Here is a 56,041-nt window from a genome sequence, read left to right as displayed (position 1 = left end):
GGCAGGCCGGTGCGTCACAGGACGGTCAGCGATTCGCGGGCCGCGGCGACCGGGGACTCGACGCGGCCGTACTCGGTGGTCCGCTGGCGGGCGGTACGGCCGATGCCGGCGGCGATCTCGTGAAGTTCCCCGACGGTCTTCTCCGAGCCGTGCTGCGAACCGGCCATCCGGGAGATGGTCTCCTCCATCAGGGTGCCACCCAGGTCGTTGGCACCGCCGCGCAGCATGGCCCGGGTGCCCTCGGTGCCGAGCTTGACCCAGCTGGTCTGAATGTTGTCGATCCGGCCGTGCAGCATGAGTCGCGCCAGCGCGTGCACGGCCCGGTTGTCGCGGTTGGTCGGGCCGGGCCGGGAGGCGCCGGCCAGGTACAGCGGCGACGACTGGTGCACGAACGGCAGCGGCACGAACTCGGTGAAGCCGCCGGTGCGGTCCTGAATGTCTTTGAGGACGTTGAGGTGGCCGACCCAGTGGCGCGGCGCGTCCACGTGGCCGTACATCATCGTCGACGACGACCGCAGCCCCACCTCATGCGCGGCGGTGATGACCTCGATCCACGACGCGGTCGGCAGCTTGCCCTTGGTGAGCACCCACCGGACTTCGTCGTCCAGGATTTCGGCGGCGGTGCCGGGAATGGTGTCCAGGCCGGCGTCGCGGAGCCCGGTCAGCCAGTCGCGGATGGACTCGCCGCCCCGCGAGGCCCCGTTGACGATCTCCATCGGGCTGAACGCGTGCACGTGCATGGACGGCACCCGCTCCTTGACCGCACGCACGATGTCGGCGTAGCCGGTCACCGGCAGTTCGGGGTCGATGCCGCCCTGCATGCACACCTCGGTGGCGCCGGCGACGTGCGCCTGCCAGGCGCGGTCGGCGACCTCGTCGGTGGACAGCGTGAACGCATCCTCGTCGCCCTTGCGCTGAGCGAAGGCACAGAACCGGCAGCCGGTGTAGCAGATGTTGGTGAAGTTGATGTTCCGGTTCACCACGTAGGTGACGTCGTCGCCGACCACGTCGGCGCGGATCGCATCGGCCAGCGCGGACAAGGCGTCGAGGCCTTCGCCGTCGGCGGTCGCCAGGGTCAGGTATTCGTCGTCGGACAGACCGGCCGGATCGTTCTCGGCGCGGGCCAGCGCGGCGCGGACGTCGGAGTCCAGGCGCCGCGGACGCCCGTCGCCGGTGTTCGCGGACTCGTTCAGTGCCAGGACCTGTTCGCGGATGGTGTCCCAGTCACCGAAGGCGCTGCCGAGATCGCTGCGGGCCTCGGTGATGCGGCCTTCCGAGTCGATCTGGGTGTTCAGCTCGATGCGGCCCGACGACGACCACTCCTCGTCGGGTTCCTGCCACGGCAGGCCGACGGGCTTCACATCGCGGGCCAGACCCGTCTGCGGATCGGCGAGGGCGGCGACGTGCGCGCTGATCCGCGGATCGATCCAGGGCTGACCGCCGAGCACGTAGCGCGGCTGCGCCGCGATCCGCTCGGTGAGGGTGTACCCGGTGGACGCGGTGATCTCGGCGAGGGTGTCCAGGTTGGGCCACGGCCGTTCCGGGTTGACGTGATCGGGGGTGAGCGGGGAGACGCCGCCCCAGTCGTCGATGCCGGCGGCGATCAGGGCGCGGCACTCCTCGGCCGAGACCAGGTTCGGCGGCGCCTGGATGCGCATGCCCGGGCCGAGGAGCAGGCGGGACACGGCCACCGACGCCAGGAACTCGCTCATCTCGGCGTCCGGGGCCTTCCCCATCGCGGTGTCCGGCTTGGCGCGGAAGTTCTGGACGATCACTTCCTGGATGTGCCCGAACGCCTTGTGGGTCTTGCGGATCTCGAGGATCGATTCGGCGCGCTCGAGCCGGTTCTCCCCGATACCGACCAGGATTCCGGTGGTGAACGGCACCGAGAGACGCCCGGCGTCCACCAGCACACGTGTACGGACCTCGGGGTCCTTGTCGGGGCTGCCGTAGTGGCACTCCCCCTTGTCGGTGAACAGACGGCGGGCGGTGGTCTCGAGCATCATGCCCATCGACGGGGCGACGGGCTTGAGCCGGTTGATCTCCTCCCAGCTCATCACGCCGGGGTTCAGGTGCGGCAGCAGCCCGGTCTCCTCGAGCACGCGGATCGCGGCGGCGCGCACGTAGTCGAGGGTGGAGTCGTAGCCGCGTTCGTCCAGCCACTGCTCGGCCTGCGGCCACCGGTCCTCGGGGCGGTCGCCGAGGGTGAACAGCGCCTCCTTGCAGCCCAGTTCGGCCCCGCGGCGCGCGATCTCGAGGATCTCGTCCATCTCCAGGTACGCCCCCTGGCCGTCGCGGGCGAGTTTGCCGGGCACGGTGACGAAGGTGCAGTAGTGGCAGCGGTCCCGGCACAGCCGGGTGAGCGGGATGAACACCTTGCGCGAATAGGTGATCCGACGGGGACGACCGTCGGCGTCCAGGCCGGCGTCGCGGACCCGCGCCGCCGCCGCGCACAGTCGATCCAGATCCTCGCCGCGGGCGGCCATCAGGACGGCGGCTTCGTCGGCGTTGAGGGCGACGCCGTCGTCGGCCCGCCGGAGCGCACGCCGCAAGGCCGCGGGTGTCGGCTGGGGCTCGGCGGTCACGACGTCCACTGTAGCCCCGAGCCCGGCGGCGGGTCGGGACGGCGAGGCGAGGTCAGCCGAGGCGTGCGGCGAGCGCCCGATAGGCGTCCGACGCCGGCAGCGCCAGACCGAGCAGGAGCAGCAGCAACAGTTGCCAGCTGTAGATCAGCGGCTCCGATCCGGTCACCGGCAGCATCTCGAACACCACCGGGATCACCCAGGCAGCCAGAGGCGCGAACCGCCATCCCGAGGACGTGTACGACGACGCCAGACGGAGGAGCAGCACGTTCACCAGGCCGGCGATCACCGCGGTGATCGGGAACGGCACGTGACCGAGGTACAGCATGACGAACGACGCGGTGAGGATCCCGGTGAGCAGACCGGCGACGGTCAGCAGCACCACCATGCCGTGACGTTCGGCGGCGGAGTTCGCGACGGCGTCGTCGGTGTCGGTCGTGGTGCTCATGGCAGTCCCTCGAACAAGTCGTTCTCGACGACGCCCGGCTCGGCCCCGTCGTCGACGCGGATGAAGTGTTCACGGCCGAAGATCGGCTGCAGGATGTCGTTGCTCAGGGCGAACTCCCGGCCGGACGGGGCGACGGTCACCTGGGTGGCGTGAGCGGCCAGCGCCGCCACCTTGGCCGGGTACACGCGGGAGACGTCGACCTCGGCGGTGACCTGACCGTCCGGATAGCTGGGCAGTTCGTCGGGGCCGGGCAGGTGCCAGCCGGGCGGCACGACGGTGACGCCGGCCAGGCCGGTCTCCAGTTCGGAGCGCTGGGTGACCGCCTCGTACAGCTTGAACGTCGATCCGAGTCGCTTCTGTGCGAGCGGAACGGCGGCGTGCGTGACGTCGTGCACCCGGATGTGGTCGGGGTGCCCGTAGGTGCCGTGCGCGTCGTAGGTGACGACCACCTGCGGCGCGAACTCGACCATCTCGTCGGCGAGCGTGCGGGCCAGGTCGTCCAGGCTCTCCTGCTGCAGGGCGCGCGGGTTCTCGGCCGAGGGTGTGCCGGCCATTCCGGAGTCGCGGAAGCGGCCCGCGCCGCCGAGGAAACGGGGGGCGAGGGGGTCGCGGCCGGGGGGTGTCAGGGCGGCCAGGGCCGCGGTCAGTTCGCCGATCCGGTAGCCGCCGAGCTGGTCGGCTTCACCGGCGACCAGGTGCGCCCAGCGGTCGCCGATCACCTCGCCCTCCTCGCCGAGGGTGAAAGTCAGGACCCGCACGTCCACTCCCTCAGCGAGGTAGTGGGCGATGGTGCCGCCGGTCTGGATGCTCTCGTCGTCCGGGTGCGCGTGCAGCAGCAGGAGCCGGCGACCGGTCACGGCAGGCTCCAGCGCGCCGCGTCCCCGAAGATGCCGACCTGCACCGGTCCGTCCAGGGGCACCCCCTCCACGCCGTCGGTGACCGCCAGGAACACGCTGTCCTGATAGATCGGCAGGTAGACGGCCTGCGCGGCGAGGGGTTCCTCCGCGGAGGCGAGGATGCCGTTCGGGTCGTCTGATCCCATCGCCTGCTCGGCGAGCGAGATCAGCTGCGGATCGCACAGACCCGACACGTTGCCGATGTAGCTGTCGTCCGGGGACGTCGCCGGCTCGTCGGTGGTGGACGCGGACGGCGCGGGCGTCTTACCGGCGCTCGCGGTGGGCGTGGGAAGCACGCTCTGGTCGACGTTCGGATCCTTCTCCGGCTCCACCGTGTGTGCTCCGGCCTCGGTGCCGGCGGGCGGCGCCTGACAGCCGACCTGTGAGGCCAGCGCGGTCGCCGGGTCGACCGCCGCCGACGTCCAGCCGACCACCAGGTCGATCTCGGCGGCCGTCAACGCGTGACCGTACAGCTCGGTGTTGGTCATGCCGCGCACCACGGCGCGCACGCCCTGGCCGCGCAGTTGGTCGGCGATGCTCTCGGCCGCCGACATGGCGCGCTGGTCGGAGTTGGTCGCGCCGATCCGTACGATCAGCGGCTTGCCGTCCTTGAGGACCGGGGCGACGCCGTACGGCAGGTCCGGGACGTCGGACACGTCGCCCGGGGAGACCGGCGCAGCACTGCTCGACGGTGCCGTCGACGACGCCGTCGGGGCGGTGGTCGACGCCGACGCGCCGGCCGGACCGGGTGACTGGGCCACCGGCCGGACCCGCGGTTCGCCGCGCGTGTAGCCGGCCTCGGTCAGCCACGACTCCACCTGATCGGCGTCCGGGCGGGGACGGCCGACGTCGTAGTACGACGGGTCGGAGGGGCGGAAGACCGTGTTGGCGTACGGGGTGACGATGTCGTCGCCGGCAGCGGCGGCGGTGATCACGTAGCCGTTCAGCATGCCGAGCACCGCCTTGCGGGTCGGCAGCGAACTCATGGCCGTCGTCCGGCTGTTCAGGTTGACCGCCAGCGACCGCACACCCGGTGCCCGGTTGGTGTGGACGCCCGGGATGGCGCTGACCTCGGCCGCCGACGACGGTCCGGCGGTCAGCGCGGCCACCTCGGTGTCGCCGTTGCGGACCGTCTGCGCCATCTGCGGCGGGGTGCCGGCGCGACGCAGCACCACCTGATCGAGTTTGGGCGGTTCCCGCCAGTAGCGGTCGTTGCGGATCAGCCGCACCTCGTCGCGGGAGCGGTCGATCGAGTAGATGGAGAACGGGCCGGCGGTCACCGGCTTGCCGCGGTCCATGCCCGTCTGGAAACCGGTCGGATCGGACCGCAGCTTGTGGCTCGGCAGCAGATCGGTGAACAGTTCCCGCCACGCCGGGTACTCGCTGTCGAAGGTGACGGTCACCTCTTTGCCGCCGCCGGTGGTCTGCACGTTCTTGATGACGCGATAGCCGGCCGCACCGATGGTGTTGGGCTGACGGGCCATCTGCTGCCACATGTAGGAGAAGTCGTCACCGGTCACCGGCAGCCCGTCGGACCACTGCGCCTCGTTGACGAGCTTGTAGGTGACGGTGAACGGCGCCGCCGAAGTCACCTCGGCCGACTTCAGCAGGGCGTCGTTCTGCTGCCACTGCAGGCCGTCCGGCGTCTGCACCGGGTTGAAGGCGCTGGGCAGCGTCATCGCCGCGATCGCCGAGGTGACGGTGCTCTGGTCGGCGCCCAGGTGCGGGTTGAAGCCCGCGCCGATCGAGTCGGTCGCGATGTAGACGGTCCGCTCGTCGGGGTACTCGTTGGGCGTGGTGGTCGGCAGGGTCTCCCGCACCGGCGGCGGCGGATCCGCCATGCACGCGGTGGCCGACAGTGCGACGAGGAGGGCGGTGGCGGCCGCAGCCGCGGTCCGGGTCCGCGCCGTCCTCATCAACACTCCTGTCGTCAGATCCTCGCCTCGATGTCGTGCGCCGCTCAGGCGTTGGCGTCGCGCGCCTTGGCCCGCGAACGCTCCCGCGCGCGGGTGGAGGCATCGAGATTCACCTTACGCACGCGGCACACCTCGGGAGTCACCTCGACGCACTCGTCGGCGGCACAGAACTCCATCGCGCCTTCCAGATCGAGCTCCATCGGCTTGGCGAGCGTCTCCATGACGTCGGCCGACGACTGACGCATGTTGGTGAGCTTCTTCTCACGGGTGACGTTGATGTCGAGGTCCTCGGCGCGCGGGTTGATACCCACCACGTGACCCTCGTAGGTGTCGTCGCCCGGATTGACGAAGAACGTGCCGCGGTCGGCCAGCTGGATCATCGCGAACGGGGTCACGGTGCCCTGGCGGTCGGAGACCAGCGAACCGGTGTGGCGGGCGCGGATCTCGCCGGCCCACGGCGCGTATTCGGCGAACACGGCGTTGGCGATGCCGGTGCCGCGGGTCTCGGTCATGAAGTCGGTGCGGAAACCGATCAGGCCACGCGAGGGGACGGTGAACTCCATGCGCACCCAGCCGGTGCCGTGGTTGTTCATCTGGTCCATCTTTCCCTTGCGGGCGGCCAGCAGCTGGGTGACGGCGCCCAGGTACTCCTCCGGCACGTCGATGGTCAGGTGCTCGAACGGCTCGTGCACTTTGCCGTCGACCTTGCGGGTGACGACCTGCGGCTTGCCGACGGTCAGCTCGAAGCCTTCGCGGCGCATCTGCTCGACCAGGATGGCCAGCGCCAGCTCGCCTCGACCCTGGACCTCCCAGGCGTCCGGGCGGCCGATGTCCTGCACGCGCAGCGACACGTTGCCGATCAGCTCGGACTCGAGACGGTCCTTGACCATGCGGGCGGTCAGCTTGTGGCCCTTGACCTTGCCGGCGAGCGGCGCAGTGTTGGTGCCGATGGTGACGGCGATGGCCGGCTCGTCGACGGTGATGCGCGACAGCGGCACCGGGTTCTCGGCGTCGGCGAGGGTGTCGCCGATCATGATCTCCGGCATGCCGGCCACGGCGACGATGTCGCCGGCGTAGGCGGCCTCGTCGGACGGCTGACGCTCGACGCCGACGGTGGTCAGCAGCTCGGTGATCTTCGACTTCTCGATGACGGGTTCGCCGTCGACCTCACGGCACCACGACACGGTCTGCCCCTTCTTCAGGGTGCCGTTGTGGATGCGGACCAGGCCGAGACGGCCGAGGAACGGCGAGGCGTCGAGGTTGGTGACGTGCGCCTGCAGCGGGGCGTCGGCGTCGCCCTTGGGGGCGGGGATGTTGTTGATCAGGACGTCGAACAGCGGGTCCAGGTTGTCGCCCGGGGGCACCTCGCCGTCGGCCGGCTGTTCGGTGCTGGCGATGCCGGCGCGGCCGGAGGCGAACAGGACCGGCAGTTCCAGGGCCAGCTCGGCGGCTTCGGCGGCCTCGTCGTCGAGGTCGGACGCCAGGTCGAGGAGCAGGTCCTGCGACTCGGTGACGATCTCTTCGATGCGGGCGTCGGGGCGGTCGGTCTTGTTGACGACCAGGATCACCGGCAGGGATGCGGCCAGCGCCTTGCGCAGCACGAAGCGGGTCTGCGGCAGCGGGCCCTCGGAGGCGTCGACGAGGAGCACCACGCCGTCGACCATGGACAGGCCGCGCTCGACCTCACCGCCGAAGTCGGCGTGACCGGGGGTGTCGATGACGTTGATGATGTATTCGGTGCCGTCGGGCTGACGACGGTGAACGGCGGTGTTCTTGGCGAGAATGGTGATGCCCTTCTCGCGTTCAAGGTCGCCGGAGTCCATGACGCGGTCGACCAGTTCGGCGCGCTCTTCGAAGACGCCGGACTGGCGCAGCATCGCGTCGACCAGGGTGGTCTTGCCGTGGTCGACGTGCGCCACGATCGCGACGTTGCGGAAATTGTTGACAGCGCTCACTAAAGGTCTCTCTCGATCAGCTTCTCGACGGCCCCAGACGGCGGGGCCGGATTGAACCCTGTAAATGTACCGGGAAGGGCCCGCTCGACGCGATTCTGCGCCCGCGGGGCCCGGGTAAGGCCCTGCTAACCTGGACTCATGGGTAAGAAGGTCAAGCCGGAGAAGGTGGCGCACCTCAAGCCCAAGAAGAAGTGCTGCCGCAAGGACACGCGCTGCGTCCGCTGTCCGGTGGTGATCAAGCGGATGAGCAAGCTCGACCTGGAGAGCATGAACAAGAAGCAGGCGAAGAAGGCCCTGAAGCGGGCCCGCGCCGCCTGACTCGTCCTCCATCGCCAGGAGAGCCGCCGCCGAGGGCACTATGCCCTCGGACTCGCGTCAGGTGACAGCGACGGACGCGGTCAGGCGCCAGCCCTCTGACTCACGCGTATACGTCGATGTACGCCTGACCGGCCAGTACGACGATCGCTTCCATCAGCGCGTCGGTCTCCTCTCGGACGGTCGCGTTCGGCTGCCTGACGAGCGGTCGACCGATCACGACGTCCACGCGTCCCGGTCGGAAACGTCGGGTGCCCGGGGGATTCAGGGCTGCGGTACCCCGAATCCCGACCGGAACGATGGGCGCACCCGTCTCCCTAGCCACCCGCACGGCACCGGTGCGGGCGCGGCGCGCGATTCCGTCTCGTGAGCGAGTGCCTTCAGGGTGGATCGCCCACGCGCCTCCGTCCGACAGGACTCGGGCGGCGGTGTTCAGTGCGCCCTGCGCGGCATCGGCACCGGTCCGGTCGATCGGTATCTGGCCGGCAACCCGGAAGAACCACCGCTGAACGGCGCCCATAAGTCCGGCGCGCTCGAAGTACTCGCGCTTGGCGACGAAGGTCAGGCGTCGAGGAATGACGAGGCACAGGATGAGCGAATCGACCACCGCGAGGTGATTGGCCGCGATCACGCAGGGGCCGACGTCGGGAATGTGTTCGAGACCGACCACCCGGGGCCGCGTTGCTAGCCGGAGAGCCGGACCGATCAGCACATATTTGAACAGTCGATACCACATTCGAATACTCACTTCCGAAGACGAGTAGACAGTGTCTACTCGCACGATGGTAGACACTGTCACCGTGAGCGAGTTCCATGACCCCGAGCCCGACACCCGAGAGCGCCTGATCCAGGCAGGCGTCGACCTCGTTGACGAGGACGGAGTCGACGCCCTGGCACTGCGATCGATTGCGCGGCGGGCCGGCGTCTCGCACGGAGCCCCCCGGCGTTACTTCCCCACGCACCGCGCACTCCTTGCGGCAGTCGCCTCGACCGGACTAGCTGAACTGGCTGCGCTCATCGACGCAGCCCTGTCGGACGAGGTCCGGTCGCCGCATGACCGCCTGGTGCGAGCCAGCAGCGCCTACGTCGAGTTCGCCGCCCAGCGACGGGGGATGTTCGAGCTGATGTTCCGCCACGACCTTCTCGAGGGCGCAGGAGCGAATCTCCGTGCAACGTCGCTGCCGCTGTTCGCCGAACTCACGCACGCCGTCGCCGCGACGGGTGCCAGTCACACGCCGGACGCCGGACGCGACCGGTCGTTGAGGTTGCTGGCCGGAGTACACGGACTGGCGGTGCTGCACGCGAACCGTTCGCTCGAAGTCCTCGGCGCCGGTGCACCGGCGGTCGGTGACCTCGTCGCCGACATCGTCGCCGGTGCGTTGAGCTAAGCCACCGACTCAGTCGTTCAGGACGGCGATCAGCTCCGGAACCCAGGCCTCGTCGGCCGGGACCAGTTCGCCGCGATCACGCATGGCCGCCAGTCCGTCGGCGCCCACCCAGCACAGTCCGGAGTGTTCCGTCGCCCGGGGTGAACCGTCGACGATGTGGGCGCGCAGCGCGATCATGGTGAGGTCGGGCCCCAGCCGCACCTGTTCGGTCAGGCGCTCCCCGACGTCGACCGTCACGCCGAGCTCCTCGGACAGTTCGCGGATCAGGGCGTCGTGCAGGGTCTCGCCGTCCTCGGCCTTGCCGCCGGGAAGCTCCCAGCGTCCGGCCACCTCCGGCGGATAGGACCGCTGGGCCAGCAGCAGGCGACCGTCGTCGACGACAGCGCCGGCCACCACGAAGCGCATCAGCCGATCACCGCGACGTGGTCGGGATCCAGGCGCAGTCCGACCCGGTCGCCGGGGCGGACGCCGGCCATCACGGTGAGGTCGTCGCCCACCGCGTCCACCTCGCCGGCGGCGGTGTCCACCTTGAGCCGGACGGCGCCGGGCAGGGTCACGAGGTGGGTGACGGTACCGGTGACCCCGGTCTGCTGAGGATCGACGACCAGCGATTCGGCGCGGAGCCCGATCCGGTGCGGGCCGTCCGCGGGCACGGGATCACCCAGGTCGGCGGTCGGCACGTCGCCGAGCGGAGTGGTCAGCGTCCCGCCGCCGACGGTGCCGTCGAGGATGGTCGTGGAGCCCAGGAAGTCGGCGATCTGCTCGTCGGCGGGCCGGCGCCACAGCCGGCCGGCGGGCGCGGTCTGCACGATGTCCCCCGCGGACATCACCGAGATCTCGTCGGCCAGCAGGGCGGCCTCGGCGTGGTCGTGGGTGACGACGACGGTGGGCGTCGCGGTGGCGCGCACGATGTCGCCGATCGCGAAGGCCAGTTCCTCCCGGAGCCGGGCGTCGAGGGCGGCGAGCGGCTCGTCGAGCAGCAGCAGGCGCGGTTCGGGAGCCAGGGCGCGCGCCAGGGCCACGCGCTGGGCCTGGCCGCCGGACAGCTGGGTGACCGGGCGGTCGCCGATGGCCGGCAGTTGCACCAGCTCGAGCATCTCGTCGACGCGGGCCGCGATGTCGGCGGCCGACCAGCCGCGCAGCTTCAAGCCGTAGCCGATGTTGCCGGCCACGGTGCGCCCCGCGAACAGCTGGCCGTCCTGGAAGACCAGGCCGAAGTCGCGGCGGTGGGCGGGCACGCCGGCGAGGTCCTGTCCGGCCCACGAGACGACACCGGACCCGATCGGTTCCAGGCCGGCGATGGCACGCAGCAGCGTCGACTTACCGCAGCCCGACGGACCGAGCAGCGCGGTCACCAGATTGGTTCCGCCGCCGACCGTCCAGTCCAGGCCGTCGATGACCGTTCGGTCGCCGTAGGCCACGTGCACGTCGTGCACGTCGAGCACCGCCATCACCGCCTCCCTTCGTTGATCAGTCCACCAGGTGGCGACGCCACTTCGATCAGCGCCACCACGACGGCGCTCACCGCCACCAGGATGACGGACGCGGCCATCGCCGCGGCGAAGTTGTCGGCACCGGGCCGGCTCATCAGTGAGCCGATCATCACCGGCAGCGTGGTGGTGTTGGGTCGCGCGAGGAACGTGGTGGCACCGAACTCGCCGATCGCCATGATGAACGCGAATCCTGCGGCCGCACCGACCGATCGCCGGATCATCGGCAGGTCGACGGTCGCGAACACGCGGAGAGGCCCGGCGCCGAGTACGGCGGCGGCCTCCCGGCGCGCGGCGGGGACCTGGGCGAGGGCCGGCGCCACCATGCCGATCACCACCGGGATCGCGATGAGCGCCTGGACCGCGGGGATCAGCAGCGACGACTGCCCGAACCACCGCGGCAGGTAGGTGCTCAGCACCACGTAACCGAAGCCGAGGGTCACTGCACTGATGCCGAGCGGCAGGACGGCGAGCGCACCGGAGAGCCGGGCGATCACGTCCCGGCGGCGGGTCATCATGACTGCGGCCAGGGTGCCGATCAGTACGGCGATCACCATGGCGGCCAGGGCGCTGGTCACCGAGTACCAGAGGGAGGCGAGCACGGAGTCGCCGAGACCGTCGCCGTCGAGCACCCGGAAGCCGTTCAACGACCAGCGCCCACCGGGCCGGAAGGACCGGATCACGAGTGTCACGATCGGCACCAGCAGCAACAGCGCCGCCCAGAGCAGGACCACGACCACCGGTAGCCAGCCCGGGCCGCGCGGGCGGCGGCGTCGGCCGCCGCGGTCGCTGACGGCCGGCACTCCCCGGGCGAACCGTCGCGACACGATCAGCGCCACCACCACCAGCGCGATCTGCAGAAACGAGAGCGCGACGGCCTCGGGGATCCGGAAGTAGCCGACGGCCTGCTGATAGATCTCCGTCTCCAGGGTGCGGACCTTGCCGTCGCCGAGGATGACGATGACGCCGAAGCTGGTGGAACAGAACAGGAAGACGAGTGCGGCCGCGGCGGCGACGGCCGGCACCAGTCGGGGCAGCACCACGTCGCGGAACGCCCGCCACGGTGAGGCGCCGAGCGAGCGGGCAGCCTCCACGGCGCGCGGGTCGATCTGCTGCCACACCGACGACACGACGCGGACGACGACGGCGACGTTGAGGAAGACGTGGGCGGCCAGGATTCCGCCGAGTCCGGAGAATCCCGGCCCGAGGGCCCGGAAGATGACGCCGACCACCACGGTCGGCAGAACGAACGGGAGGGTCACCATCACGCGGAACAGCAGGGCGCCCGGGAAGTCGACGGTGGCGACCAGCCAGGCGATCGGGGCGGCGACGAGGACGGCGAGAAGCGCGGAGAGCGCGGCCTGTCCGACGGTGACGCCCAGCAGGTGGAGGGCGTCGGTGCGACGCCACGCCTCCCAGGGGGAGACGGCGTCGGCGTCGTCGAGGGCCCGGACGACGAGCGCCACGAGCGGTGCGACGAACAGCGCCGCGGTGAAGCCGAGCGGGATCAGGGTGCCGGCGAGGCCGGCGACGCGGCCCCACCCGCGGCCGGGCCGGCGGCGCATCAGCGGCCGACGGTGGCGCGCCACTCCTTGAGCCACTGTTCCCGGTTGGCGTTGATGTAGTCGGGCGACATGGTCACCGTGTACTCGGGGGCCGGCGCGCGGCGCGACCAGTCGGTCGGCAGCGGGGTGTCGTTCTGGACCGGGTAGACGTACATGGCGGTCGGGAGTGCGGCCTGCACGTCGGGGCTGAGCATCCAGTCGATCACTTTGCGGGCGCCGGCCAGGTTGGCGGCGCCGCGCAGGGCGCCGATGTACTCGATCTGCGAGAAGCAGCCGCCCAGCAGCGCACTGGTGCCGGGGGTGGCGGCCGGTGAGCTCGCATACGACACGACGATCGGCTTGGTGCCGTGGCCTTCGCCGGCACTGAAAAGCTGGTTGTAGGCGATCTCCCAGCCGGAGACGACTTGGGCGCCGTTGTCGATGAGGGCCCGCCAGTAGTCGGGCGCCTTGTCTTTGTAGGTGCCGATGGTGGCGAGCAGGAAGCTCATTCCGGGCGACGACGTCGACGGGTCGAGCAGCACCGCCTGGCCCTTGTACTGCGGGTCTTTGAGGTCGTCGAGGCCGGTGGGCGCCGCGATGCCCTCGCGGTCGTACCAGGAGTCGTCGATGTTGATGCACACGTCGCCGCGGTCGACGGCGGTCAGTTCGCCCTTCGAGCCGCCGATGGCGAACTTGTCGGCACCGTCGGCGGCGAGCGGCGAGGTGTACGGCTCGAGCGCGTTCGCGTCGATCGGGCGGGCGGCGAAGGTGTTGTCGATGCCGAAGACGGCGTCGCCGTGCGGGCTGCCGGCCGACAGCGACACCACCGAGGAGAGTTCGCCGGCGTCGCCCGACTTGACGATGTTGAGTTTGAGGCCGTTCTTCTTCTGGAAGTCGTTGATCAGGTTGTCGGGGAGACTGAACGACTGGTGGGTCAGGAGGGTCACCTCGGAGGTGCCCTTGTCACTGGTGCACGCGGCCAGGACGGTGGTCATGGCGCAGGCGAGGGCGAGCGCGAGGGCGCGACGTCCGGAATGCTTCAGCACGGGTTCTCCCTGAGAGTTTCGGCGACGAGGAGAAATCTACCCAGTGCCTGCGCTGACCGCGTAATACGCGCGGGTGACGGCGGTGCGGGCGACCGCAACCTTAATCTCAACATCATCAATAGATCACAATTGCACCATCAGTCTCACCAGTAACACCGAAGACCCGCTAGACTCCCCTCCTGAGACGAACCGTCCACGACGTTAGGAAGTACCCGTGCGCACTGCACGAACCCGCCGCACCTTGGTGGCCGCCGTGTCGATGGCCGCCGCGGTCGCCGTCGCGACCCCCGTCGCGCACGCTGCACCCGCCTCCCCCGATGCCGGCGCCGCCGCGTCCGACCAGGATCTGCCGATCCCGGCGGAGACCCCGCAGGTGAACCAGCACGAGCTGGATTCGCTGGGCGCCTTCGCCCCGGCCCTGATCGGCTCGGTCGCCACCCGCGACGCGAACGGCAACGTCAACGAGAAGCTCCTGTCGGATGCCCGCTCGATGGCCGACAACCCGGCCCTCCCGGTCGAGGTCCAGCAGACCTGGCGCTCGCTGATCGACTTCCTCGGTGAGCCCGGCAAGGCCGAGGCCGCCAAGGTGATGGCCGCCGACGACCAGTACGTCGGCGAGACCGACGCGGCCAAGAAGAAGGGTGGCCCGGCCATCCCGAAGGGCAAGCGTGCGCCGCGTATCCAGCAGTTCCTCTACCCGACGGTCGGCTTCGGCTGCATGCCGGGCGGCGGCAACTCGGTGGGCATGGCCCTGGCCACCGCCGGACCGCAGAAGGCTCCGGCCCCGGGCCCCAAGCGCGGCCAGGCCGGCTTCGTCTACACCAGCCTGGGCACCGGTCCGGCCAAGAAATCGCCGCGCGCACTCTGGGTGTCGTGGCTGAACCTGGAGAACGGCCGCACCGGTCAGCAGCGCCTGATGCCGAATCCGAAGATCAACGCCACCAACGGCCCCGGCACGTTCACCGCGATCGCCACGACCGGCCGTGGCCGGATCGTCGCCACCATCTACGGCGATGTGACGACTAAGACGAAGGGCCGCACCGTCTCGTGCGGTATCGCACCGACGATCGGCACCGCGATCATCTGATCTCACACCACGCTGACTCCCCGTCGTCCGGTCCGGACGGCGGGGAGTTTTCGTCTCACGGCAGTCGCAGGAACATCACAGCTTCGACTCGGCGACTTGTGGAGAGACCCCGACACCTGGTCTTATGTAACACAAGCCCCATTAGTCACATCTGCAACAGCAGTAACTTCAGGAGTTCGCCGTGGCCGCCTTCCTCCGCACCGCCGCCGTCCGTACCGGCCTGGCCGCCGTCGCCGTGTCGGTGACCGCCGCTCTGGCCGCTCCCGCGTACGCCGCACCCGCGACGCCGTCCGTACCAGGCGCCGACTCCCTGAGTTCGATCTCGCTGTCCAACCTGCCCGGCGACCACGAGCTCGCCGAAGCCCTGCGCAAGGTCAAAGAGCTCGGCGGCACCGACATCGCCGTGCAGGCCCTCCAGACCATCCTGCAGTCCGACGGCCAGACCGACCTAAGCAGCATCTTCGGCAGCCTCGGCGGCTCCGGCACCACGCCGACCACCCCCACCACCCCGGCGAACCCGACCGCCCCGGCCCCGGCTCCGGCCGCCACCGCCCAGGTCGCCGCGCCGGTCCAGGTCGCCGACCCGACCACCACCAGCCCGACCGACGGTCTGGCCGCCCTGGAGTCGCTGACCGGCGTCAAGACGCTGAGCCCCGCGCTCGCCCCGTTCTGCACCGACCCGACCGCCGACAACCCGCTGGGCATCGTGAGCGCCCCCGCCGTCGCGATCCCCGGACCGCTCGGCCTGACCGACAGCCAGAAGTCGCTGCTCGATCCGCTCAAGACCATCCCCGTCCTCGGCGATCTGATCGACAGCAACACCAAGGACCTGACCGTCCTCAACGACGACGACACCGCGTTCGCGCTGGTTCCGCCGACCGACGACGCGAACCCGAAGTTCCAGGTCGCGTGGTTCAACACGAAGTCGATGCAGGGCGGCATCGAGCAGCTCGCACCCCTCGCCGACTCCGCGAACTCCGATCTGCTGAAGAAGTTCCTGTCCAACGTCAAGACGCCGCTGCGCCTGGCCAAGGTCAAGACGGGCCAGGGCCAGATCCTGACCGCGGTGTTCGGCACGGCCACCAACGCCGGCCGCACCTGCTACTTCCTGCCCGCCCTGGGCATCGTCAACACCCCCAAGGTCAACACCCCCACGAAGTGACCCTCCGGTCGGAGGAGAGGACGGAACGATGAGTGAGCACCGATCGCATCTGCGCACGGCGATCGTGGCCGGCACCGCGGCGGCCGCCGTCGCGGCCGGCGCCGTGACCGCCACGCACGCCTTCGCCGACCCGGAAGGCACCGCAACGACGGCCACCCCGACCGGCGCGCAGGCGCCGGGCACCGTGTACGCGAACCGTGAGCTGCCGCGTCGCGCACTGCCGTCCGCCGCCGACTCGGGCAGCGAGTTCACGTTCTGGACCGTCGACGACGCCGGGACACCGCGCGGCGCGGTGGCGACACTGTTCACCCCGAAGGGCGTCACGCCGGCCGCCGGCTGGCCGACCGTCGTGAATCTGCCGGCCGCCTACGGTCTGGCGGCGCGCTGCATGGCCACGTCCAATCCGGCCGCCGCGGACACCTCCATGAGTTCGGCACTGCTGCGCCGCGGCTACGCGGTGATCATCCCCGACTACGGCACCGTCGGAAACGTGGCGGCGCCGCAGTACGACGATGCCCAGGACGTCGCGCGGGTCGCCTCGGACGCGGTGATCGCCGGCCGTACCGTCGACGACGGTCTGTCGGCCCGCTGGGCTGCGACCGGTGACGTGCAGGGCGCGAGCGCCGCCGTCGAGCTGACGCGTCAGGCCACCGGCTGGCAGAAGTCGCCGCTGGACTTCCGCGGAGCGAGTGCCGCGAGCGTGCCGGCCGGACTCGGCGATCTGGTCGCCGGTCTGGGCCCCGACTCCCCCACCGCGAGTGCGTCGGTGGTGACCGACGTGGTCTACACGCTGGCCGCGTCGAAGGATCCGGCGCTCACCGACGTTCTGTCGGCGACCGGACGCAAGCTCGTCGACCGCGCCGCGAGTGTGTGTGCCGGTGAACTGCGCCGGTCGGCCCGCGGCACGACGCTGGCGTCTCTGGTGAGCTCGCCGATGTCGTCTCAGCCGAAGCTGGCCGCGTCGTTGCGCAAGCAGCTGACCGTGCCGGCCCGCGGTTTCGCCCGTCCCCTGCTGCTGAGCCAGCCGCTCGTGGACGACTCGGTCGATCTGTCGTCGTCGGCCCGCTACCTGGCCGACGCCCAGCTGGCGAGCAACAAGGTGCAGATCGCCAGCTATCCGACGGGCGATCCGCTGGATGCGGACCGGCAGGAACGCACGCGCGTCCTCGACTACCTGGACGGCCTGTTCAAGTAGCGGCCGGCGGCGACGTCAGGCCCAGGCCGAGCTCTTGCAGGTGCGGGTCTGGGTGTTGAAGTTCTCGACCATCACCACACCCGACACCTTCTCCTTGATGGTGAAGTTCACGTGGCCGCTCCCCGGATGCAGGACGGCCTGCCAGGACGCGCGCTGACCGCTGATCGGCACCCGCACCACGCCGTGCCGGCCGTTGGAGGTGTTGCGCCAGGTGACCGTGGTCCAGCCCTTGTAGCGCTTGAACGCGGTGAACGCGTCCTGCGCCTGCGGGTTGGAGGCGATCAGCTCGATCGCCGGACCGGGCAGTCCGTCGGACGGGAAACGCACCTTGTTCCACACGTCGACGAACACGCGCAGTCGCGGACCGCCGTACGGATTGCCGACGTTGCAGTTGATGCTCTTGAGGTATTCGCCGCCCGGATCGGCCGCGGCGTGCCCGGCGCCGAGTGCGCCGCCGAACACCGCGCCTGCCGAGATCGCGAGGGTGGAGATGATCGTCGCTGGTCGCCGGAATCCGTTCATGGCAGTCGAGTGTGCCAGCCGAAGGCCTCGATCGGGAGCATTTCGCGCCGCTACGATGACGTCATGGCTCAGCTGCAGATCGCTCAGGACCCCACCGCCGACGCCCTTCTGTCGGCCGATCCGTTCGCGCTGACCGTCGGAATGCTGCTGGATCAGCAGTTCCCGATGGAGCGGGCTTTCGCAGGTCCGGCGAAGATCGCCGACCGTTTCGGGTCGATGGATCCGGCGGCGATCGCGGCCGCCGATCCGGAGGCGTTCGCCGATCTGTGCGCCACCCCGCCGGCCGTGCACCGCTACGGCCGCTCGATGGCCGGACGCATTCAGGATCTGGCGCAGGTGGTGGTCGATCAGTACGGCGGTGACACCACCGCGATCTGGACCACCGCGACCAGCGGCAAGGAACTGTTCGATCGGGTTCGCGCATTGCCGGGATTCGGCGAGCAGAAGACGAAGATCTTCGTCGCACTGCTGGCCAAGCAGTTGGGCGTGACCCCGGACGGCTGGGCGGCGGTCACCGGCGACTACGGCCTGGACGGCTACCGATCGGTCGCCGACGTCGTCGATCCGGAGTCGCTGCAGAAGGTCCGCGACTTCAAGAAGGCGGCGAAAGCGGCGGCGAAGAAGTAGCCAACCGCCGATTTCGACATCCGGCGACGGTAAGGTTCCGGGCTATGAGTTCGTCACCTCTCGATCCGCGGGAACTTCTCAAGCTTCCGATGCGCATCGGTTTCGGCATCGCCGGCGTCGCCATCTCCACCGTCGAGTCGGCGGTCGGTGTCGCCAAGATGACCGCCGGCGGCATCGAGCACGAGGTCAACGCGCTGCTCGGTGAGAACACCAGCCAGATCGCGTCGGTGAGCGCCCCGTTGCAGGCCATCGGCCAGATCAGCGAACTGCTGGCCCCCAATCGTCCGGTCGGGCGTCTGCTCTCCAGCGGAGGCCCGCTGGACCGGCTCACCCAGCCCGGTGGCGTGATCGACCGTCTGACCTCCAAGAACGGCCTGCTGGATCGGCTGACCGAGAAGGGCGGCCTGCTCGACCTGATGGCCGACGAGGACAGTTCCCTGATGCGGCTGGCCGCCAAGGACGGACCGCTCGACCGCCTGACCCGCCCCGGCGGCGTGGTGGACCAGTTCACCGACACCGACGGCGTCCTGGACCGGTTGACCGCCCCCGGCGGCGTGCTCGATCAGCTGACCGACGAGAACGGCATCCTGATGCGGCTGGCCGCCAAGGAGGGACCGCTGGACCGCCTGACCCGCCCCGGCGGCGTGGTGGACCAGTTCACCGAGGCCGAAGGCATCCTGGAGCGACTCACCTCGCAGGGCGGCATCGTCGACAAGCTGACCGCCCCCGACGGTGTGCTGGAGAAGTTGGCTCAGCCCGACGGCGTCCTCGACCGCCTGGCCACCGACGACGGTCTGCTGGATCAGTTGCTCGGCGAGGACGGCGCCGTGGAGCAGCTGATCGCCCCGGACGGTCCGTTGGACAAGTTCTCGGAGATCTCCGACACCCTCACGAATCTGCCGAACGACCTGGCCGGTCTGCAGCAGATGGTGGACAGCCTCAACGAGGTGGTCCTGCTGCTGAACGCGTCGGTCGCACCGCTCGGCAATCTCGCCGACCGTCTGCCGAAGCGCTTGACCGGCGGCGGCCGCAACGGCCACGGCGCGGGTCCGCAGATCGAGGGCCCCGGCCGCTCGCTCGAGTAGTCGCCGCACCAGGTCGGCGCAGCGGCCGCCGTCGTCGATCGACGACCCCGTGGTCACCGAGACGGTGACCGTCGACCCGAATGCCGTGGACCCCGATCGTCAGGGCGTGGGCGGCGGAGAGCGCCGGGAAGCCCGCGGTGAACAGCACCGGTCCGCCGGCGACCGTCAGGTCGGCCGGACCGCGGTTCACCGATGACACCACCGTCACCCCGGTGACCGTGGCCCGTGGCCGCGGAGGGGCGGTGCCGATGGTCCGGGCGCGGGCCAGTGGGGGCGCGGTGGCCGCCGCACGACGTTGCGCCTCGCGCGCCGCGGTGGCGTCGCGGGCGCGGGCGGCACGGATCTGGTCGTCGATGGCACGGGCACGTGCCGCCCGGTCGGGTTCGTCGGACCGCAGATCGATGCCCACGGTCACGAAGTCGTTGCGCGCCCCGTCGTCGCGGCTCCGGGCTAGCGTCAATTCGACGACGATCGGTCCATCGCTCGGCAGATAGTCGGTCAGTACTTCGGCGAGGACGGTGAGCACTCCTACCGCGACCGTCGCTCCCCCGGCACGGACCGCCGCCGCGTCGACGGTCACGGTGTCGATGCGCCGACGGGGTCCGGGCGGAACGTTCAGTCGTGACGCCGGCACCGGATCGAGTCCGTGCCCGGGCGGGTGGGCGGCCTCTCGGCGCCACGCGGCGAGGCCGAGACCGACGCCGGCCAGCACGCGCGGTCCGATCGCCGCCGCACCGGCAGCGGCGTCGACCAGCAGGGGCCGCCGGCCGGGGTGCACGGCGGCCGGCGGGACCGTGCCGCCGAGCAGTCCGCGCGCGAGGCCGGACACCCGGCGGCCGTCGCCGAGGGCATGGGAGATCTGCAGAACGATCACCCAGGCGTCGCCGGTGGCCTCCGGAACCCCGGTCACCGGCCCGTAGAGGTGGACGATCCAGGGCGCCGACGCCGCGTCGACGCCGGTGGTCAGCAGTCCCGCGACGGCATCCCGGCAGGCCGCCCAGTCGGTCGGTGACGGGTGGTGGATGAACCGTTCGGGTCCGATCGAGGTGGACACCCAGCGCGGGAAGGCGAGGTCCAGCGGTGCGGGCGCGACCCGGACGGCGAGGTCGGGCACCCGGTCGGCGTTGCGCCGCAGTTCCGCGAGAACCTGCGACGGTTCGGTGCCCGGTCGCGCCTCGAACGCGTAGAGGAGGAACTGGTCGTTGACGGTCCGCCGCGAACACCAGAACATGTCCGCGTCGGCCGGTGCCAGAACACCCATCAGACCTCCCTCCGCACCTACCTGACTCCAGAGTAGGGTTCGCAGTCATGAGTGACGAGACCACCGCCGGACTGGATCCGAACACGCCGGTCGTCGTCGGCGTCGGGCAGGCTTCCGAACGGATCACCGATCCCGACTATGCCGCGCTCGGCGAAGCCGATCTGGCCGCACGCGCCGTGCAGGCCGCGTTCGCCGACACCGGCGCCGCCGACCGGGTGGCCCCGGTCGTCGACGTCGTGGCGGCGGTCCGGTCGTTCGAGAAGACCAGCCCGGCCTCGCAGTCGCCGTTCGGGCGCCCCGACAACATGCCGCGCGCGGTCGCCTCACGCACCGGAACGGATCCACGGCGCGCCGTCGAAGAGGTGTCGGGCGGTCAGAGCCCGCAGCATCTGGTCACCGAGTTCGGGCAGGAGATCGCCGACGGCCGGGCCCACGCCGTGGTGCTGTTCGGCGCCGAGGTCATGTCCACGGTGCGCAACGCCCAGCGCACCGGCGAGCAGCTCGACTTCGCCGAGAAGGTCGGCGGCCCGCTGGAGGACCGCGGATTCGGCCTCGTCGGCCTCACCTCGATCGAAGAGGTCAAACACGGCCTGGTGGTGCCGACTCCGCAGTACGCGTTGCTGGAGAACGCGCGGCGCCACCGGCTGGGTTGCTCACGCGAGGAGTACGCACGGCAGATGGGCGAGTTGTTCGCGCCGATGACGAAGGTCGCCGCCGCCAATCCCCATGCCGCGGACCCGCGGGAACACACCGCCGACGAGCTGATCGAGACCTCGGATGCCAACCGGATGGTGGCCTACCCCTACCCGCGGAGGCTGATCGCCCGCGACCAGGTGAACCAGGCGGCCGCCGTCGTCCTCATGTCGGTGCGCGCCGCCACCGAGGCCGGCATCGATCCGTCCAGGTGGGTGTTCCTGCACGGCCACGCCGACGCCGTCGAACAGTCGTTGATGGACCGCCCCGATCTGTCGCGCGGCCCGGCGTCGACCGCCGCCGTGCACGAGGCACTCGACATGGCCGGGATCGGGATCGACGACGTCGACGCCTTCGACCTGTACAGCTGCTTCCCGATCGCGGTCTCGAACATCACCGAGGAATTCGGGCTGGCGCCCGACGATCCGCGCGGACTGACCGCGACCGGCGGCCTGCCCTACTTCGGCGGGCCCGGCAACGACTATTCGATGCACGGGATCGCCGAGATCGTCGACCGTGTGCGCCGCACGCCCGGATCGACGGGGCTGGTGACGGCCAACGGCGGCATGATGAGCAAGTTCTCGGTCGGCGTCTATTCGGCCGTGCCGGCACCGTGGCGGCCGTCGACGTCCGCCCGGCTGCAACAGGAGCTGGACGCCGGCGACACCGTCCCGCTGTGCCGGTTCGCCGACGGTCCCGCGACCATCGAGACCTTCACCGTGCTCGATCCCGGCCGCGACTCGCGGACCGGACTGGTGATCGGGCGGCTGGCCGACGGATCCCGATTCCTCTCGACGGTGCACCGCGACGACGACGCCCTCTTCGATCGCCTGCTGACCGGCGAGGACCCCATCGGCACCGCGGTCTGGGCGCGGTCGTCGGCCAAGGGCAACATGGTCGCCTCCGACGAGGCGACGATGGACCGGCTGCGTCCGCGGCGCCCGGTCGGTTTCCGCGACGACTATTCGGATGTGCGCGTGCAGCGCGACGGTCAGATCCTGGAGATCACCATCGACCGCCCCGAGGCCCGCAACGCGTTCCGCCCGAAGACCAACGACGAACTCGACGAGATCTTCGACGCCTACTTCGCCGATCCCGACCTGCGGGTGGCCATCCTCACCGGCGCCGGCGACAAGGCCTTCTCGGCCGGCAACGATCTGGCCGGCGGCCTGGGCGGACTCACCGTGCCGGAGAACGGATTCGGGGGTCTGACCTCGCGCCGGGATCTGCCCAAGCCCGTCATCGCCGCAGTGAACGGTGTCGCGCTCGGCGGCGGGCTGGAGGTGGCGCTGTCCTGCCATGTGATCGTCGCCGACGAGAAGGCCACCTTCGGCCTGCCGGAGGTGAAGGTCGGTCTGGTCGCCGCCGCCGGCGGCCTGGTGCGACTGCCGCGGGTCCTTCCGCCGGCTCTCGCCCGCGACATGATCCTGACCGGCCGCAAGCTCGACGCGGACGAGGCGTTGCGGCACGGACTGGTGTCCCGGGTGGCGCCCGCCGGCGGTGTGCTGGACCTGGCACGCGAGGTGGCCCGGCAGATCCTGGCGGCCTCGCCGACGTCGATCCGCGAGTCGATCGCGGTGATGGCCGACAGCGACGCCCAGCCCGACACGGTGGAAGCGGTGCGCGATTCGATCTCCGTCCTGGACCGGGTGCTGGTGTCGCAGGACACCACCGAAGGCATCCTGGCGTTCCTGCAGAAGCGGGAACCGCGCTGGACAGGACGCTGATCGCGTCCGCTGAAGGCGAACGCCACACCCCGTGACAGCGCCGATTTCGTCGGTACTCTCGGAATTGTCGGTCCCCGCCCGGGCGACCGGTTCAGTGGCAGCGCGCCAGAGGAGGCGATATGTCCGGTCAGTTCAATTTCGGTCCCGGTGACGAAGAGTTCGAGCGGTTCGCTCGCGAGATGGGCGACGGCCTCCGCGACATGTTCGGGAAGTTCCTGAACGGTGGCGGGCAGGGCGGCCAGATCAACTGGTCCAAGTTCGCCGAAGGTGCGTTCGGTCAGCCGACCCGCACCAAGACGCGCCCGGAACCCGAGCCGACCGCCGACACCGGTTCCGGTGTGTGGGCGATCGTGATCAACGACGACGACGGCGTCCGCGTCGAGCAGGTGTTCGCCACCGAGATCGATGCGCTGCGTGCGAATCAGAACACCAGCGGCGACAGCCGCCGGGTGCGGTTCCTGCCGTACGGCATTCCGGTCAGCGCCTTCGATCGTTCCCACAAGGACGAGACCGCCGACGCCCCGGCCGAGGCTCCCGCCGACGAAGCCCCGAAGACCAAGCCGAAGAGCACGGCCAAGAAGCCGAAGCCCAAGAAGGACGACTGAGGCCACGAGCCTGACGCTCATTGAGCCACCAACGCTCATTGAGCTTGTCGAAATGAGCTCCTTTCGACAAGCTCAAGGAGCGTTATGGGCTCAGGAGGTGCTGGTACCCAGGGCCTTCAACGCGCGGTCGGCGTGCACGTTCATGTCCACTTCTGACGCGATGACGTCGGCGACGGTTCCGTCCTGCCGGATGGCGAAGGTGGTCCGCTTGGTCGGCATGCCGACGGTGCGCAGCAGCGAGCCACGACGGACGCCGTAGGCGGTCGCCACCGCGCCGTCGGTGTCGGCGAGCAGTGGGTAGTCCAGGCCGTGTTTGGCGGTCCAGTCACTCTGCTTGGCGACGTCGTCGGCACTGATGCCGACGCGCTGCACGCCGGCGGCGGCGAACTCGGAGGCGAGATCCCGGAAGTGGCACGCCTCCTTGGTGCAGCCGGGCGTGAAGGCGGCCGGATAGAAGAACAGTGCCACCGGGCCGTCGGCGAGCAGATCCGTCAGGCTCCGGGAGTCGCCGTTCTGATCGGTGAGGGTGAAGTCGGGTGCGCGGTCGCCGGGTTTCATGACTCCAGTGTGCCAGTTCACAGCGCGCGCTTGAGGCCCACTTGGTTGGTGGTGTAGCCGAGACGCGCGTAGAAGTCGCGGGCGCGTTCGCGGGTCTCGTCGGTGGTGACCTGGGCCAGGGTGGCGCCGTGGAGACGGCCGTGGGCGTGTGCCCAGTCGAGCATGGCCGTACCCAGACCCTGTGACCGGTAGGGGGCGGCGACACGCAGGCCTTCGATCTGCAGGCGGGTGGCGCCGCCGCGGCACAGGCCCGGGATCACGGTCAGCTGCATGGTGCCGGCCATGCGTCCCGCGGCGTCGCGCACCACGGCCAGATAGTGGGCTTCGTCGTGGGCGACGCGGTCGTAGGCGGCCTCGTAGGGAGCGCATTCGGCGACCTCACGGCTGCGGCCGATCTCGTCGTCGGACAGCAGCGCCACGATGTCGGGGACGTCGCCGCGGTGTGCGCGTTCGATCCGGTACTCGGCGTCGCCGACCCGCAGCCGGCTGGTGACCGAGGCGTGGGCGACCCCGCGCATGCGGTCGATCAGCTGGTCCAGCCAGCCGCCGACGTTCTCACGCGCCTCGGGGGTGTCCGGGTAGCGGCAGCGCAGGTGCAGCCCGTCGACGTCGAAGATGAACCAGAGCATGACGCCGTCGGTGCGGATCGCCGCCCCCACGTACTGGGCTTCGAGGGCGGCGGCGTCGACGCGCACCGGGAGGCGGCGCAGGTCGAGCCACGAGATCGCGAACATGCCGGGCCCCTCCGGCATGCCGCCCCACGGCGCGAGAATGTCTTCGAGCGGCCAGGAACCGAGATGGACGGCCTCGCGGACGGCGGCGGCCGCCGCCTCGGGTGCCGGATCCGACGATTCGATCACCGAGTTGGTGATGAACCAGCCGACCGAGTCGTTCCAGGTCGGTTCGTAGCGGCTGTGCACCGGGAACACCGCGCGCAACGGCTGCCCCGCCATCTCCCGGGTCACCGCGGTCATCGCGGCCACCGTCAGCGAGAGGGTGGAGACGCCGTCGACGCGGGCCTGCGCGGAGAACGCGGCGGCGTCGTCGACGCCGAAGACGTCACGCACCTCGACGCGTTCGGGATGGACGTCCACGTCACCGAGGGACAGCGGGAACCGCGGCATCACGTCACCGGACGCCGCCAGGATCTGCGCCCAGCGTTCGCGGACCTCGCCGGGGGCGACGGGTCGTTCACGCAGTGCGCGGGTGTGTTCGTCGAAGGCGGGCACCGGGCGCAGCGTCGGTGGCCGGCCGTCGTGAATGCGGTTCAGGGCGCGGCGGAAGTCGCGCAGGATCACCAGCATCGACCACATGTCGACGTGCGAATGGTCGCAGGCGACCACCACCGTGGGGCCGGTGGCCGTCTCCAGTACGCACAACCGGTGGGACGGCCGGCTGTACGGCGTGCAGGTGGCGTCGAGGACTTCACGCAGCGCGTCGTTGACGGCCTGTCCGGGCGCGATCGGATGCTCGGTCCAGGTTCCGGGACCGACCTCGATCTCGTGGAGCTCCGGAACACCGCCGGGCCCCTCGGTGAAGGCGGTCCGCAGGGTTCCGTGACGTTCGATGACCGCCAGCCAGGCGGCCGCCAGATCGTCGCGCGGCACCGGCTCGGGCAGCTTGAAGCTCAACGCCATCCACGAGCCGGCGCGGTCGCCGGCCCCGACGTGGCGTCGCTGGTCGAACGAGATCGGCTGGGTGACGCCGGTGTCGTTCACCGTCACGTCATAGCCCATCAACCGGCCGAAAGGCAGGCGTAGGTGGGTGACGTTCGTGAGCCGCATGGGCGTAACGTAGCGGCCCTGAGTTTCCGGGTTGTTACCGGAGAGTGCGCAGAAGGTGCGGATTCGAGGAGCGGGAGATGGCGAGATTCGCGGTGCCGGGCGCCGAGCTGGACTGGTCGCTCAGCGATGAGGGCGGCCGCCCCGTCGTGCAGTTGCACGGACTGACGTCGAGCCGTGCCCGCGACCATGTGCTGGACCTGAATCTGGGGATCGGACTGTCCGGCACCCGACTGCTGCGGTACGACGCGCGCGGGCACGGGAAGTCGACGGGCCGGCCGGTGCCGGACGAGTACCGCTGGCCGTCGCTGGCCCAAGACCTGCTCGCGCTGCTGGACGACCGTTTCCCCGGCGAGCAGGTGTACGGCGTGGGGACCTCGATGGGCTGCGGCACTCTGCTGCATGCGGCGGCGGCCGAACCCGACCGGTTCAGCGGCCTGACGATCCTGCTGCCCCCGACCGCGTGGGCGAGCCGGGTGCCGCAGTCCGAGAACTATCTGCGGCGCGCCGACCTGGTGGAGACCGAAGGCCTCGAAGCGTTCATCGACCTCGACCGCGACGCGGCCCAGCCGCCGGCGACGGTCGGGCGGCCGGAGACGCGGCCGGAGGTGAGTGCGGAACTGCTGCCGTCGATCCTGCGTGGTGCGGCCGCCAGCGACCTGCCGTCCCTCGAGGCGATCGCGACGATCGGGGCACCGGTGCGGATCCTCGCCTGGATCGACGATCCCGGACATCCGTTGACCACCGCCGATACCTTGGAGGGTGTGCTGCCGCAGGCCACACTCGACGTCGCGAGCACGCCCGAAGAGGTTCGCGGCTGGCCGGCACTGCTGCACCAGGACGTCCTCGCCCTCGGCTGAGTCCGGGCGAGAAGACCGCAAGGAGACCCGTGGCGAAGATCCATGTCCCCGGCGCCGTGCTCGACGCGACGCTCACCGGCACGTCCGGTCCGGCCGTCGTGCAGTTGCACGGGCTCGCGTCGTCACGCACGCGGGACCACGTCGTCGGTCTGGACACCGCACGCGACCTGACCGGTGTCCGGCTGTTGCGCTACGACGCCCGCGGGCACGGGAGATCCGGCGGCCGCACCGTGCCCGAGGACTACGCCTGGGATCATCTGGCGACCGACCTGCTGACCGCGCTGGACCAGTTCTTCCCCGGCGAGCAGGTGTACGGGGCGGGTACGTCGATGGGATTGGGGACGGTGCTGCACGCCGCGGTCCGCGAACCCGACCGGTTCTGCGGACTGACCCTGCAGATGCCGCCGACCGCCTGGGAGACCCGGGTCCCGCAGCGCGGCTTCTATCTGGGCGCCGCCACAGCCATCGAGGACCACGGGTTCGAGGCGTTCGTGGCCCCCGGACGCAACGCTCCCCCGCCGCCCGCCCAGGTCGGCTGGCCGCACGCCGACCCCGACATGGATCCGGACCTGGCGCCGTCGGTGTACCGCGGTGCGGCGCTCAGCGATCTGCCGGACAAGGAACTGATCGCCGGAATCACGGTGCCGGTAACGATCCTGTCGTGGACCGACGATCCGACGCATCCGCAGTCGTCGGCGCGACTCCTGGACGAGTTGATCCCTCAGGCGAAGCTGAACGTCGCCCGCACCCCGGACGATTTCGCCCGGTGGCCGGACCTGTTCGCCGCCGGCGTGGAGCCCTTCAAGACGACGGCGGCACCGAAGAAGGCGGCGTCGACGAAGGCCGCGCCGACGAAGGCGCCGAGGGATCGCGCATGAGCGGGCCTGCGGTCACCATCACCTACTGCACGCAGTGCCACTGGCTGCTGCGGGCGTCGTGGATGGCGTCGGAACTGCTCAGCACCTTCGGCACCGAGCTGGGCGCCGTGACGCTCGTTCCCGGCACCGGCGGGGTGTTCCGGGTGGACGTCGACGGCGAGCCGGCATGGAACCGCAAGCGTGACGGCGGTTTCCCGGACGCGGCCACGCTGAAGAAGCGGGTCCGCGATCTCGCCTTCCCGGGCCGAGACCTGGGGCACGCGGACCGGGACGGCGAAGCCTCGGATCAGACCTGATCCTGCTGCTGACGCATCGAGACCTCCGGCGGGTGGACGGCTGCCGCCAGCGCCAGGATCGTCAGCGCCAGCCACAGCCACTTCCACCAGGTCTCGCTCTGGAAGATGCTGCAGGCGAGGCTGCCGGCCATGAACAGCCAGAACAACGAACTCAGCACCTTGTACTGGCTGAACGTGATGGACGGGCGGGTACGGATCGCGATGGTCAGCATGGCGGCGAGGATGCAGATCCAGCTGATGATGTCGAGGGTCATGAAAGCGCCTTTCCGGGCGAATGTCGTTGACGTGAAGCCTAACGGGCGCGGGCGCTCAGATCGGTGAGATCGAGCGGCGCTTGCCGGGAACGCGCGGTGCGCGGCGCGGCGAGACCCGTCCGAGGGCTTCGATCAGCAGGCCGCGAGTGGCCGACGGGAGCACGACGTCGTCGATGCCGAAACTGTCGGCGGCCAGCAGCGGGTCGACGTTCGCCTGGAACAGGGTGATGAGGTCGGCACGGTGCCCGGCAGGGTCGTCGGCGGCCTCATACTGGGAGCGGAAGGCCAGGTCGACGGCCGATTCGATGGGGATCGCGCAGATCTCGGCGGTCGGCCACGCCAGTGACAGATCGGCTTCGATGCTGCGTCCACCGCCCATCACGATGTAGGCGGCGCCGTAGGCCTTGCGGGTGACGATCACGAACCGCGGGACGGTGGCGTTGCCCAGTTCGTAGCCCAGTCGCGCGCTGCGCCGGACCAGGCCGCTCTCCTCGGCGCCTGCACCGACCAGGAAGCCGGGGAGATCGATCAGCACCAGCAGGGGGAGGCCGAAGGCGTCGCAGACGGCCACGAAGTGGGCGGCCTTCTCGCAGGCCGCCGCGTCCAGGGCTCCACCCCAGTGGGTGGGCTGGTTGGCGACCACCCCCATCGGGCGGCCGCCGACGCGGATGACGGTGGTGACGACGTTGGGGGCGTGCGCGGACTTGATCTCGAAGACCGTGTCGACGTCGGCGAGGCCTTCGATCACGGCGCGGACGTCGTAGGCGGTCTTGCCCTCCGGAGGCACCAGCTCGTCGAGCCGTCCGGCAGTGTCGCCGGGCTCGAACGGGGCCGTCGCGAAGATCGGCCGGTCGTCGGCGTTGGACGGCAGATACGACAGGTAGGCGCGGATCGAATCGAGCACCTCCGTCTCGTCGTCGCCGACGAAGTCGACCACGCCGCGCTGCGCCTGCAGGTCTGCGCCGCCGATCTCGTCGTTGGTCAGATCTTCCCCGGTCGCGGCCTTGACCAGCGGTGACGACGACATCCCGATGGTGCCGGTGCCGCGGATGATGGTGACGAAGTCGCAGCAGGCGGCGAGGTTGGCGGGCGCACCGAATCCGGGGCCCATCATCGCGGCGACCAGCGGCACCTGCCCGGACAGGTCCGTGAGCCGCAGCATGAGACGGGATCCGGGGGCGGCCAGGCGCGAGTCGAGGGCCTCCTGCATGCGGTGGCCGCCGCCGTCCATCAGCATGACGAGCGGAATGCCGTCGTTGAGGGCGCGTTCGGCGCAGCGATCCAGTTTGGCCATGCCGGTGGCACCGTTGCTGCCGCCGAGGACGGTGAAGTCGAACGCCGCGATCACGACGGGACGGCCGTCGACGTACCCGACACCGGTGACGACGCCGTCTCCCGGTGCGACGAGCGGTGCCGCGCCCTGTTGCGCGGGTCCGGGGCCGGCGAGGGCGCCGAACTCGTAGAAGCCGCCGTACGCCAGTTCGGCGATGCGTTCCCGAGCGGTCTTCTTGCCTCGCGCATGCTGCTTGGCGACCTTCTCGGCGCGTGCCCCGTCGGTGACCGCGTCGTAGGCGGCGGTGACGCGCGCGTTGAGGTCGGCCGAAGTCGTGTCGGTCATGGTCTGCGAGGCTATCGGATCGAACGGCCGCCAGGTGCGACGATGGTGACGTGAACGTCGAACCATTGACCGAGGCCGATCTGCGGTCCCCCGAGTTCCGGGAGCTGCTGCGCGCCGCCACCGACTACGACGACGCACGGCTGACGGCGCTGGTCGACGGGGAGATCGGCGAGCTCACGGTGATCGGCACCCGGGACGGCGACACGGTCACCGGGTTCGCCGCCTACCTGCCCGGCGAGGACACCACCGTCATCGAGTACATCGCCTCCGATGAGGCGGTGCGCGGCACCGGGATCGGCACCGCACTGGTGGCCGCCGTCGCGCAACGCAACCCGGAGTCGGCGGTGCTGGCGCAGACCGACGACGACGCCATCGGCTTCTACCGCGCGCTCGGTTTCCTCACCCGCGACGCCGAAACCGATCCCCGCTGGCCGGACCGCCGCCGCTACGACTGCCTGCGGCTTCCCGGGTAGCGGCCCGGCCGCCGAATCGGCAGAGCAACGGCCCGCCGGTGGAGGGGCCGGCGGGCCGCTGTTCTTCGGCGATCAGCCGGTCAGCTGGTCAGCTGGTCAGCTTGTAGACGGTCGAGTTGCCGACGGTCGTCGCGGTGAAGTTGGCCTTCACCCAGCTGTCGATCGACTCTTCGCCGTTCTGAGAGCCGCCGCGCATTCCGCCGCCGCCACCGAAGCCGCCGGAGACGTAGTACGCGATCTTGCCTTCCTTCACCCACTGCTTGAACTGGTCGAGGGTAGGCGCCGGGTCGCCGCCGAATCCGCCGATGGCGATCACCGGGCGTCCCGATTCGAGCTGGAGGCCGGCCTGCGACTGTGCACCGTTGGTGGCTGCCGCCCAGGTGGTGTCGGTGCTCTTGAGCAGGTCGATCACCTTGGTGTCGGTGCGGCCGCCGCCACCGGGGCCGCCCATGCCGCCGCCGAAGCCGCCGCGACGGCTGCTCGACGAACCGCCGGTCCCGGACTGGCCGGTGCCCTGCGCGTCTTGGCCCGACTGAGCCTGACCCGACTGGCCCTGACTCGACTGGCCCTGGCCGGTGCCGGTCTCGCCGGACTGGCCCTGACCGGACGGTGCCTGACCGCTGGGCAGCTGGCCACTCGAACCGGTGCCGCCCTGCGTCGAGCCGGATGACTGGCCGCCGCCGGAGCCCTCGCCGTTCGAGGAGCCGCCTCCCATGCCGCCGGGCATTCCGCCACCCATGCCGCCGGGGCCGCCCATGCCGCCGCCGTTGGCTGTCTGCACGACGCTCGGGATGGATCCGGAGTGCGGGGTGTTGGCGGTCGCGATACCGAAGGTGCCGAGGGTGATGCCTCCGGCGACGGTGAGTGTCGCGGCGAGCAGTGCTGCGCGCCGGCCGTCGGCCTTGCGCAGAACCGCCAGTGCGGCGAGTCCGAGGACGGTGGCCACGGCCAGGACCCAGCCGAGGACCGGCCAGGCGAAGCCGGTGGCGTGCGCCTTGATGGCGCCCCAGCCGGTGGCCGAGACCAGCATGGCCGCCAGGAGTGCGGTGCCGGCCCAGGTGGCGCGGTGACGCCAGCCGACCACGGCGCCGATGGCGACCACCGCGGCGATCGCGGGGGCGAGCGCGACCGTGTAGTACGGGTGCACGGTGCCGCTCATGTAGCCGAACACGATGGCGGTCACCACGAGCCAGCTGCCGAAGACGGTCAGGCCCAGTGCGATGTCACGGGTGATCGGATTGCGGACCTGCAGACCCTTGACCCGTGCGATCGCGTAGACGAACCACGAGAGGACGGCGGCCACGAGCACCAGGCAGGCGGTCAGCAGCAGCCAGGAGATCTCGTTGCCGAACTCGTTGCTGAAGAGTCGGGCGAGCGTCGGGGTGCCACCGAACGACGTGCCGGTGGCGCCGTTGCCGCCGGGGCCGCCGCCCATGCCTCCCCCGCCGCCACCGTGGCCGCCGCCGAAGATGCGGGCGAAGCCGTTGTAGCCGAGGACCAGGTCCATGAACGAGTTGTCGGTGGAGCCGCCGATGTAGGGGCGTGAGCTCTTGGGCCACAGGTCGACGAGGGCGACGTACCAGCCTGCCGACACGATCAGAGCGACCGTCGCGACAGCGAGATCACGGATCCGCTTGAGCCACGTGGTGCGCGCGAACAGCAGGTAGGCCAGGCCGAATCCGGGCAGCACCAGCAGACCCTGCAGCATCTTGGTGAGGAAGGCGAAGCCGAGGGCGACGCCGACCAGGGCGAGCCATTTCAGTGACGCCTTCTGGCAGGCGCGGACGGTGCAGTAGGCCGCGACGGTCATCAGCAGCACCAGCAGGGCGTCGGGGTTGTTGAAGCGGAAGATCAGGACCGCGGCGGGCGTCAGCGCGAGGATGGCGCCGGCGAGCAGGCCGCCGGCCGTCGCCGTGCGCGACGACCCGCTGCTCAGCAGCAGGCGCCGCACGGTCGCATACAGAACCCACACCGACAGCACACCCATGACGGCCTGCGGCACCAGGATCGACCACGAACTCAGACCGAAGAGCCGCACCGACAGGCCGGTCGCCCAGAGTGCGGCGGGCGGCTTGTCGACGGTGATGACGTTGTTGGGGTCGAGAGAGCCGAACAGCCACGCCTTCCAGCTCTCGCCGCCGGCCTGCGCGGCGGCGGCGTAGAAGTCGTTGCCCCAGCCGTTCGCGGACAGGTTGATGAGATAGAGCAGCGCCGTACCGACGAGCAGTGCGGCCACCGCCCAGTAGCGGGACTCCCAATGCCATCGTGTGCCGGCGAGGGGTGGGCGACGCCGTTTCGGTGCGGCGTCGTCGCTGGTGGCCGGCACGATGTCCGGCACGGCGGGTGCGAGGTCTGTTGCGGTCATGGTGCCTATCCTGACCGACTGCTCTGCACACAACCTGGGGGAAACCTGGGAACTTCCCGGCAGTCACACCGACCCCCGTCGTCGTACCTCGGCGCTGCTGACGCCATCGCGCGCCGGGAAACCTACGATCGGGGGCATGGACGACGTTCTGGTGGTGTCGGCGACCGAGGCCGAGGCCGCCCATGTGCCGGAGGGCACCGATCTGCTGGTCTCCGGGATCGGGAAGGTGCGCGCGGCGACCGCGCTGTCCCGGTGTCTCGCCGCGGCGCCCGGACGGTATCGCCGGGTGATCAATATCGGCACCGCCGGCGCATTGCACCCGCATCACGCCGGACTGTTCGTACCGTCGCGCGTTATGGAGCACGACATCTCGGCGGCCGAGCTGACGGCGCTCGGCTATCCGATCCGGGACTCCTGGGACGTACCCGGCGGTGACGGTTCGGTGCTGGCGACCGGGGACACGTTCGTCAACGACACCGTGACGCGGGAACGTCTCGCCCGGCGCGCCGATCTGGTGGACATGGAGGGTGCCGCACTGGCGCACGTGTCCAGCGAGTTCGGGGTGCCGTTCCGGCTCGTGAAGGTGGTCAGCGACCACGCGGACGATTCGGCGATGGACTGGCCGGCGGCGATCGATGCGGCGGCTCGCCGCCTGGGTGCCTGGCTCACCGAGACGGGGTTCGGCGAGGCCGTCAGTCCGTGATGGCGGCGACGAGGGCGCGGGCGTGGATGGGCACCGGGTCGAGGCACGGGAGCGGCGACACGTCGTCGTCGAGGATGAGCGGCAGTTCGGTACAGCCGAGGATCACCTGCTGCGCGCCTTCGCCGCGGAGCCGCTCGATGATCGCGACGAAGCCGTCCCGGGTGTCGTCGCGCACGACGCCGTATTCGAGTTCGGTGGCGATCTTGTCCTGAATCCAGGTGACGTCGTGAGCGTCGGGGACCACGACGTCCAGTCCGGCGGCCCGCAGCGGACCGGTGAAGAAGTCTTCGGTCATCGTGTACTCGGTGCCGAGGAGGGCGAGCCTGGTGGCGCCGCTGTTCACGATCGCGTCGCTGGTCGCTTCGACGGCGCTGACCAGCGGGATCGGGGAGGCGTCGCGGAGCCGGTCGAACACGATGTGCGGGGTGAGTGCGGTCAGGGAGGCGACGTCGGCGCCGGCGCCCGCGAGCCGTGTGATGGCGTCGGACAGATAGGCGGCGAGCCCGTCGAAGTCGCGGCGCGAGCAGTGGTCGAGGACGCGGAACACGCTCAACGATTCGATGGTCAGTTCGGGCAGAGTGTGCGGACCGGCGACGCGCTGAACGCCGTCGATGACCGCTTTGTAGTAGAAGACGGTCGATTCGGGCCCGGTGCCGCCGATGAGTCCGAGTTTCTTCACTGGCGGTCTCCTCGATACTTGGTGAGCAGTGGCCGGGGGATGTGGCAGGAGTCGTCGGGGAATCGCGCGAGCCTGTCTTGGTGCTCGTCGGCGCTGCGCACGTATCTGGACAGCGGCAGCACTTCGACGGCGATGCGGTCGGCGTCGTCGCGGGCGTCGATGAAGGCGCGCGCCTGCTGCAGGTGCGCCGGATTCTCCGAGTAGAGGCCGGTGCGGTATTTTTCGCCGACGTCCGGCCCCTGACGGTTCACGCTGTACGGGTCGATGATCTCGAACAGATAGCCCATCAGCTGTTCGACGGTGACGGTCGTCGGGTCGAATCGGGTGCGCACGCATTCGGCGTAGCCGTCGTAGTCGCCGTCGAGCGAGTCGCCGGCGCCGTTCGCCCGCCCGGCCTCGGTGGAGACGACGCCGGGCAGTGTTGCGACGAAGGCCTGCACGCCCCACAGGCAGCCGCCTGCCAGGTAGATCTCTTCGACGCCGGTCACGAGTTCACGGTATCCCCACACCCCGGTCGCCCGGTCACGCGCGTCAGCTTCGGCGCAGAGTCCTCGCCGCTGCCACCATATGGGTGAGGGGCGGTTTCACTTCCTCCCACGCGCGAGTCTTGAGGCCGCAGTCGGGATTGACCCACAGGTTCCGTCGCGGCAGCACCGCCTCGGCTTTACGCATCAGGTTGACCATCTCGTGCTCGGGCGGGACTCGGGGTGAGTCGATGTCGTACACGCCGGGCCCGATCTCGTTCGGATATTCGAAGTCGACGAATGCGTCAAGCAGTTCCATGTTGGACCGGCTCGTTTCGATGGTGATGACGTCGGCGTCCATGTCGGCGATGGATTCGATGATGTCGTTGAACTCCGAATAGCACATGTGGGTGTGGATCTGGGTGTCGTCCTTGACGCCGCTGGCCGTGAGGCGGAACGATTCCACCGCCCAATCCAGGTACGGGCCCCACTCCTTCTCGCGGAGCGGTAGACCCTCCCGGAATGCGGGCTCGTCGATCTGGATGGCGGCGATTCCGGCGGCCTCCAGATCCTTGGTCTGCGGGAACGAACCGATCGTGGTCGTCGGAAATTCCGGCAGCCGCAGCTTCTCGGCCTGTTTGAGCTGACGGACCGAGAAGTCGGAGGCCCGCTGGAAATCGGCTTCCTCGACCCGCGACAGACGTGCCCCGACGGCATCGTTGTGGATGCGCTCACTGGTGCGACGCGACTGGGCTGCCGCCCGGTTGGCGGCGAGCGCATCGTCACCGCCGGAACCTTCCAGCAGACGACGGAGATCGATCACCTCGTCGAGTTTCTGATCAGCGAAGGACAGCCAGCTCTTCAGCTCGTCGTCGAGCCCGGGCTCGTTGTCCAGGGTGATCGGCGAATGCATGAGTGAACAGCTCGGCGCGATCCACAGACGGTCCGCACCGACCGCATCCTGGGCTTTCCGGAGGATGTCCAGCGACGCGTCATAGTTGTTCTTCCACACGTTGCGGCCTTCGACGATGCCCACCGACAGGATCTTGTCGCCGGGGAACCGTGCGAGTACCGGATCGATGTCGTCGGCGCCACGAACGAAGTCGAAGTGCAGGGCGTCGACCGGCAACGACAGGTAGGCGTCGAGGTTGTCCAGGACACCGCCGAAATAGCTGGCGACCATCAGTTCGACACCGTCGGCGGCGTGCGCGAGACGCCGATACGCCGTGCGCAGCGCTTCGCGCTGTTTGTCGTCCAGGTCGAGGGCGAACACCGGTTCGTCGAGCTGAATCCACGTCGCACCGGCCCAGGCGAGCCGGGCGATGATCTCCACGTAGACGTCGACGAGGTTGTCGAGGAGCGTGAACGGATCGAAGTCCGGGTGCGCCGAATCCTGCACCTTGCCCAGCGACAGGTAGGTGACCGGACCGATCAGTACCGGTTTGGCGTCAATGCCCAGTGCCTGAGCCTCGGCGAACTCGTCGAACACCTTGGTACCGCTCAGGGAGAAGACGGTTCCAGCGTGGAACTCCGGGACGATGTAGTGGTAGTTGGTGTCGAACCACTTCGTCATCTCGCTGGCGAACGTGGAGACCTTTCCGGTCTGGCAGTCCTTGTCTTCGGGGTCCACCGACGAGCCGTTCGTGGTGCCGCGGGCGATGGTGAACACCGTGTTGACGTCGGTCTGACCGCCATCCCACTGAAAGCGCGGCGGCACGTTGCCGAGTAGGCAGCTCATGTCGAGGGTCTGGTCGTAGAACGAGAAGTCGTTGACGGGGATGAGGTCGATGCCGGCGTCGCGCTGTTTGAGCCAGTTGGTCCTCCGGACCTGTGCACCCACCTCGAGCAGTTCGGTCTCGGAGAGTTCGCCCTTCCAAAACGCTTCGGTCGCCCGCTTGAGCTCGCGCCGCTCACCGATACGCGGGTATCCGAGGTTGTGTGTCTGCATCGTGTTCCGTCTCTCCCACGGTCAGGTGGTCGACGGTGGTGGACTGCACCTTCGACCTTATTGGTAATGATTACCAATAAGGTCGCACTGCGCCTCCCGGCCGAGCGAAGTCGCGTTCCAGATACTGTGTTCCAGATCACTGCCGCGTGCTAGTGTCCCCATCAAGTGAAATATGAATGTTTCACTCATGGTCTATCGGAGGGGATCTCGCACCATGAAGTTCCGATTCAGCGTGGCGGCGGCGGTCGGGGCCGCCGCCGCGCTCATCGTCGGCCTGACCGCTCCTGTCGCGCAGGCCACGCCTAAGCAGCCGATCAAGGTGGCTCCGGCGCAGGCGGTCCCCGCCCCGCAGGAACTGGACCCGTCGTTCTACGAACCGGCCCGCCGCACCTACGTCAACAAGCAGCCCGGCGAGATCCTGGCCGCCCGCCGGATCATCCCCGCCACCTTCGGGGTGATGCCGATGAACGTCGATGCCTGGCAGCTCTCGTACCGGTCAACGAATAGTCGCGGCGAGCCGATCGCCGCGGTCACCACCCTCCTCAAGCCCCGCGGGCGGGCGACCGGCCCGCGCAAGCTCGTCTCCATGCAGATGGCCGAGGACTCGCTCGCCGGATACTGCGCGACGTCGTACGCGGTGCAGCAGGGGTCGGCGGCGGCGCTCGCCGGACAGATCGGGGTGCCTGGCGAGATGTCCATCGTGCAGGACATGCTGGATCAGGGCTGGGCGGTGTCGCTGCCCGACCATCAGGGTCCGAAGCACGCCTATGCGGCCGGCCCACTCGGCGCCCGCATCACGCTCGACGGTCTGCGCGCCGCCAAACGGTTCGCGCCGTTCGGCATCGACGACGCGTCGCCGATCGCCATGTACGGGTACTCCGGCGGGGCCATCGTCACCGGACACGCCGCCGAACTCCGGAAGACCTACGCACCCGAGCTGAACATCGTCGGCGCCGCGGAGGGCGGGGTGCCGGCGGACCTGAAGGTGGTCTTGAACACCGCGCAGAACAACGCCACCAGCGGACTGGTCCTTGCGGCGGTGTTCGGCGTCGCCCGCGAATATCCCTACTTCCAGCGGTTCCTGGACCAGCATCTCGAATGCCGATGGCAAGGCCCTGCGGGCGGCCAAGGCGCCACTGTGTGTGGGGTTGCAACCGGAGGTACTGCCGTTCCTCAGCATCACGGGGTTGCTGCGGTGGCCGGGCGACCCGGTGAAGGCTCCCCCGGTAAAGCGACTGCTGGACGAGACGCGGATGGGCAAGTCGGTCCCTGACTTCCCCATGTACGTCTGGAACAGTGCCGACGACGAGATCATCCCCGTCAGCCAGGTGGATACCCTCGTCCGCACGTACTGCCGTGACGCGAACGCCTCGGTCACCTACACGCGGTATCACCATTCCGAGCATGTGATGACCGAGCTCGCCGGGGCGTCACCCGCCGTCCGTTGGCTCAAGACGCGCCTCGACGGCAAGCCGGCCGCCGCCGGGTGCGTCACGCGCAACGAGCAGAGATGAGCCGGGGATGGTGGCCCGTAGCCTGGGCGGGGTGAGCGACGAGCAGCGGGTGTACGGCGGACAGGTCGTGGCCGATCGTGCTCGCGAACGCCGGGAGCGGTTTCTGGCCGCCGCCACCGAGGTCTTCGGCACCGAGGGTTACGCCGGTAGTTCGGTTCCGCAGATCTGCCGGGTAGCCGAACTGTCCAGCCGGCAGTTCTATCAGGAGTTCAGCGACCGCGAACATGTGCTGCGGGAACTGTATGACCGGATCCACGACGCGACCACGCAGGCTGTCGCCGACGCGGTGTTCGAGAAGATCTCGGCGGGGACCGAGCTCGACGAGGTCCTCGACGCCGGCGTCCGCGCCTTCGTGAACTCGTTCGACGATCCCCGAGTCATCCGCATCGCCTTCGTCGAAGTGGTCGGGGTGAGCCCGGCCTTCGAGGAGTACCGCTTCGCGCGCCGGGACCGCTGGAGTGAACTGCTGCAGTCCGCCGCGCAGGCCAGTGCGGCGCAGGGGATGACGATCGGCTCGACCACACCCCTGCAGTGGACGGCCTTCATCGGGGCGGTCAACGCGACCATCGTCGAACGATCACTGAACCCGACGCTCTCCGACGAGGACATCGTGGCGACCATGCGCACACTGCTCCGGCCCGGAATCGTCGACTGACAGGAACTCGACTCGACGTCGGAGTGGAACTCGAGCCGGTACGCCGGCGGGCACCCGAATGCCTGAAATAATGTGCCGATGACGACACCGCGACCGGATCTGGTCGAGCGCTCCCGCCCCTTCCTGCCCGACGATGCCGAAATCCGGCAGGTCTTCATCTGCCAGTCCGCACCGAACTTCGGCTACTTCGTCATCACGTATCTCACTGGGCTCACCATCGGCTTGATCAAGTATCGCTGCGTGGCAGTAACCTCGGACAACATCTACGTACTGGAGAGCAGCAAGATGCCAGGCGGAAGCCGACCACAGTCCCTGGTCGGCACAATGCCGCGCCACACCCGGCTCGGGCCGGTATCCGGCCGGTGGACCACGATAACGCTTCTCGGCGAGCGCCACTGGGTGCACAAACGCTTCTATCCGTCCATCCGCGAAGCCGACCGCGAGGCAGGGTTCTCGTATTCGGAGCAGAACTGACTGGGCTCTCGCTCTGGCATCAAGGATCCTTCCGATGTCCGGACCATAGGCGTTGTCGGAGGTGCCGGGCAATCTCTCTGCATGAGTATTGAACTGCATGGAACCGATCTCCGGCACTGGGTCATCGGCGAGTTGCGGAAACAGTCACCGAGTTCCGTCCAAATGCTGATTACTTGCGCGGCACAGCAGGGCTTGTCATTTGCGGGGCGCCCGTCCAAGGCGATCTCTGACGCGATCCGCTGGGAGCTGCGCCGCGGTCGCATCGTCAAGACCGGGCGCGGCGTGTACCGACTGGGAGCAGTTCCGCGCACGAGTGGCAGATTGATCGACATACGACTCCAGCGCATCGCGTCCGCCGCTGTGAGCGATGCACGCGAACCCAAGTCTGCAGCCTGAGATATCAGGTCGAGCACCCGTTCTGACAGCTCTGAGCGACAATCCCTATTCGTCGCGATCTCGCGGCGAGAATTGTCGCTCGGAGTTGCCAGAAGAACCGTGGCACGAGCAGACGCACCTACACGTTGAAGCGAAACTCCACCGCGTTACGTAGCCGATCAACATCAGATCGTGACAGCAGCGCGGAGTCTAGACGTCGACGGCGAATCCGAGGTCGACATCACACGCCGCCTGTCCTCCTCGGATACCCCAGTTCGATGCCGGAATGTCGCGGACGGTAATCGACACATGGTCGGCGGGGATACCCAGCACGGCGAGACGTTCCACGATTTCGCGATATAGCTGGCGCTTCGCGTCCAGCGACCGTCCCTCGAAGCAATCGATGTGAATCATCGTCAGATACTCCGGATGCTCCAATGTCGGAGGGTGCGCGAACCGGTGCGACTCATGCACGACGAGACGGATGTGCTTGTCGTCGGACGGAATCCGGAAGGCGCTCACCAGCGCCTCGTGGACAGCGTCGATGATCGCGACTTCCTCGTCGACGGTCCACTGCCGTCGGACTTCGATCTGGGCGTGAGGCATGATCACGCACTCCTCAGGGGCGTGATCGCGCCGATCTGATCAGCGACCAGGTCCTCGGCGATCTCGAGGTCGTAGTGGGACTGCAGGTTCAGCCAGAACTGCGGATCGATCCCGAAATAGCGCCCCAGCCGAAGTGCGGTGTCAGCCGTGATCGAACGCTTTCCATGCACGATCTCGTTGATCCGGCGCGGCGGCACACCGATCGACACCGCCAGCTTGTTCTGGGTGATCCCGAAGCCCTCGATGAAGTCCTCCATGAGGATCTCACCGGGGTGCACAGGGTCCCAGCGCTCAGTGATAGTCGACGAGTTCGACATCTTCAGCACCTCCATCAGTCCAGGTGAAACAGATCCGCCACTGGTCATTCACACGGATACTGTGTTGACCGGCTCGGTCACCCTTCAACTGCTCCAACCGGTTGCGCGATACGTCAATAACGTTAGACGTTAAACCGGAACTCCACGACGTCGCCGTCAGCCATGACGTAGTCCTTGCCCTCCATGCGGACCTTGCCGGCGGCCTTGGCGTCGTTCATGGTGCCGGCCGAGTCGAGGTCGTCGAACGACACGATCTCGGCCTTGATGAAGCCCTTTTCGAAGTCGGTGTGGATGACGCCGGCCGCCTTGGGGGCGGTGTCGCCCTGGTGGATGGTCCAGGCGCGGGCTTCTTTGGGTCCGGCGGTCAGGTAGGTCTGCAGGCCCAGAGTGTGGAAGCCGGCGCGGGCCAGCGACTGCAGGCCGGGTTCGTCCTGGCCGATCGTGTCCAGCAGTTCCTGAGCGTCGGCCTCATCGAGTTCGAGAAGCTCGGACTCCACCTTCGCATCCAGGAAGACGCAGTCGGCGGGGGCCACCGCGTCGCGTAGCTCATGCTTCTTGGCGTCATCGGTGAGCACCGACTCGTCGGCGTTGAAGACGTACAGGAACGGCTTGGCGGTCAGCAGATGCAGTTCACGCACCGACGACAGGTCGAACGAATCCTTCGCCGAGAACAGGGTCTTGCCGTTGTTGAGGATCTCCTGGGCCTTCTTGGCGGCGGCCGCGGTCTCGACCAGATCCTTGTTCTTCTTGGCGTCCTTCTCCAGCCGCGGCAGCGCCTTCTCCAAGGTCTGCAGATCGGCGAGAATCAGCTCGGTCTCGATCACCTGAATGTCGGCGAGCGGGTCCACGCGGCCGTCGACGTGCACCACGTCGTCGTCACCGAAGACGCGCACCACCTGACAGATGGCGTCGGCCTCGCGGATGTTGGCGAGGAACTGGTTGCCCATGCCTTCACCCTCGGAAGCGCCCTTCACGATGCCGGCGATGTCGACGAAGCTGACGGTCGCCGGAAGGATCTTCTCGCTGCCGAAGATCTCGGCCAGACGCTTCAGGCGCGGGTCCGGCAACTCCACCACGCCGATGTTCGGCTCGATGGTGGCGAACGGATAGTTCGCCGCGAGCACGTCGTTACGGGTCAGGGCGTTGAAGAGGGTCGACTTGCCGACATTGGGAAGACCGACGATTCCGAGGGTGAGACTCACGGGGAGTCAGTCTATCCGCACCTCAGCGGACCAGACGTTTCAGGCGGGACAGCAGTCCCTCGGCCTGCTCCCCGGTCTCGTCGGCGTCGACGTCCGGCACGCTCGCCGGCGCACCGGCGGGAACCGGTTCGAGTGACTCGAGCAGGCCGGCAGCCGCATCCTCCTGCTGGATCTGCTCGCCGGCGGCCAGACCGATCCGCTCCAGGATGTACCGCAGCAACACCGCCAGACACGACGCGGCGGGCACGGCCAGGAAAGCACCGATGATCCCGAACTTGTTGCCGCCGAGGATGACCGCGAGCAGGACGACGACGGCGTGCAGTTCCATCGCCTTCGACTGCAGCCACGGCGACAGGATGTTGCCCTCGATCTGCTGCACCACCAGGATGATCGCGAGCACGATCAACGCGGTGGTGAGGCTCTTGGTGACCAGCGCGACCACCACGGCCAGGGCACCGGCCACGAAGGCGCCGACGATCGGGACGAACCCGCCGAGGAACGTGATCACGATCAGCACCCCGGCGAGAGGCACCCGCAGGATCAGCAGGCCGGCACCGATCAGGACGGAGTCGACGGCACTCACGATCGCCTGAGTGCGGATGAACCCGCCCAGCGTGTTCCACATGCGGACCAGGACCTCGGCGATATGCGAGCCGGTCGGCGCACCGACGGTGCGGTTGAGCCACGGAATGAATCTGGTGCCGTCCTTCAGGAAGAAGAACACGATGACCAGCGCCGTGAAACCGGTGATGAGCAGACTGGTGAGCGCGCCGACACCGCTGAAGACGCCCGATGCGATGTCGGTGGCACTGCTCTTCATCCGGTTGCCGAGCTCGGTGGTCAGATCGTTGAGCTGCTGATCCTTGATGTTCAGCGGCGGACCCTGAATCCACTTCTGGATCTTCTTCAATCCCTCGGTGGCATGGTTCGCGAGATCGGGGGCCTGTTTGACCACCGACGGCACGACGGCCCCGATCACACCGCCCACGATCACGATGGCGGCGAGAAGCGATCCGAACGCCGCCAGACCGGCCGGCACACCGTGGTTGCGCATCCAGCGGGCCGGCGGCCACAGGACGGTCGCGACGATGATGCCGAGCAGCACCGGCAAGACGATGTCCCACAACTGCCCGACGATCCAGAACAGCACCCACAGAAAACCCAGCACCAGGATGGCCTGCAAGGCGACAGTGGCACTCGACCGCAGACCGGTCAGGAAGATACGCGACCGGCTCGGATACGGCTTACCGGTCCGCGGATCGGTCATGACGCGCTCGGTGACCTCGGCCAGCGTGTCGTACTGGTCGTCGTAGGTCTCATCGACCTGGTCCGCCCCGGCTTCAGGTCCGTCGGCGGGCGTCGTCTCGTCCCTCACGCGAGTATCATCACATATCGGACGGACATTCGGCGCGCGCCGCGGGAACCGGTACCGCGCCCACTGCGTCTAAAGGGTGGGCCGACCGGCTCGAACACCGAACCCGAAGGGCACATCATGACCGACACCACCACGCAGACACCGTCGAGCCTGGGCTGGACCACCGTGACGACCCCGGACGGCCCGTTCACACTGCTCGTCGACACCGACGGCACCGTCTACGCCTCCGGCTGGACCGACGACGCGGAGTATCTGCGCGGGTTGGTCCACCCGGATCTGCGGCCCGAGACCCTGGTCGAACGCGCCGGCGGTGACGCGGCCGCCGCCGTCGACGCCTACTACGACGGCGATCTCGAAGCCCCGCACCGGATTCCGGTGCGTCAACGGTCCGGACCGTTCCTGCAGGCCGCCTGGGCGGCACTGCACGACGTGCCGGCCGGTCCCCCGGTCACCTACAGCGAGCTGGCCGAGCGCGCCGGCAACGTGGCCGCGGTCCGCGCCGCCGCCGCCTGCTGCGCACAGAACGCGGCAGCCCTGTTCGTTCCCTGCCATCGGGTGATCCGCTCGGACGGCACCCTCGGCGGATTCCGGTACGGCCTGGACGTCAAGGAGTCGCTCATCGAACGGGAGACCGCCGCCTGAGACGTCCCTGACGCCCGATACTTGTCAGTGGGGCGATGCACTATGGCGGCATGACCGTCTCCGTCGCCATCACCGCCCTGGTGTGCCTGATCGTGGGTGCCGCCGTCGGATGGTTCGCCCATCAGAGCGCCGCCCGGTCCGTCGACGCCGCCGCCGGACAGGTCGCGCGGCAGCAGTCCGATGCGCTGGAATCCGAAGTCCAGCACATCGTCGAGCCGCTGCGTCAGACCCTCGGTCAGCTGTCCGAGCAGCTGCAGCGCACCGAACACAACCGGATCCACGCGTACGCCGGACTCACCGAACAGGTGCGCGGCATGGCGGTGGCCTCGCACCGGCTGCAGGAGCAGACCAGTCGCCTGGCCGGGGCGCTGCACGCACCCCAGGTTCGGGGCCGGTGGGGCGAGGTCCAGCTCGAGCGGATCGTCGAACTGTCCGGGATGTCGCGGCACTGCGACTTCTCCACCCAGCAGACGGTCGCCGACGACGGCCGAGCGGTCCGCCCCGACCTCGTAGTGCATCTCGCGGGCGGGCGGTCGATCGTCGTCGACGCGAAGGTGCCGCTGCAGGCGTACCTGGCCGCGGTGTCCGGTCCGGGGAGCGGCACCCGCGAATCAGGCAACGACGAACCGGCACGCCTCGCCCGGCACGCCCAGGCGGTCCGCCAGCATGTGACCGCACTGTCCGGAAAGGCGTACTGGGCGTCGCAGCAGTCCTCCCCCGAGTTCGTGGTGCTCTTTCTGCCCGGTGACGGGGCACTCGAAGCGGCCACCCGCGCCGACCCGAACCTCCTCGACTACGCGTTCACCCGCAACGTCGTGCTCGCCACCCCGACCACCCTGATCGCACTGCTGCGCACCGTCGCCCTCGGCTGGCGTCAACACGCCCTCGCGGAGGACGCCGCCACCATCCACACCCTGGGCCGGCAGCTGTACGACCGTCTCGACGGGGTGCTCGGACACCTCGAGAAGACCGGGTCGGCGCTGCGGCGGGCCGTCGAGTCCTACAACTCGGCGATCGGCGCCATCGACTCCCGCCTCGGAGTCACCGCCCGGAAGCTGTCCGAACTCGAGGCGCTCGGTTCGCCCGATTCGTCCGGCCCCGAACCGCTGCCGACCGTCGACGTCGTCGTCCGTACCGCCTCGCGCGCCGACTGAGATTCTCCGATGTCACGGCCCGGCATCGACGGACCATCGCGCGCACCCGGTACCGTTGGCGTGTGCTTTCCCGTATCCGCGACGGAGCAGTCGTCCCCGTAGACCAGCGTTCCGTGCTGCCCACGGTGCGCGGTGTGCCCTGGTACGGGGTGATCGCCATCGCCGCCGTACCCACCATCATCGGCGCCGTCATCGACGCCCTCGCCACCGGTTCACTCGGCTGGTTCTACAACATCCTGTTCTTCCTCGGCTCCATCGCCGCCGCACTGATGGCCAACCGCAAGGGCCTGTTCACCGCCGCCGTGCAGCCGCCCCTCGTGGCCGCGATCATCGGACTGCTGACCCTGTTCGGGATCTCCGCCAGCAAGAACGGCACGCAGGGTCTCAAGTCGGTGGTCCTCAAGATGGCGCTGCCGTTCGCCAACACGTTCCCGTGTATCCTGGCCGCATTCGTGATCTGTGTGGCGATCGTGCTGGTCCGCCGCTACGTGCTCGAACGCGGTCCCGCCGAAGCGGAGAAGCCCGCCGCCGGCAAACGACGCCCCGCCCCCGGCGGTCCGCGGACCGCGGCCGCGAAGGCCGCGCCCTCGACCAGCGGTCACCGCAAGGCACCCGCCAAGAAGTCGGGCAAGAAGCCCGGCAAGAAGAAGCCCGCCGCCACCAAGGCCGCGGCGAAGAAGACCACAGCGCAGAAGACCACGGCGCAGACACGCAAGGCCGCACCGCAGCACACGGCGCAGCAGCCGGCCGCCGGTCAGGCGGAGCGCCCGCGTCGCAGTGCCGCGAGCATCGGATCACAGCCGGTGCGTCGTGCGCAGCCGCAGACCATCCCGCCGCGTCAGCAGCCGAAGAAGCCGCGCCGCACCGCCGGGCAGATCCGAGAGCAGGCGCACATCGAAGACCTCACCGCCGGTCTGGACGACTGACCCCACCGCTGGTTGAGCAGTCATCACGCTGGTTGAGCCAGGCGACGAAGGAGCCGACTCAACCGACGAGGAGCCCCGCTCGACCCACGAGGCGGTCAGTGCTTGGCGCTGCCGGTCTTCTCGACGGCGGCCTGGTCGGCTTCCTTCTGCGCCAGGGACACCTGGCTGAGTTCGTAGAGCTGGTTGAAGCGGTTGTTCGCGATCCGCATGACCACCTCGTAGGGCAGCGCGAACTTGCGCTCCCACCAGTAACCGAACCGGGTGTCGAACGACGTGTAGACCATGAACTTGTTCTTCAGCACGCCCTTGCAGATGGCCTCGCCGGCCTTCTCGGGAGTGACGGCGATCTTGTGGAAGCCGTTGACCTGCTTCTCGACCACCGGATTGTCGCGGTCCAGGCCGACGATGTCGACGGTGTTGACCAGCGGGGTCGCGACACCGCCGGGGCAGACCAGCGAGACGCCGATGTTGTGCCGACGCAGGTCGTAGCGCAGCACCTCGGACACGCCGCGGATGCCGAACTTCGACGCCGAGTAGGCAGCGTGCCACGGCAGCGCGAGCAGGCCGGCGGCCGACGACACGTTGACGAGCTGCCCGCCCTGGCCGCGACGCACCATCTGCGGCACGAACGATTCGATGATGTGGATCGGACCCATCAGGTTGACGTCGACCATCAGCTTCCACTGCTTGTGCTGAAGGTTCTCGACGGTGCCCCAGGCGGAGACGCCCGCGACGTTCATGACGACGTCCATGACGCCGACCTCGGCGTCGACGGCGCGGGCGAACGACTGCACCCAGTCGAAGTCGGAGACGTCACCGGCCTGGTGGTAGAGGACGGTGCCCCCGTTGCCGGTGATCTCGTTGACGGTCGCGTCGAGGACGTCGGCCTGCAGGTCGGTGAGCACGAGTTCGCCGCCCTGCTTGGCGACGATCTCGGCGGTGGCCTTGCCGATGCCGCTGGCGGCACCGGTGATCAGGACCTTGCGGCCACGGAAGCTCGGGACCGGGGTCTTCATGAAGAACAGGCCGCGGACGGTCTCGAGGGAGGGAAGATTGAGAGCCATGCCACACACTCTAGGTGACTGAGACGTGGCACGCCCACAGCCTCCGGCAGTCGACGGGATCGGCCGCCGAACGCCCTAGACGGGGAGCTTGCCCCCGAAGACGGCGTAGATGACGGCGAGCATGGCCTTCACGATCTGCGACGACACGTCGGCGCCCTGGCTCGTCAGGATCTGCTGCGCCTCGCCGAGGCTCTTGGCCTTCGACAGCTGCTCGATCAGCGGGCCGACGTCGGCGAGACCGGACAGGTCGTCGATGCCGTCGGTCGCGGTACCGGCGGTGGTCGTCGCCGGCGCGCCGAGGTAGTCGTTGAGCCCGTTGGTGATGGCGCCGGCGTACTTGGCGGCACCGGTGGGCGACGACAGGGTCTTCGCTTCCGCCTGGTTGCTGAGGTTGCCCATCTCGATGAACACCAGCGGCACCGTGGTGATGTTCGGTCCGGTCAGGTCCGACCGCGTCTGGATGCCGTCGACGACGCCGGCGTAGTTGGCCGTGTGCAGTCCGGCCTTGGTGAGGGCGTCCCGCATCTTCTCGGTGGCTTGGAGCCCCTGGCCGCCCTGGACGGTGTTCACCTTCTGATCGAGCACCGGGAGTTTCGGCACGATCAGGTGGAAGCCCGACTTGCCGTTGTCGACGCCGTTGCTGGTCGAGTCGGCGTGAATGCTGACGGCGACGTCGGCGTTGGAGCGGTTGGCCCGCTCGGCGCGCTCGTCGACGCAGCCGGCGAAGTTCTTGTCGTCGGGGCGGCTGAGGAGCACACGTGCGCCTTCGCTCTCCAGCGACGCCTTCACCAGCTGGGCGACCTTCCAGTTGATTTCGTGCTCCGTGACGCCGTTGACGCCGGTGGCACCGGTGGTCTGGCAGTCCTTGGTGCCGCCACGCCCGTCCGGCACCTGCTTGCTGAGCTGCGCGGGGGTGGCACTGCCCTGGTGGCCCGGGTCGAGGAACACGGTCTTGCCCTGCAGCGGCGTGGCGGCCGGTGCGGTCGGCGACGCCGGTGCTGCCGGCGTGGTCGGGGTCGCGGGAGCTGCCGGCGCCGCGGGAGCGGCGGAGGCGGCGGGCACGACGGCGACGGTCAGCGCGGTGGCGAACAGGACGCTGGCCGCGGCGAGCGCGGCACGACGGACAGAGACAACAGACATGCGAAACCCCTAACAACACCAGCAGTCACACTGGTCACTTACGTAACAGTGAACCAGTGCTCGAGGGTTTTCGGCAACCGGTAGTCCGTCACACCGGCCGAATCGTCACTCCTCTGTGACCGTCGGCGACGGGTCGTCGTCGGCGAGATACCTGGTCAGATGCAGGATCCCGTGCTCGTCGGCGGGATCGGCGGGCGTCACGACCTCCTCGAGAGCGGACCGGGCGGCGACCGGATCCAGGCCGGCACCGATCACCACCAGCTGCGTCGCGCGAGGGCCGGGCCACGGGCGACGGCGCACGTGCACGAACCCGCCGACGGCATGCACCTCGTACGCCTGATCGGCATGACCGGGAAGGTCCACGAACGCGAGTCCCTTGAGCCGGAAGGCGCCGGCCGGCGGACGGGACAGCAGCGCGGCCAGCCGGCGCGGATCCACCGGCCCGGCGGACTCCAGCGACACCGACTCGAACGCGTCGTGAAGATGGTCGTGACCCGAATGATCGTGGTCGTGGTGGTCATGGTCGTGGTCCTCGAACAGATCACCGAGAGTCAGTTGCTGCGGCCCGTCGGGTTCGGGCTGCAGACCGCCGCCGTCCACCAGCAGTGCCGGATCCACCGCTCCGGCGCGGACCGCCAGCACCGGTGCGGTGTCGTTGAGCTTCCGCACCTGAGCCAGGACGGCGTCGCGGGCCGCCGCGTCGACCAGATCCGTCTTGTTCACCACGACCAGGTCGGCGACGGCCAGATGATCGCGCACCGACGGATGGTCGTGCAGCGTCTGAGGGAGGAGGGCGGCGTCGGCGACGTAGATCAGGCCGCCGTACGCCACCGTCGCGCTGCGCGCCGCCAGCACCAGACGGATGAGCGCCTTGGGTTCGGCGATGCCGCTGGCCTCGATGACGATGGCGTCGACGCCGCTGTCGGCGAGGGTCTGCAACGACTCCCCCAGACCGTCCGCGTCGGTGGTGCAGCAGATGCAGCCGTTGGAGAAGGTCATGGTGCCGGCCGAACGCCCGGACACCAGGAGGGCGTCGACGTTGATCGAACCGAAGTCGTTGACCAGCACCCCGAACCGGCGGCCACCGGAACGGCGCAGCAGATGATTGAGCACCGTCGTCTTGCCGGCGCCGAGGAACCCGGCCAGCACGATGACCGGAACCGCCGGGGTCGGCACCGAACCTCCTGCCCGCGGACTCACGACGGAACGCACTGCTCGCACAGGACGGCGAGATCGCGGGCGGTGTCGTCACGGTTGGCGACGCGGCTGGTCGGCGCACCGCAGTCGGCGCATCGCCCGATGACACGGGTGCGGTCGGAGAAATCGGTGCGCATGCGCCGGTCGAACACGTACAGCGATCCTTCCCAGAGGCCGTCGTCGCCGTACTTTTCGCCGTAACGGACGATTCCGCCGTCGAGTTGATAAACCTCCGAGAATCCCCGATTCCGCATCAACGCGGTGAGTACCTCGCATCGGACACCGCCGGTGCAGTAGGTGACGACGGGACGGTCTTTCACATGATCGAGTGCCCCGCTTTCCAGAAACGGAACGAAATCACGGGTGGTGCCGACGGGCGGCACGATCGCTCCGGAGAATCGGCCGATCTGCGCCTCGATGGCATTGCGGCCGTCCAGGAAGGCGACGTCGTCGCCGCGTTCGTCGACCAATGCGTGGAGTTCTTCGGGAGAAAGCCGCACCCCGCCGCCGACGACACCGTCGTCCGGGGTCACCGTCACCTCGTCGGGAACGCCGAAGGTGACGATCTCCGGCCGCACTTTGACGCTCAGTCGGGGGAAGTCGTCGCCGTCGCCGTCCGACCATTTGATGTCGGCCCGCGCGAACGCCGGGTAACTTCGGGTGGCACGGACATAGCGCTTCACATCGCCGATGTCGCCGCCTACGGTCGCATTGATCCCGTGGGGTGACACGATGATTCTGCCGCGCAGACCGTTCGCCTCGCAGACGGCCTGCTGCCAGAGCCGGATCGCGTCGGGATCGGGCAGCGGTGTGAACACGTAGAAGAGAACGATCTTGGGAGTGGCCACAGTGCAAGGGTACGGATCGATCACGCGCCGGGTCGCGGCCGCCGGGCTCGGTGTGCTGGCCGCGGTCTCGCTGTCGGCGTGCAGCCTGCTGAGCGATCCGCAGGCCAGCCGGCCGATCGTCATTCCCGGTACCGATGAGCTGCAGACGGAGACGCCCACCTCGTCGATCGCGCCGGCCTCGAAGTCACGGGAGGCGATCTCCACGGCGCCGACCATTCCGCCGCGCGACTCGCTGGCCCGAGCCATCGAAGATGCGACGCGGGTGAGCACGTCCGGCTTCCATGTGGGCTCGGAGAAGGCCGACGACGCCCGCGAAGAAGGCATCTCCGGTGTGCACTTCTCCACCCCGGACCGGGCGGTCCGCTGCTCGACCGACCTGAGCCCCTCCGGTTCGCTGGCATGCGTGAGCGACCGGGTGCGCGGCCCCGATTCGGCTCCCGCGAGTGCCCCGGCGGGCTGCGATTGGGACGGTCACGAAGTACTTCTGAATTCGGACGGCATCACCCAGGGCGCCTGCACCAATCAGTATCCGGTGATGTACCGCTCGACGATTCTGGATTTCGGTTCCGCCATCACCGTGAGCCGCTATTCCTGTCTGAGTGACCCGGAGGCGCTTTACTGCCTGGAATCGGGCACCGATCGTGGATTCGCGATCACCCGGAACGGTTTTTCGGAAATTCACGGCGATGACCGCGCACCGGGTGTCGCCGATGACGATAACGACGATCCACTGAACGCGACGTCCACGACCTCCACACGCTGATCTTTTGTAGACTGGGGGCATAACGGATTTCAGTCTGCGAATTCACGGCCTTATGAAGGGGAATCTCCATGGCTAAGCGCACCAAGACCGTCGTGTCCGTCGTCGATGATCTCGACGGCACCGAACTGGGCGACGATTACGAAACCATCCGGTGGAGCCTGGACGGCCGCAACTACGAGTTCGACACGTCCGCCGCCAACGCCCAGGAGTTCCGCGACCTCGTCGACCGGTACGTGAAGGCCTCCCGTTCGGCAGGCCGTCCGACGCGCCGCCGTTCGTCCCCGAACACCCCCGCGATCCGTTCGTGGGCGCAGGCCAACGGCTTCAGCGTCTCCGACCGCGGCCGCATCCCGGCCGACGTGATCGCCGCCTACGAAGCCGCCCACTAGAGCGGTCCGCCGGTCCCTGAGGAGTAGGAGCGTCTCGAAGGGCGGGGTTTCGACACGGGCTCCTTCGTCGCCCGGCTCAACCGACGAACATCCTCAAGGAGCGTCTCGAAGGGCGGTCCCTGAGGAGCGACGAAGGAGCGTCTCGAAGGGCGGTCCCTGAGGAGCGACGTAGGAGCGTCTCGAAGGGCGGTCCCTGAGGAGCGACGTAGGAGCGTCTCGAAGGGTTCCATTCGCGGTGAGTTTTATTTGTGACCTGCCCAGTCACGCGAAGTAGGCTCACGTCCCATGTCTGTCCTCACCGTCCGGCGACGCCTGCTGCCACTGCTGCTGGCCGTCCTCGTCGCCTTCGCGCTGGCCGCCTGCGGTTCGTCGTCGTCGAACTCCGACGATTCGGATCTGTGCGCAGCGCCCGACACCAAGGCCGCGGCCGCCGCCCCGGGGAACCTCAAGACCCCGCAGCAGCAGGCCGACCAGTACACCACCGATTCGGTGACGCCGATCGATCAGATCGACGTGAACGCGCTCGGTCTGGCCCAGCCCGGCACCTTGACGGTCGGCACCCTCGGTGACGCGCCGCCGAGCATCTGCCTCGACGCGGCCGGCCAGTACACCGGCTTCGACAACGAGCTGCTGAAGGCGGTCGCCGCCAAGCTGGGCCTGAAGGTCAAGTTCGTGGGCACCGAGTTCGCGGGCCTCCTGGCGCAGGTGGCGAGCCATCGCTACGACGTGGGGTCGTCGTCGATCACCACGACCGCCGAGCGTCGCGAGACGGTGGGCTTCACCAACGGCTACGACTTCGGCTACTTCTCGTTGGTGGGCCCGAAGAACGGGCCGATCAAGAGCTTCACCGATCTGGGCCCCAAGAACCGGATCGGCGTGGTGCAGGGCACCGTGCAGGACGACTACGTCACCAACGAACTGCACCTGAGCCCGGTGAAGTTCCCGGACTACGCGACGGCGTACGCGAACCTGAAGACCGGTCAGATCGACGCCTGGGTAGCACCCAGCCAGCAGGCCGAGGGTGCCATCAAGCCCACCGACGGCATGGCGATCCTGGAAGACACGTTCAGCGTCAACAACTTCGTCGGCTGGGCCACCGCCAAGGACAACCATAAGCTGATCGACGCGCTGAACAGCGGCCTGGACGCGGTGATCGCCGACGGCACCTGGGCCAAGCTGTACACCGACTGGGTGCCGCGCGAGCTGCCGCCGGGCTGGAAGCCGGGTTCCAAGGCCGCGCCGGCCCCGCAGCTCCCCGACTTCCGGGCGCTGGCCGAACAGAACGCGGCCAACAAGACCGATGTGGAAGTGCAGAAGAAGAGCACCCTGCAGCAGCTCGGCGCCACCTTCTTCAACTGGGACCTGTACAAGAAGGCGTTCCCCGATCTGCTCAAGACAGGCCTGCCGAACACGTTGATCCTGGCGGTGTCGTCGGGGGTGATCGGCACGATCCTCGGCATGGTCCTGGCCGTCGCCGGCATCTCGCGCACCCGATGGCTGCGCTGGCCGGCACGCGTCTACACCGACATCTTCCGTGGCCTGCCGGCGGTCGTGGTCATCCTGATCATCGGCCTGGGCATCGGTCCGGTGGTGAAGAACCTGACCGGCGGCAACCCGTACTGGCTGGGTGCGCTCGCCCTGGCGTTGCTGGCGGCGGCGTACATCGGCGAGATCTTCCGTTCCGGTATCCAGAGCGTGGATCCCGGGCAGCTGGAGGCGTCGCGCGCCCTCGGCTTCTCGTACGCGAAGTCGATGGCGCTGGTCGTGGTGCCGCAGGGTGTGCGGAATGTGCTTCCCGCGCTGATGAATCAGTTCATCGTGCTGATCAAGGATTCGTCCCTGATCTACTTCCTCGGTCTGCTGGCCAGTCAGCGTGAACTGTTCGCGGTGGGCCGTGACCTTAATGCGCAGACCGGCAATCTGTCGCCGCTGGTAGCGGCCGGCATCGTCTATCTGGCGTTGACCGTGCCGCTGACCCACCTGGTGAACTACATCGACAACCGTCTGCGGACCGGAAAGGCCTGAGATGACCGGCAAGCCGCTCACCACCCCCGATCCCGTCTCGCTGACCGGGCAGGACCTACACCTGTCGTTCGGCGACAACCACGTGCTGCAGGGCGTCGACATCCATGTCGACGCCGGCACCACCACCACCGTGATCGGCCCGTCCGGTTCCGGCAAGTCGACGCTGCTGCGCGTCCTGAACCGACTGCACGAGCCGGACTCGGGCGACATCCTCATCGACGGCCGGTCGGTGCTGAAGGACAACCCGGACCAGTTGCGGCGACGCATCGGCATGGTGTTCCAGCACTTCAACCTGTTCCCGCACATGACGGTCGCCGAGAACGTGTCGCTGGCCCCGCGGAAGCTGAAGGGACTGAGCAAGGACGCCGCTCACGAGCTGGCGATCAGCCAGCTCGACGCGGTCGGGCTCAAGGAGAAGGCCGACGCCCGGCCGGCGAACCTGTCCGGCGGTCAGAAGCAGCGGGTGGCGATCGCGCGGGCGCTGGCGATGAAGCCGCAGATCATGTTCTTCGACGAGGCGACCAGCGCGCTGGACCCGGAACTGGTCAAGGGTGTTCTCGCACTGATGACCGAACTCGCCCAGGAGGGCATGACGATGGTGGTGGTGACCCACGAGATGGGGTACGCCCGCAACGTCTCCGACAACGTGCTGTTCATGGATCAGGGCAAGGTGGTCGAGACCGGCACGCCGGCACAGCTCTTCGACGCCCCGAGCAGCCCGCGTCTGCAGACGTTCCTGTCCGAGGTGCTCTGAGCTCCTTTCGACAGGCTCAAGGAGCGGGGAACGGGGCTCAAGGAGCGGGGAGCGTGCAGACTACTTCTTCACGTAGCCGGCGACGGCCGCCGCATACTCCGGTGAGTCGAAGAACGGTTCGAGGCGGCGGCGCGTGATGGTCTCGAGGTAGCCGAGCTCTTTCAGAATGCGCCAGGACCGGCGGACCGAAGCGCATGGCCTCCTCCATCAGGTCCGCGCGTTCGATGCCGAGGTCCTCGAGGACGTCGGCGATCGGGGTGGCGCCGTAGGTGTCGAAGACCTCGTCCACCCCCTCGTCGAGCAGGGTCCGGAAGTACGGGGTGTTCCGGAAGGTGCGGAAGAACTCGAACCCGATCACTACGAAGTCCTCGATGTCGTCGTCGGTGATGGTGCCCTTGAATCCGGACAGGTCGCGGTCGGCGTTTCCGCGCCAGAAGTCGCGGAGGGTGTCCAGGAGCATCACCTCGGGGTCTTCGCGCGCCGAGTCGAGGACGAAGCCGGCGCCGTAGCGGGTGACCTTCTCGATGGGGCGGGCGAGACGTCGGGCGGCCTTGGAGCCGAAGTTGTTGGCGACGGAACGCTGCACCAGGTCAACCACGGTGTCGACGGTCGACGGGCTCTCCAGCACCTGTTCGAGGGCCCGCTGGGCGGCCGGCATCTCGGCGATCGAGGTGGCGAGTTCGTCGAACTGCCGGTCGTCGACCACGTCGTGCAGGCTGGTCTGGCTGTTGACGTCGTGGTTGTAGAGCCGTGCGGCGACCTCGCCGACGAGCTCGGGGATGGCGCCCTCCACCGGGAACTGGACGGCGTACTTGTAGACGACGTCCTTGATGAGCTGGCGCGGCATCACCGATTCGAGGGGGATGGTGCCCGAGTCGGTGAGAAACGAGTCGATCTCCTGCTCGGCGACGGTCCGGAACTCGTCTTCGTCGGTGAGCTGGCCGAGAGTGAACTCGACCTGCGCGTCGAGGAGTCGCTGGGCGAGTTCGTCACGATCGGAAGCCATGGCCCCACCCTAGGACATGTCCGCTTCAGAGGACCTTGATCTCCCGCTCGGTCGCGGTGTGTGCACCCGACCCGAAGATGCCTCGGCGACGGCGATCCGCAGCGACCACCACTGTGAGGACGATCAGGAGAGCGGCCGGCGGCCAGAGGGCACCGGGCATGCCCAGGAGACCGTGTCCGACGGCACCCGTGATGCCGCCGGCGAGCAGCGCCGCCCACAACGCCAGGTTCCGCAGCCACAGGAATCGGGGGCCGCCGCGGAAGGCGTCGACCAGCCGCTGGCCGGCCTTGACCAGTGCGCCGGTCATGTAGGTGAGTCCGATACTGGTCTCCCCTCCCCGCAGGAACGTCGCATTGACCACGCCCATCGCCAGCGGCAGTCCGACCACGACCGGCGCGAGCGCCGACGTCACCGAGACCGCGATCGCGGTCGCCACGACGAGCAGCGCGGTGACGCCGAGGACGGTCGTGCGGCCGTCCCACACGTGCACCAGGATCGCACCGAGGACGGTGCCGGCGAAGAAGCAGCCGATCAGAGCGGCCGGGAGCCCGATCGCACCCCAGCGCCCGCCGCCGATCTCGGTGGCCAGGTCGGTGGTGTTGCCGCTCATGAACGAGACGAAGTGACGGCGCAGGTGCAGGAATCCGACGGCGTCGAGATAGCCGGCAGTCGCCGAAAGCGTCACCGCCAAGGCTATTTCGCGACGCTGAATGGTCCTCACGGCGAACATCCTTCCACTTCCTGGCACGTATTCCAGGGCGGGCATATCGTCGGAAACGCATACCCGCACCACCCCGGAGAGGACGCCACCCATGCGCGCCGTGAAGCTGAGCAGCCCGAACACCGTGACCCTTGAAGAGGTGGATGTTCCCGAACCGGGCCCGGGGGAGGTGCGCGTGAAGGTGGCCGGCGCGGGACTGTGCCATTCGGATCTGCACCTGGTCGACATGGGCGACGAGTGGCCGGCATTCGGTCTGACGTTGGGTCACGAGGGTGCCGGCACCGTCGACAAGCTCGGCCCGGGCGTCACCGCCCACAAGGAGGGCGAGCCGGTGATCGTGAACCTGGTGTGGAGTTGCGGCGAGTGCCGCGCCTGCGTCGAGGGCCGCGACAACGCCTGCGAGGTGACCGGCGGTCGCGACAGCTTCCCCACCGGCCCCGGTCTGGGCGCGCAGGGTTCGATGGCCGACTACA

The 56,041-nt window shown here is 68.9% G+C and carries 56 protein-coding genes and 1 pseudogene (1 of these 57 running past the window's edge); 27 read left to right on the top strand and 30 right to left on the bottom strand.

Features of this window, described 5'->3' with window-relative positions; all coding sequences use genetic code 11:
- Window positions 1-14: 14 nt before the first annotated feature.
- From QM774_RS00870 to typA, 5 genes are read right to left on the bottom strand one after another with little or no spacing between them, the layout of a single operon-like run.
- Complete coding sequence (locus QM774_RS00870; protein WP_414974088.1) at window positions 15-2,585, bottom strand: bifunctional FO biosynthesis protein CofGH; 2,571 nt, start codon at window positions 2,583-2,585, stop codon at window positions 15-17.
- Between the two features lie 52 nt (window positions 2,586-2,637).
- On the bottom strand, window positions 2,638-3,030 hold the full coding sequence (locus QM774_RS00865) for a hypothetical protein (protein WP_414974087.1): 393 nt from the start codon (window positions 3,028-3,030) through the stop codon (window positions 2,638-2,640).
- Window positions 3,027-3,887 (bottom strand): N-acetyl-1-D-myo-inositol-2-amino-2-deoxy-alpha-D-glucopyranoside deacetylase, encoded by an 861-nt coding sequence (gene mshB / locus QM774_RS00860; RefSeq protein WP_414974086.1) that lies wholly within the window; start codon window positions 3,885-3,887, stop codon window positions 3,027-3,029. The genes QM774_RS00865 and mshB overlap by 4 nt, the downstream gene beginning before the upstream one ends.
- Entirely contained in the window at window positions 3,884-5,842 is a 1,959-nt protein-coding gene (locus QM774_RS00855) for an ABC transporter family substrate-binding protein (protein ID WP_414974085.1), read from the bottom strand. Before QM774_RS00855 ends, mshB begins: the two co-directional genes overlap by 4 nt.
- A gap of 44 nt (window positions 5,843-5,886) precedes the next feature.
- Window positions 5,887-7,797: a translational GTPase TypA gene (gene typA / locus QM774_RS00850; protein ID WP_414974084.1), complete on the bottom strand. Its 1,911-nt coding sequence runs from the start codon at window positions 7,795-7,797 to the stop codon at window positions 5,887-5,889.
- Between the two features lie 138 nt (window positions 7,798-7,935).
- Here typA and QM774_RS00845 point away from each other — a divergent pair, with 138 nt between their 5' ends.
- Window positions 7,936-8,115, top strand: coding sequence for a hypothetical protein (locus QM774_RS00845; RefSeq protein WP_414974083.1), 180 nt, complete (start codon window positions 7,936-7,938; stop codon window positions 8,113-8,115).
- A 100-nt stretch (window positions 8,116-8,215) separates the two neighbouring features.
- Here QM774_RS00845 and QM774_RS00840 read toward each other — a convergent pair whose 3' ends face one another.
- Window positions 8,216-8,848 carry a lysophospholipid acyltransferase family protein gene (locus QM774_RS00840; protein WP_414976550.1) on the bottom strand — a complete coding sequence of 211 codons (633 nt, stop codon included), beginning with the start codon at window positions 8,846-8,848 and terminating at the stop codon, window positions 8,216-8,218.
- Between the two features lie 64 nt (window positions 8,849-8,912).
- On the opposite strand from QM774_RS00840, the gene QM774_RS00835 reads away from it, so the two are divergent.
- Window positions 8,913-9,500, top strand: coding sequence for a TetR/AcrR family transcriptional regulator (locus QM774_RS00835; protein WP_414974082.1), 588 nt, complete (start codon window positions 8,913-8,915; stop codon window positions 9,498-9,500).
- Window positions 9,501-9,509: 9 nt separating this feature from the next.
- Here QM774_RS00835 and QM774_RS00830 read toward each other — a convergent pair whose 3' ends face one another.
- From QM774_RS00830 to QM774_RS00815, 4 genes are read right to left on the bottom strand one after another with little or no spacing between them, the layout of a single operon-like run.
- Window positions 9,510-9,905: a (deoxy)nucleoside triphosphate pyrophosphohydrolase gene (locus QM774_RS00830; protein WP_414974081.1), complete on the bottom strand. Its 396-nt coding sequence runs from the start codon at window positions 9,903-9,905 to the stop codon at window positions 9,510-9,512.
- A complete protein-coding gene (locus QM774_RS00825; RefSeq protein WP_414974080.1) occupies window positions 9,905-10,951 on the bottom strand; it encodes an ABC transporter ATP-binding protein in 1,047 nt (348 codons plus the stop codon). Before QM774_RS00825 ends, QM774_RS00830 begins: the two co-directional genes overlap by 1 nt.
- A complete protein-coding gene (locus QM774_RS00820; protein ID WP_414974079.1) occupies window positions 10,951-12,555 on the bottom strand; it encodes an ABC transporter permease in 1,605 nt (534 codons plus the stop codon). Before QM774_RS00820 ends, QM774_RS00825 begins: the two co-directional genes overlap by 1 nt.
- Entirely contained in the window at window positions 12,555-13,529 is a 975-nt protein-coding gene (locus tag QM774_RS00815; RefSeq protein ID WP_414976549.1) for a thiamine ABC transporter substrate-binding protein, read from the bottom strand. Before QM774_RS00815 ends, QM774_RS00820 begins: the two co-directional genes overlap by 1 nt.
- Window positions 13,530-13,794: 265 nt before the next feature.
- Here QM774_RS00815 and QM774_RS00810 point away from each other — a divergent pair, with 265 nt between their 5' ends.
- The 3 genes from QM774_RS00810 (at window position 13,795) to QM774_RS00800 (ending at window position 17,024) form a co-directional block, all read left to right on the top strand.
- Window positions 13,795-14,667 (top strand): hypothetical protein, encoded by an 873-nt coding sequence (locus QM774_RS00810; RefSeq protein WP_414974078.1) that lies wholly within the window; start codon window positions 13,795-13,797, stop codon window positions 14,665-14,667.
- 181 nt (window positions 14,668-14,848) lie between these two features.
- The gene (locus tag QM774_RS00805) at window positions 14,849-15,829 is read left to right on the top strand and encodes a hypothetical protein (protein WP_414974077.1); all 981 of its coding nucleotides are present in this window, start codon (window positions 14,849-14,851) and stop codon (window positions 15,827-15,829) included.
- A 28-nt stretch (window positions 15,830-15,857) separates the two neighbouring features.
- Window positions 15,858-17,024, top strand: coding sequence for an alpha/beta hydrolase (locus QM774_RS00800; RefSeq protein WP_414974076.1), 1,167 nt, complete (start codon window positions 15,858-15,860; stop codon window positions 17,022-17,024).
- A 15-nt stretch (window positions 17,025-17,039) separates the two neighbouring features.
- On the opposite strand, the gene QM774_RS00795 is transcribed toward QM774_RS00800, so the two are convergent.
- Window positions 17,040-17,546: a hypothetical protein gene (locus QM774_RS00795; RefSeq protein ID WP_414974075.1), complete on the bottom strand. Its 507-nt coding sequence runs from the start codon at window positions 17,544-17,546 to the stop codon at window positions 17,040-17,042.
- Window positions 17,547-17,609: 63 nt separating this feature from the next.
- On the opposite strand from QM774_RS00795, the gene QM774_RS00790 reads away from it, so the two are divergent.
- The 4 genes from QM774_RS00790 to QM774_RS00775 all read left to right on the top strand — a co-directional run bounded on the left by QM774_RS00790 (window position 17,610) and on the right by QM774_RS00775 (window position 23,544).
- On the top strand, window positions 17,610-18,173 hold the full coding sequence (locus QM774_RS00790) for an HhH-GPD-type base excision DNA repair protein (RefSeq protein WP_414974074.1): 564 nt from the start codon (window positions 17,610-17,612) through the stop codon (window positions 18,171-18,173).
- A gap of 44 nt (window positions 18,174-18,217) precedes the next feature.
- A complete protein-coding gene (locus QM774_RS00785) occupies window positions 18,218-19,258 on the top strand; it encodes a hypothetical protein (RefSeq protein ID WP_414974073.1) in 1,041 nt (346 codons plus the stop codon).
- 1,308 nt (window positions 19,259-20,566) lie between these two features.
- Window positions 20,567-22,939, top strand: a complete 2,373-nt coding sequence (locus tag QM774_RS00780; protein WP_414974072.1) for an acetyl-CoA acetyltransferase — start codon at window positions 20,567-20,569, stop codon at window positions 22,937-22,939.
- A 119-nt stretch (window positions 22,940-23,058) separates the two neighbouring features.
- Window positions 23,059-23,544, top strand: coding sequence for a hypothetical protein (locus QM774_RS00775; RefSeq protein ID WP_414974071.1), 486 nt, complete (start codon window positions 23,059-23,061; stop codon window positions 23,542-23,544).
- A gap of 90 nt (window positions 23,545-23,634) precedes the next feature.
- Here the strand turns inward: QM774_RS00775 and QM774_RS00770 are convergent, their stop codons facing one another.
- Together QM774_RS00770 and QM774_RS00765 are read right to left on the bottom strand one after the other, a co-directional pair.
- Entirely contained in the window at window positions 23,635-24,102 is a 468-nt protein-coding gene (locus QM774_RS00770) for a peroxiredoxin (RefSeq protein ID WP_414974070.1), read from the bottom strand.
- Between the two features lie 17 nt (window positions 24,103-24,119).
- Window positions 24,120-25,886, bottom strand: a complete 1,767-nt coding sequence (locus QM774_RS00765; protein WP_414974069.1) for a GNAT family N-acetyltransferase — start codon at window positions 25,884-25,886, stop codon at window positions 24,120-24,122.
- Between the two features lie 77 nt (window positions 25,887-25,963).
- On the opposite strand from QM774_RS00765, the gene QM774_RS00760 reads away from it, so the two are divergent.
- Genes QM774_RS00760 through QM774_RS00750 form a run of 3 tightly spaced genes read left to right on the top strand, consistent with a single transcriptional unit; the run spans window position 25,964 to window position 27,917 of the window.
- Entirely contained in the window at window positions 25,964-26,743 is a 780-nt protein-coding gene (locus QM774_RS00760) for an alpha/beta fold hydrolase (protein ID WP_414974068.1), read from the top strand.
- A 29-nt stretch (window positions 26,744-26,772) separates the two neighbouring features.
- The gene (locus QM774_RS00755) at window positions 26,773-27,621 is read left to right on the top strand and encodes an alpha/beta fold hydrolase (protein ID WP_414974067.1); all 849 of its coding nucleotides are present in this window, start codon (window positions 26,773-26,775) and stop codon (window positions 27,619-27,621) included.
- Entirely contained in the window at window positions 27,618-27,917 is a 300-nt protein-coding gene (locus tag QM774_RS00750; protein ID WP_414974066.1) for a SelT/SelW/SelH family protein, read from the top strand. The genes QM774_RS00755 and QM774_RS00750 overlap by 4 nt, the downstream gene beginning before the upstream one ends.
- Here the strand turns inward: QM774_RS00750 and QM774_RS00745 are convergent.
- Both QM774_RS00745 and QM774_RS00740 read right to left on the bottom strand, forming a co-directional pair.
- The gene (locus QM774_RS00745; protein WP_414974065.1) at window positions 27,908-28,171 is read right to left on the bottom strand and encodes a hypothetical protein; all 264 of its coding nucleotides are present in this window, start codon (window positions 28,169-28,171) and stop codon (window positions 27,908-27,910) included. The two genes, QM774_RS00750 and QM774_RS00745, sit on opposite strands and share 10 nt — an antisense overlap.
- A 55-nt stretch (window positions 28,172-28,226) precedes the next feature.
- Window positions 28,227-29,789: an acyl-CoA carboxylase subunit beta gene (locus QM774_RS00740; protein ID WP_414974064.1), complete on the bottom strand. Its 1,563-nt coding sequence runs from the start codon at window positions 29,787-29,789 to the stop codon at window positions 28,227-28,229.
- Window positions 29,790-29,839: 50 nt separating this feature from the next.
- Here QM774_RS00740 and QM774_RS00735 point away from each other — a divergent pair, with 50 nt between their 5' ends.
- Window positions 29,840-30,262 (top strand): GNAT family N-acetyltransferase, encoded by a 423-nt coding sequence (locus QM774_RS00735; protein WP_414974063.1) that lies wholly within the window; start codon window positions 29,840-29,842, stop codon window positions 30,260-30,262.
- 88 nt (window positions 30,263-30,350) lie between these two features.
- Here the strand turns inward: QM774_RS00735 and QM774_RS00730 are convergent, their stop codons facing one another.
- Window positions 30,351-32,627: an ArnT family glycosyltransferase gene (locus QM774_RS00730; RefSeq protein ID WP_414974062.1), complete on the bottom strand. Its 2,277-nt coding sequence runs from the start codon at window positions 32,625-32,627 to the stop codon at window positions 30,351-30,353.
- Between the two features lie 136 nt (window positions 32,628-32,763).
- Here QM774_RS00730 and QM774_RS00725 point away from each other — a divergent pair, with 136 nt between their 5' ends.
- Entirely contained in the window at window positions 32,764-33,330 is a 567-nt protein-coding gene (locus tag QM774_RS00725) for a nucleosidase (RefSeq protein WP_414974061.1), read from the top strand.
- On the opposite strand, the gene QM774_RS00720 is transcribed toward QM774_RS00725, so the two are convergent.
- Genes QM774_RS00720 through QM774_RS00710 form a run of 3 tightly spaced genes read right to left on the bottom strand, consistent with a single transcriptional unit; the run spans window position 33,320 to window position 36,421 of the window.
- Window positions 33,320-34,009 carry an aspartate/glutamate racemase family protein gene (locus QM774_RS00720; protein ID WP_414974060.1) on the bottom strand — a complete coding sequence of 230 codons (690 nt, stop codon included), beginning with the start codon at window positions 34,007-34,009 and terminating at the stop codon, window positions 33,320-33,322. The two genes, QM774_RS00725 and QM774_RS00720, sit on opposite strands and share 11 nt — an antisense overlap.
- Window positions 34,006-34,497 carry a peptide-methionine (S)-S-oxide reductase gene (locus QM774_RS00715; protein WP_414974059.1) on the bottom strand — a complete coding sequence of 164 codons (492 nt, stop codon included), beginning with the start codon at window positions 34,495-34,497 and terminating at the stop codon, window positions 34,006-34,008. The genes QM774_RS00720 and QM774_RS00715 overlap by 4 nt, the downstream gene beginning before the upstream one ends.
- Before the next feature lie 43 nt (window positions 34,498-34,540).
- Window positions 34,541-36,421: a 5-methyltetrahydropteroyltriglutamate--homocysteine S-methyltransferase gene (locus tag QM774_RS00710; protein ID WP_414974058.1), complete on the bottom strand. Its 1,881-nt coding sequence runs from the start codon at window positions 36,419-36,421 to the stop codon at window positions 34,541-34,543.
- Window positions 36,422-36,635: 214 nt separating this feature from the next.
- On the opposite strand from QM774_RS00710, the gene QM774_RS00705 reads away from it, so the two are divergent.
- The 5 genes from QM774_RS00705 to QM774_RS00685 all read left to right on the top strand — a co-directional run bounded on the left by QM774_RS00705 (window position 36,636) and on the right by QM774_RS00685 (window position 39,460).
- Entirely contained in the window at window positions 36,636-37,694 is a 1,059-nt protein-coding gene (locus QM774_RS00705) for a lipase family protein (RefSeq protein WP_414974057.1), read from the top strand.
- The gene (locus QM774_RS00700) at window positions 37,675-37,935 is read left to right on the top strand and encodes a lipase family protein (RefSeq protein ID WP_414974056.1); all 261 of its coding nucleotides are present in this window, start codon (window positions 37,675-37,677) and stop codon (window positions 37,933-37,935) included. Before QM774_RS00705 ends, QM774_RS00700 begins: the two co-directional genes overlap by 20 nt.
- Window positions 37,936-37,966: 31 nt before the next feature.
- Entirely contained in the window at window positions 37,967-38,590 is a 624-nt protein-coding gene (locus tag QM774_RS00695; RefSeq protein ID WP_414974055.1) for a TetR/AcrR family transcriptional regulator, read from the top strand.
- Between the two features lie 78 nt (window positions 38,591-38,668).
- Window positions 38,669-39,064 carry a hypothetical protein gene (locus QM774_RS00690; RefSeq protein ID WP_414974054.1) on the top strand — a complete coding sequence of 132 codons (396 nt, stop codon included), beginning with the start codon at window positions 38,669-38,671 and terminating at the stop codon, window positions 39,062-39,064.
- Window positions 39,065-39,145: 81 nt separating this feature from the next.
- A complete protein-coding gene (locus tag QM774_RS00685; RefSeq protein ID WP_414974053.1) occupies window positions 39,146-39,460 on the top strand; it encodes a hypothetical protein in 315 nt (104 codons plus the stop codon).
- A gap of 189 nt (window positions 39,461-39,649) precedes the next feature.
- Here the strand turns inward: QM774_RS00685 and QM774_RS00680 are convergent, their stop codons facing one another.
- The 5 genes and pseudogenes from QM774_RS00680 to QM774_RS00660 all read right to left on the bottom strand — a co-directional run bounded on the left by QM774_RS00680 (window position 39,650) and on the right by QM774_RS00660 (window position 42,831).
- Complete coding sequence (locus QM774_RS00680) at window positions 39,650-40,045, bottom strand: tautomerase family protein (RefSeq protein ID WP_414974052.1); 396 nt, start codon at window positions 40,043-40,045, stop codon at window positions 39,650-39,652.
- 2 nt (window positions 40,046-40,047) lie between these two features.
- Window positions 40,048-40,377 carry a HigA family addiction module antitoxin gene (locus QM774_RS00675; protein WP_414974051.1) on the bottom strand — a complete coding sequence of 110 codons (330 nt, stop codon included), beginning with the start codon at window positions 40,375-40,377 and terminating at the stop codon, window positions 40,048-40,050.
- Window positions 40,337-40,465: pseudogene (locus tag QM774_RS00670) on the bottom strand (type II toxin-antitoxin system RelE/ParE family toxin); the annotation flags it as partial. The gene QM774_RS00675 and the pseudogene QM774_RS00670, both read right to left, overlap by 41 nt.
- Window positions 40,466-40,484: 19 nt before the next feature.
- Window positions 40,485-41,564: a redox-regulated ATPase YchF gene (ychF, locus tag QM774_RS00665; RefSeq protein WP_414974050.1), complete on the bottom strand. Its 1,080-nt coding sequence runs from the start codon at window positions 41,562-41,564 to the stop codon at window positions 40,485-40,487.
- Window positions 41,565-41,586: 22 nt separating this feature from the next.
- Complete coding sequence (locus QM774_RS00660; RefSeq protein WP_414976548.1) at window positions 41,587-42,831, bottom strand: AI-2E family transporter; 1,245 nt, start codon at window positions 42,829-42,831, stop codon at window positions 41,587-41,589.
- Between the two features lie 225 nt (window positions 42,832-43,056).
- Here QM774_RS00660 and QM774_RS00655 point away from each other — a divergent pair, with 225 nt between their 5' ends.
- From QM774_RS00655 to QM774_RS00645, 3 genes are all read left to right on the top strand, one after another.
- Entirely contained in the window at window positions 43,057-43,581 is a 525-nt protein-coding gene (locus tag QM774_RS00655; RefSeq protein ID WP_414974049.1) for a methylated-DNA--[protein]-cysteine S-methyltransferase, read from the top strand.
- A gap of 50 nt (window positions 43,582-43,631) precedes the next feature.
- Entirely contained in the window at window positions 43,632-44,735 is a 1,104-nt protein-coding gene (locus tag QM774_RS00650; protein WP_414974048.1) for a DNA recombination protein RmuC, read from the top strand.
- A 62-nt stretch (window positions 44,736-44,797) separates the two neighbouring features.
- Entirely contained in the window at window positions 44,798-45,661 is an 864-nt protein-coding gene (locus QM774_RS00645) for a DUF6542 domain-containing protein (protein WP_414974047.1), read from the top strand.
- Window positions 45,662-45,756: 95 nt separating this feature from the next.
- Here QM774_RS00645 and QM774_RS00640 read toward each other — a convergent pair whose 3' ends face one another.
- From QM774_RS00640 to QM774_RS00625, 4 genes are all read right to left on the bottom strand, one after another.
- Window positions 45,757-46,725, bottom strand: a complete 969-nt coding sequence (locus QM774_RS00640) for an SDR family oxidoreductase (RefSeq protein WP_414974046.1) — start codon at window positions 46,723-46,725, stop codon at window positions 45,757-45,759.
- A 75-nt stretch (window positions 46,726-46,800) separates the two neighbouring features.
- Window positions 46,801-47,865: an N-acetylmuramoyl-L-alanine amidase gene (locus QM774_RS00635; RefSeq protein WP_414974045.1), complete on the bottom strand. Its 1,065-nt coding sequence runs from the start codon at window positions 47,863-47,865 to the stop codon at window positions 46,801-46,803.
- A gap of 105 nt (window positions 47,866-47,970) precedes the next feature.
- Window positions 47,971-49,041 carry a CobW family GTP-binding protein gene (locus tag QM774_RS00630; protein WP_414974044.1) on the bottom strand — a complete coding sequence of 357 codons (1,071 nt, stop codon included), beginning with the start codon at window positions 49,039-49,041 and terminating at the stop codon, window positions 47,971-47,973.
- A 20-nt stretch (window positions 49,042-49,061) separates the two neighbouring features.
- On the bottom strand, window positions 49,062-49,910 hold the full coding sequence (locus QM774_RS00625) for a rhodanese-related sulfurtransferase (RefSeq protein WP_414974043.1): 849 nt from the start codon (window positions 49,908-49,910) through the stop codon (window positions 49,062-49,064).
- Between QM774_RS00625 and QM774_RS00620 the strand changes: the two genes are divergently transcribed.
- The 4 genes from QM774_RS00620 to QM774_RS00605 all read left to right on the top strand — a co-directional run bounded on the left by QM774_RS00620 (window position 49,903) and on the right by QM774_RS00605 (window position 53,841).
- Complete coding sequence (locus QM774_RS00620) at window positions 49,903-50,673, top strand: hypothetical protein (RefSeq protein WP_414974042.1); 771 nt, start codon at window positions 49,903-49,905, stop codon at window positions 50,671-50,673. The genes QM774_RS00625 and QM774_RS00620 overlap by 8 nt on opposite strands.
- 68 nt (window positions 50,674-50,741) lie before the next feature.
- Complete coding sequence (locus QM774_RS00615; RefSeq protein ID WP_414974041.1) at window positions 50,742-51,062, top strand: histone-like nucleoid-structuring protein Lsr2; 321 nt, start codon at window positions 50,742-50,744, stop codon at window positions 51,060-51,062.
- Window positions 51,063-51,347: 285 nt separating this feature from the next.
- Window positions 51,348-53,087, top strand: coding sequence for an ABC transporter substrate-binding protein/permease (locus QM774_RS00610; protein ID WP_414974040.1), 1,740 nt, complete (start codon window positions 51,348-51,350; stop codon window positions 53,085-53,087).
- Between the two features lies 1 nt (window position 53,088).
- The gene (locus tag QM774_RS00605; RefSeq protein ID WP_414974039.1) at window positions 53,089-53,841 is read left to right on the top strand and encodes an amino acid ABC transporter ATP-binding protein; all 753 of its coding nucleotides are present in this window, start codon (window positions 53,089-53,091) and stop codon (window positions 53,839-53,841) included.
- Window positions 53,842-53,878: 37 nt separating this feature from the next.
- Here the strand turns inward: QM774_RS00605 and QM774_RS00600 are convergent, their stop codons facing one another.
- On the bottom strand, window positions 53,879-54,847 hold the full coding sequence (locus tag QM774_RS00600; RefSeq protein WP_414974038.1) for a hypothetical protein: 969 nt from the start codon (window positions 54,845-54,847) through the stop codon (window positions 53,879-53,881).
- A 25-nt stretch (window positions 54,848-54,872) separates the two neighbouring features.
- Window positions 54,873-55,532, bottom strand: coding sequence for a YoaK family protein (locus tag QM774_RS00595; protein WP_414974037.1), 660 nt, complete (start codon window positions 55,530-55,532; stop codon window positions 54,873-54,875).
- Window positions 55,533-55,659: 127 nt separating this feature from the next.
- Here QM774_RS00595 and QM774_RS00590 point away from each other — a divergent pair, with 127 nt between their 5' ends.
- Window positions 55,660-56,041, top strand: the 5' portion of a protein-coding gene (locus tag QM774_RS00590) for an NAD(P)-dependent alcohol dehydrogenase (protein WP_414974036.1). The gene runs 650 nt beyond the window's last position; only the first 382 of its 1,032 coding nucleotides appear in the window; the start codon lies at window positions 55,660-55,662; the stop codon falls past the right edge of the window.

Origin of the sequence: Gordonia sp. (in: high G+C Gram-positive bacteria) (genome assembly GCF_047600565.1) — a bacterium.
Taxonomy (GTDB): domain Bacteria; phylum Actinomycetota; class Actinomycetes; order Mycobacteriales; family Mycobacteriaceae; genus Gordonia.
The sequence above is the reverse complement of the archived record's forward strand: the minus strand, read 5'-3'. Positions and strand labels throughout refer to the sequence as shown.

Bases quoted from the DNA above. Each gene is read 5' to 3' on its own strand.
- QM774_RS00865 (WP_414974087.1), bottom strand. From the start codon at position 3,030: ATGAGCACCACGACCGACACCGACGACGCCGTCGCGAACTCCGCCGCC.
- QM774_RS00855 (WP_414974085.1), bottom strand. From the start codon at position 5,842: ATGAGGACGGCGCGGACCCGGACCGCGGCTGCGGCCGCCACCGCCCTC.
- QM774_RS00845 (WP_414974083.1), top strand. From the start codon at position 7,936: ATGGGTAAGAAGGTCAAGCCGGAGAAGGTGGCGCACCTCAAGCCCAAG.
- QM774_RS00840 (WP_414976550.1), bottom strand. From the start codon at position 8,848: ATGTGGTATCGACTGTTCAAATATGTGCTGATCGGTCCGGCTCTCCGG.
- QM774_RS00830 (WP_414974081.1), bottom strand. From the start codon at position 9,905: ATGCGCTTCGTGGTGGCCGGCGCTGTCGTCGACGACGGTCGCCTGCTG.
- QM774_RS00825 (WP_414974080.1), bottom strand. From the start codon at position 10,951: ATGGCGGTGCTCGACGTGCACGACGTGCACGTGGCCTACGGCGACCGA.
- QM774_RS00820 (WP_414974079.1), bottom strand. From the start codon at position 12,555: ATGCGCCGCCGGCCCGGCCGCGGGTGGGGCCGCGTCGCCGGCCTCGCC.
- QM774_RS00815 (WP_414976549.1), bottom strand. From the start codon at position 13,529: ATGACCACCGTCCTGGCCGCGTGCACCAGTGACAAGGGCACCTCCGAG.
- QM774_RS00800 (WP_414974076.1), top strand. From the start codon at position 15,858: ATGAGTGAGCACCGATCGCATCTGCGCACGGCGATCGTGGCCGGCACC.
- QM774_RS00795 (WP_414974075.1), bottom strand. From the start codon at position 17,546: ATGAACGGATTCCGGCGACCAGCGACGATCATCTCCACCCTCGCGATC.
- QM774_RS00790 (WP_414974074.1), top strand. From the start codon at position 17,610: ATGGCTCAGCTGCAGATCGCTCAGGACCCCACCGCCGACGCCCTTCTG.
- QM774_RS00785 (WP_414974073.1), top strand. From the start codon at position 18,218: ATGAGTTCGTCACCTCTCGATCCGCGGGAACTTCTCAAGCTTCCGATG.
- QM774_RS00780 (WP_414974072.1), top strand. From the start codon at position 20,567: ATGAGTGACGAGACCACCGCCGGACTGGATCCGAACACGCCGGTCGTC.
- QM774_RS00775 (WP_414974071.1), top strand. From the start codon at position 23,059: ATGTCCGGTCAGTTCAATTTCGGTCCCGGTGACGAAGAGTTCGAGCGG.
- QM774_RS00770 (WP_414974070.1), bottom strand. From the start codon at position 24,102: ATGAAACCCGGCGACCGCGCACCCGACTTCACCCTCACCGATCAGAAC.
- QM774_RS00765 (WP_414974069.1), bottom strand. From the start codon at position 25,886: ATGCGGCTCACGAACGTCACCCACCTACGCCTGCCTTTCGGCCGGTTG.
- QM774_RS00760 (WP_414974068.1), top strand. From the start codon at position 25,964: ATGGCGAGATTCGCGGTGCCGGGCGCCGAGCTGGACTGGTCGCTCAGC.
- QM774_RS00750 (WP_414974066.1), top strand. From the start codon at position 27,618: ATGAGCGGGCCTGCGGTCACCATCACCTACTGCACGCAGTGCCACTGG.
- QM774_RS00745 (WP_414974065.1), bottom strand. From the start codon at position 28,171: ATGACCCTCGACATCATCAGCTGGATCTGCATCCTCGCCGCCATGCTG.
- QM774_RS00740 (WP_414974064.1), bottom strand. From the start codon at position 29,789: ATGACCGACACGACTTCGGCCGACCTCAACGCGCGCGTCACCGCCGCC.
- QM774_RS00730 (WP_414974062.1), bottom strand. From the start codon at position 32,627: ATGACCGCAACAGACCTCGCACCCGCCGTGCCGGACATCGTGCCGGCC.
- QM774_RS00725 (WP_414974061.1), top strand. From the start codon at position 32,764: ATGGACGACGTTCTGGTGGTGTCGGCGACCGAGGCCGAGGCCGCCCAT.
- QM774_RS00710 (WP_414974058.1), bottom strand. From the start codon at position 36,421: ATGCAGACACACAACCTCGGATACCCGCGTATCGGTGAGCGGCGCGAG.
- QM774_RS00705 (WP_414974057.1), top strand. From the start codon at position 36,636: ATGAAGTTCCGATTCAGCGTGGCGGCGGCGGTCGGGGCCGCCGCCGCG.
- QM774_RS00700 (WP_414974056.1), top strand. From the start codon at position 37,675: ATGGGCAAGTCGGTCCCTGACTTCCCCATGTACGTCTGGAACAGTGCC.
- QM774_RS00690 (WP_414974054.1), top strand. From the start codon at position 38,669: ATGACGACACCGCGACCGGATCTGGTCGAGCGCTCCCGCCCCTTCCTG.
- QM774_RS00685 (WP_414974053.1), top strand. From the start codon at position 39,146: ATGAGTATTGAACTGCATGGAACCGATCTCCGGCACTGGGTCATCGGC.
- QM774_RS00680 (WP_414974052.1), bottom strand. From the start codon at position 40,045: ATGCCTCACGCCCAGATCGAAGTCCGACGGCAGTGGACCGTCGACGAG.
- QM774_RS00675 (WP_414974051.1), bottom strand. From the start codon at position 40,377: ATGGAGGTGCTGAAGATGTCGAACTCGTCGACTATCACTGAGCGCTGG.
- QM774_RS00660 (WP_414976548.1), bottom strand. From the start codon at position 42,831: ATGACCGATCCGCGGACCGGTAAGCCGTATCCGAGCCGGTCGCGTATC.
- QM774_RS00655 (WP_414974049.1), top strand. From the start codon at position 43,057: ATGACCGACACCACCACGCAGACACCGTCGAGCCTGGGCTGGACCACC.
- QM774_RS00650 (WP_414974048.1), top strand. From the start codon at position 43,632: ATGACCGTCTCCGTCGCCATCACCGCCCTGGTGTGCCTGATCGTGGGT.
- QM774_RS00640 (WP_414974046.1), bottom strand. From the start codon at position 46,725: ATGGCTCTCAATCTTCCCTCCCTCGAGACCGTCCGCGGCCTGTTCTTC.
- QM774_RS00635 (WP_414974045.1), bottom strand. From the start codon at position 47,865: ATGTCTGTTGTCTCTGTCCGTCGTGCCGCGCTCGCCGCGGCCAGCGTC.
- QM774_RS00615 (WP_414974041.1), top strand. From the start codon at position 50,742: ATGGCTAAGCGCACCAAGACCGTCGTGTCCGTCGTCGATGATCTCGAC.
- QM774_RS00610 (WP_414974040.1), top strand. From the start codon at position 51,348: ATGTCTGTCCTCACCGTCCGGCGACGCCTGCTGCCACTGCTGCTGGCC.
- QM774_RS00605 (WP_414974039.1), top strand. From the start codon at position 53,089: ATGACCGGCAAGCCGCTCACCACCCCCGATCCCGTCTCGCTGACCGGG.
- QM774_RS00600 (WP_414974038.1), bottom strand. From the start codon at position 54,847: ATGGCTTCCGATCGTGACGAACTCGCCCAGCGACTCCTCGACGCGCAG.